We start from the raw sequence: 56792 nt of genomic DNA on the forward strand, positions 1-56792 counted from the left end.
CGGCGATGTCGCCCGGGCGCCTGGGCTCGATGCGATAAGGCAGTGGCTTGCCGCAGGCGGCTGAGAACGCCGCCACCATCTGCAGCACGCTCTGGCCCTGGCCCGTGCCCAGGTTGTAGGGGTGGACGCCGCCTCGCCCCGCACAGTGGTGCAGCGCCTTGACGTGCCCCTCGGCGAGATCCATCACATGGATGTAGTCGCGTACCCCGGTGCCGTCCGGTGTGTTGTAATCGTTTCCAAAGACCGATAGGCAGTCGCGACGGCCAATGGCCACCTGGGTGATATAGGGCATCAGATTGTTGGGGATGCCCTGGGGATCTTCCCCCAGGGTGCCGGACTCGTGGGCGCCGACCGGGTTGAAGTAGCGCAGCAGGGTCATGCTCCAGTGGGGCTCGGCGGCCTGCAGATCCTCGAGGATCTCCTCGATGATCAGCTTGGAGCGGCCATAGGGGTTGGTGGCGCTGCGCGGGAAATCTTCCCGGATGGGGGTGTTGGCCGGGTCGCCGTAGACGGTGGCCGAGGAGCTGAACACCAGGTTGTGAACCCCGGCGCGCTTCATCGCCTGCAGCAGCACCAGGGTGCCGCTCAGGTTGTTTTCATAGTATTCGAGGGGGATCCGGGTCGATTCGCCGACCGCTTTCAGGGCGGCGAAGTGGATCACGGCGTCGATCTGCTGCTCGGCGAAGATGCTGTCCAGCAGTGCCGGGTCACGGATGTCCCCCTGATAGAAGCGGGGCAGTTGCCCGCTGATGGCGGCGACCCGTGTCAGCACGGCGGCCTTGCTGTTGCAGAGGTTGTCCACCACCACGGGTTCCATGCCTGCCGCCTGCAAGGCCAGACAAGTGTGGCTGCCGATATAGCCGCAACCGCCGGTCACCAGTACTCTCATCCTCTTCTCCACCGTTCGCGCCTCACGCAAGGAAAGTCTGAGCAAGAGTTTAGCCGAAGCCAGATTACTTAAACTGTGATGCGCGTCACGTAGCCGTGTAAACGATTACACTTGTTGTGAGAATGGACCTTTACCTGCGACTATCAGGTTGCCGGCACTCTTTACGCGCATTGTTGCCCGTTTCGACCGTGAGGAGAGTAAAGGCTGCGCGGGCGCCATCAAGGATGTTGCGCACGTGGTTGGCGATAACGTGGTAACGCTTCCACAGAAGGGTCGCTCGCCCAATGTCAGTGCCGCCTTCCGCGAGGTGATGCAGAAGGCCACGGCCGTACTGGACTACACCCCCAACGCCCGGGCTCTGGTCAGCCAGACCAACGACACCATGGTGGCGGTTGGCCATATGGGCAAGCCCTGCCTCTGTGCCTCGGCCAAGGAGAGCACCATGAAACGGGGTTGCGCCTGCTGATGGACACTGGTTTTCACCGCGCCAGCAGGAGCGGGAAGTGATCGAATTGCTGAGCGCAAGAGGTGTGAAGCCCAGAAGGGGGAGCAGCAAGGTACCAAGTGAGAAGAAAGGAGCGATGATGCCTTGTGTCCGCCCGGTTTGGCGCTGCTCAACAGCTAAAGCATGACCTTGAAGGAATGCGACATCGCCCTCAACAACCGGCAGGGTTACCACCAGGACACCGGGCAATATTCCGGGGCGGGTAAAGCGGTCTGGAGCGACCAGCGGGCAGTTTGCTCTCCCCATCACAGGGCCGCATTCCCCGCGATGTGCTGAGGCCGCACCGCAGCGGTTAAGTATGAAAAAAGCGAATAAAAACAATGCCAGTCAGACTTAACTGACTGGCATTCTGGTCTGAACCCGGTGGATTCATGCCATGACTCAGTGACGGCTGACGATGATCCTCCCGGTGCTCATGTCGCGGGCCTGACCGGTAACGCTGATCTTGAGTCCATATTCGGGTAGCAGACGACCGGCGTCCGGGATCTCCTTGCTCTGGTAGCTGCGGGAATCCTTGAACACCCGGTTCGGGGTGATCCAGAAGTCGCGCAGCAGGGAGCCGCTCGGATGTTTGAGGTCGAGGGGGCGCTGGAAGCCCAGGCCGAAGGCAGCATCGTGGATCTGGTAACGAGTGCCGGCCACGGCCCCATCGCTCCACGTGAGGGTGCGCTGATCCCCGTCCACCACCCCGAGGAAGCCTTCACCCGGGTGCTGGCCCACCCAGTTGTTAGCCTGGCTGCTGTCCACGTACCAGAGCAGCATACCCGGCTCGTAGCGCATCAGCTGGTCGGCCACGTTGATGTGGGCTAGTCCCTTGTCCACCCCCGCATGGCTGCGCCACTCGGCCAGGTAGTAGTGATCCTTGGCCTCGTTGCCATCGTTCTTCACAAAGCCGGCCAGGGTAAAGGCCGCACTGCCCTCGGCCCCGTCGCTCAGCAGGGTGTCGCCATCGGCGAGGATCTGCAGCTCGTCCACGAACAGCCCGTTTTCGGCCACGCCGCCATCGCTCTGGTATTGCAGGGTGAGGGTGATCTGCTGGCCGGCCCAGGGGGTGAGGTCGAACTCGGCATCGGTCCAGCCGTTGGAGTTGCCGGTGATGCCGACCCCGAAGCCGATCCCGTTCGGATCGTCGCTGGTGGTCAGGTTGCCTGGGATGGGTTCGCCGTTGACCAGCACCCGACCGTAGTCAAAGCCATCTTCGATCTGATACCAGGCCTTGAAGAGCAGGCTGGCGCTCTGCCTGCCGCCGAGATCCAGCTTGAGGCTCATGCGGTTGTCCAGGTTGTTGCCCTTGCCGCCGTGGTACTGGTACTGACCGGCATAGGGCGGGTTGAGGGGCACCTGTTTGGCGGGCAGGTTGATGCGCACCATATCATCGTTGCGTCCCTTGTCGTTGGCCTGATCCAGCATGTAGACGTTGCCGCGAGGGTTGAGATCGGCAAGCTGCACATTGCTGCCGTGCAGCCAGTTGCCCCCGAGGGAGGCCTGCAGGAACTCCTTGGCCCAGGGGGAGAATCCGGTCGGCTCGGTGCCGCCGATGACCCCGGCCCAGGAGCCTGAGGACATGATGGACCAGGTCGCCACCGGTTCCCCCTTGCCGCTGTACTTGGTGTCGTACTCGTCCGGCAATCCCAGATCGTGGCCATATTCGTGTGCACAGACCCCGGCCGCCGCATCGATGGGCTGAATGGTGTAGTCGTAGGCGGCGAACTGGCCGCCGAAATCGCCGTTCGGGCTGCTGGTGCCGGGGATGGGGTAGGGGGCGCCTAGGTTCCAGCGATGGGCCCAGATAGCATTCTCGCCGAGATCGCCACCCCCCGCCTCTTCGCCGACGCTGGAGTGGAAGATCATCAGGTGGTCGATGAGGCCGTCCGGCTCGTCCCGGTTGCCGTTGCCATTGAGATCGTAACGATCCTCCTGATCAAACTCGGCCAGATCGATGGCAGGATCTGCCGCCACCTGCGCCAGCGCCTCCTTCACCAGCTCCCGTACCGCCGTTTCGTTCTGGTTGCTGCCGTAGTAGGCCGCGTCCTTCCCGGCTGTGTACCAACCCGCCACCTGACCGCGCACGCTGTAGCTCTGGCCGGACTGCTGCTCGTAGAACTGGCGCATGGAGATGAAGCGTTCGCCGTTCGGACCGGCATAGCCTTTGGATGAGAACAGCAGATCGTTGTAGTGCGCCTGGCTGTAGTCCGGGTAGTACATGTTGGTGAGCTCGGGGGTAACGCTGTTCTTCGGGTAGTCGGGGAAGTCCACCAGGATGGCGAGGATCTTGTCCTTGCGCATCTTGCCCCTGTAATGCTCCTTCTCGATGGCCTTGAGCAGCAAGGTGGGCACCCGATCGCCGGGGCGGGCGGTGCCGTTCAGGCGGATCTTCTTGAGGATGCGCTCCCGTACCTTGCCCTCTTTCACCGCCAGGGTGCCACTGTTGCCGTTGTAGGCCCGTGACTTGTCGCGGTAATAGCGGGTCAGGGCCGCCTGCTCCATCTCGGGAGAGGCCAGGGTCGGGATCCGGCCGCTCTTCTTGAGCATCTCCAGCACCTTCACCTCGTCGGCGAGGGGGGCATCGAAGGGGCCATGGACCGGGGCGGCCATGACATGGTTTCCAATCATAAGGGTCGAGCCGAGAAGCAGGCTCGTTATTGTTGTTTTGGGCATTGCAATGTGCTCCTTCACATGATCAAAAAGGAGCCCGTCGGGCTCCTTTTCCGGACGGGGAGTGATTCACCCGCGTCCCTTTATGCCTTTGGATTGGTCCTTTGTCATCAGCACCTCGATGGTGGAAAACGCTGACCCGAAAGGAGTGTGTGATGTGTTTTGACTGTCTTGTGCCGGATGATGAAGGTATCTATGGGTGACACTTGTCAATGGTGGGTTATTACACTTTTTTAACCTTTTTACGGACACCACCATTTGGGAGGAGGCTTGAGAGGCAGTTATCTTGGTCCGCCGCATTGAGCCCGTTGCGCTCTGCGGGTATGCTTTGCCGCAACCACCCCCTGGCGGCGAGCGGGCCGACACGGCCGCAGCGTGCCCGCCAGCAGGGGCTACATCCATCCAATACCGTCTGGGGTTTATATGAGTATCAACATGCAAGAGTGGCGCGAAGAGACCACCGCCATCGTCAACGAGCTGCTGGCCGATGGCAGCAACCCGGATCTGGACTACGAGATTGAGCACCACTTTGCCTGCCAGGACTTCGATCTGCTGGAGAAGGCGGCGGTTGACCTGTTCAAGGCCGGCTTCGAAGTGACCGATGCCGAGGAGATGGAACTGGACGACGGCGCCACCATCTTCTGCTTCGATGCTACCGTGGAGTGCAAGCTGGATATCGAGACCATCGTCTCTGACATCGAGAAGATGCTGCCTATTCTGGAAAAGTACGGTGTGGACTACGACGGTTGGGGCACTTACTTCCAGGAGTAAGCCTGGGTCGGCGGCGGCTGTGTGCATCATGGTCCATGACGGCTGATACACTGCCAGACAATCAAAAGGCCACCCCTGGGGTGGCCTCGTTGTTGGTGGCGGGTCAAGCTGGCAACTGGTAGTTGCTGGCAAACTCCCCGGGGGGCAGGGGGCGACTGAACAGATAGCCCTGCAGTCGATCGCAGCCAGCCTGTACCAGCCAGGCCTGCTGCTCTACCGTTTCTACCCCTTCGGCGGTGATCCTGATGCCGAGTTCATGACCCAGACCGATGACGGAGCGGACGATGGCGGTGGTGGCCTGGTTGCTGGCCAGTCCCTGGGTGAAGCTCTTGTCCAGCTTGAGGGTCGCCACCTGCAGCCGCGGCAGGTAGGCGAGCGAGCAGTAACCGGTGCCGAAGTCGTCGATGGCGAGCTGGAAGCCCGCCTCGATGAGGCAGGTCAGATTGCTCTCTATCTCGTCGGCATTCTCCATCAGCACCCCTTCGGTGATCTCCAGCTCCAGTTGCCAGGGGGCGAGCCCGTGGCGCTCGATGCAGGCGAAGATCTGCGGGCAGAGTTCGGGATCGCGGAACTGCAGCGGTGACAGGTTGATGGAGAGCACCAGGTCAGGGGCCGCCACCTGCCAGCGCGCCAGCTGGGCACAGCCCAGCTCCAGCATCAGTTGACCGAGCTGGCCGATGAGGCCCAGCTCTTCCGCCAGGGGGATGAACTCATCGGGGGAGATCATGCCGAACTCGGGGTGAGGCCAGCGGCAGAGCAACTCGGCCCCGTGCAGCCGGTTGCTGTGGGTGCAGATGATGGGCTGGTAGACGGCGGTCAGCTCGGCCGATTTGATGGCCAGCGGCAACTGGGCGGCGATGAGCTGACGGCGCTTGAGCTTGGCATCGAGATCGGGATCGAACAGGGTGCAGTGTTGCTGCTGACGTTTGCCCTGTGCCAGCGCGGCCTCCGCGTGACTCAACAAACGCTCGGCCTCCTTGGCCTTGCCGTGGGCGATGCCGAGGAAGACCGGGATCTGGATCCTGTGCTCCTCGACCTGGTAGGGGGCCATCAGTTCCTGTTGCAGGTTGCGGCTCCACTCATCCAGGGAGAGGGGAAGCTCGGGCAGCAGCAGGGCGAAGTCATCGGCAGTGACCCGGCAGAGCAGGGACTGAGGCGGCGCCAGCCGTTGCAGGCGACGCGCCACCTGGCTGAGCAGGCGGTCGGCGACCCGGATGCCGAAGCGATCGTTGATCTCGCGAAAATGTTGCAGATCCACCAACAGCAGGCTGGCCTTGCGGGCGCCGAGGTGGCGGCTGGTCTGCAGGAAGTGGGAGAGCTTGAGCAGGCCGGTGAGGCTGTCGTAGAGCTGCTCCTGCTGCAACTGGGCCTGGGTGGTACGCAGTCCGGTGATGTCACGGCTCAGGGTGAGAATGCCGAGGGCGTTACCCTCGTCGTCCGGGACTTCGACCCGGGTGACTTCCAGATGGCGGCCCTTGCCCTGGGCATCCACCACGCAATATTCACCCTGTCCCAGGGTCTGTTCGACGGGTAGACGGGGGGGCACTCGTCGACCCAGGGCGTCGCTTGCCGTCAGGCCCATGAAGTCGAGAAAAGCCTGATTGCAGTCGATGAGCACGCCCTGGTGATCTTCGAGGCGAATAAGATCCGGGATGGCATCCAGCAGGCGGCGCTGCAACAGTTGCTGCTGGCGGAAGGTTTGCTCCAGCTCCTTGCGCTGATCGATGGCGCTGATCATGGCAAAGAGGGCAAGGGGGTTGCCCTGCTCGTCATAGAGCGGCACCTTGTGGATCTCCATCCAGTTGGTGTTGGCGCCACTGTGGCAGTGCCATTGCTGGTGCAGCAGGGGTTTTCCTTCGGCCAGCAGGCGCACGTCCTCCTCACGGAACTGATCGCCCCAGGGCATCTCGGCGTCCGTCTTGCCGACGAGGTCGCTTGGCTGCTGTAGTCCTGCCTCCCGGGCGAAGGCCTTGTTGGCAAACAGGTACCGTCCGGCCGTATCCCGGCAGAAGATATTCATGGGTAACTGGTCGATGATCTGCTGCAGCAGCGCCAGGGAGAGCGAAGAATTCACGTGAGCACTCACGGGGGAGACTTCGAGCAAATCTATGATAACAGGTCAGTTTTGTAAAGCTTGGGTTAAGAATCCACCATTTATGTGGATCCCTGCTGACAGTCTGTGTCGTGATCGCCATAATAGCCGCCGATTGGCCTGTGGTGGCCTTATGGATGAGAGAAGCAGCATGAAGAAGATAATGGGGGGCGCCCTGGCCCTGTTGATGGTGGGTTGTGCCAGTGACAACAATGGCGGCGAACAGTACCGCTATACCCCGCCGGTTGCCAAAGCGACCAACAACACCCAGGAGATGGCAATTCCGGTGGATCTGGTGTGGGCCCGCGCCGAGAAGTGGTTTGGCGATCACGGTCTCAACATCGAAAACAGCCAGCGTGGTTCAGGTCTGATGACTGCCAACGTCGAGAACTCGGCCGACGGGCTGGAGTGGCTGGATTGCGGCACCATGGGTTCCAAGGTTGCACTGGGCAACCCCAATCTGCAGATCAACCTGATCATCACCCAGAGCGGCAACAACAGCGTGGCGACCGTCAACGTCAAGGGCAATACCCAGCTCTACTTCGTCGAGTCCTCCGGCGAGCGCGTGCTGGCCCCCTCCATCACGCCGGTCTGCGTCTCCCGCGGCAGCCTGGAGCAGAGCCTGTTCGCCACCCTGGGCAACTGATCCTGCCCTGCCGGAGCGCATGAAACCCCGTTGCCTGCAACGGGGTTTTTGTTTTTGGCCCGCTAGCCGAGCAGGGCAGGCCAGCCCTGCTGGCGAAAGCGGCCAGGTGCCATCCCGCTCGACTGTTTGAATGCCTTGGCAAAGGAGGCCTCCGACTGATAGCCGACCCGCTGCGCCACCTCGCCGAGGGGGAGTTGATCCGGGTGGCGCAGCAGCTCGGCCGCTCGCACCATCCGCACCCGTACCATGAAGTCCCAGACGCTGCAGCCCAACCGCTGGCGAAAGTGGCGAAAATAGGTGGCGCGGGACATGGCGGCCAGCGCCGCCAGTTCATCCACGCTCCAGGGATGGGCCGGGTCGGCCAGCATGGCCTGCAGCGAACGGCCCAGCCTGGGGTCTTGCAGGGCGCCGATCAGCCCGAGCGCCCCGTGCGGATCGCTGGCATGGGCCCGCAGCCCCATGGCCAGCAGCACCTGACTGAGGGCCGTCAGCACAGCCCCCGAGCCCTGCTGTTCGCGCTGCAGCTCCTGGTGGATCAGGCTCAGTACCAGGCGCAGCGCCTGTTGCGACTCGCTGGTGAGTAGCGGGATGCAGAGCGGGCTCGGCAGGGCATCCAGCAACAGCGGCCGCAGCGGCCCCTTATAGCGGTACTCGCCGCACAGAAACTCCACTTGATCGCCGCCATCTCCCCTCAGCGGTAGCAGCCCGTCGCCCGGCTCGGCCAAGGCCAGGGTATCGCCTTCCCGCCAGATGGTATGGGGCTCGCCTCCGGGCAGCAGCAGCAGATCACCCGGCCGCAGGGTCACGTCATCGCCCTGCACCGTGGTGACCCGGATCTCTCCTTTCATCAGCAGGTGAAACGGCATCACCCCGGCCGGGCTCTGCTCATGGGGCAGTCTGAAACCGCCGCGATAGAGGCAGCGCAGGTCGAACGTGCCTTGGATGCCGGCCTGGCTGATCAGCTGGTCTATCTGGTCCATGATTCTATTTGACTGTTATTTGCGTCTTTAAAGTATTAAACGACTCACTTCTCGATGCAATACTGGTTTCATCGAACAGGCAGGGGCCTGTTCTGCCAAACCGGAGAGTCAAGATGCAAGACTGGGATCAATACCGTAAACAGTTGATGGGCCGCGTCATGGAGCTGGGCACCCTGAGCCCGGATACCCTCAAGGGTTATCAGCAGCTGTCGTCCGCCGGCAGCAAGAGCGGCGTGCTCGATGGCAAGACCCGCGAGCTCATCTCGCTGGCGGTGGCCGTCACTACCCGCTGCGATGGCTGCATCGCCGTCCATGCCGATGCCGCCCTCAAGCAGGGGGCCAGCCGGGCGGAGATCGCCGATGCACTGGGGGTTGCCGTTGCCATGAATGCCGGGGCCGCCATGGTCTACTCCGCCCGGGTGCTGGACGCCATCGATCGTTGAGCCAGGGTGGGGCGGCTCTGACGCCGCCCTGCCGCCAGGTTGTCGGTCTGCCGGCCAGTCCCTGCTGGTCCCAGCAAGTTGAGTGACCCTGCCTACCTTTGCCACGCCCCACGGGCGTGGCTTTTTTGTCTGCGGGCTGACCTGCCGGCCATGGTTTGCGCTTTCCAGAAACAAAACCCCCGGCTGGGCCGGGGGTTGGATGCTTATCTCAGGGGATCAGGGCTGGAGTGCGCTGTCACCGTGAAACAGCGCCCGCTCACCGGACTTGAGCACATAGCCCTTCCAGGGGAAGAGCTGGTAGGCCCCTCCCTGCCAGGACCAGTTTCCTTCCTCGCCCTGGCGGTCAAGGGGGATCAGCTCGCCGCTTGGCAGGGTCAGCTCGGCCTTGCTCTGATCAGCGTTGAACAGCACGAAGGCGCTGCCGGTCTCGGTGGCCTCGAGGGATTGCAGGCGCACCGCCTGTTCGAACAGCCGCACACACTGGTTGGTCAATGCCGACCACTGGTAACCGGCGCTGGCACGGCAGCCGTGGGCATCCTGATCGTTGCCGACCAGCTGGGGAGGCTGGGTGCTGCAGGCCGCCAGCAGCAGGGAGGCGGCCATCAGAGTCAGGGTTCGCATGCTCATTCCTGCTTGTCTTCGAGATTGTCCCGTTCGATCACGACGTTGGAGAAGCCCAGCTCCTTGAAGTAGTTCTCTCTGTAGTCCTTCACGCTCTTCTTGTCGCGGCGGCACACCTGGGCCAGCTGGGCTTCCATGGCGTGGAAGCTGGAGAGATCCAGCCCCTCGGCCGCGGCAATGGCGTCATAGATGCTGTTGAATTTGTCGTTGGCGTAGCCTATCTCTTTGGCCTGCTTCTTGTAGGTGTAGGTAATCTTAAACGCCACTGGGGTCTTCCTTCTGTTTGGCCTGTTTGCGCTGAACGTAGAGATAGAGGCTCTCTACCTTCTCTCGCGCCCAGGGGGTCTTGCGCAGGAACTTCAGGCTGGACTTGACGCTGGGATCGTCGGTGAAGCAGCGGATGTTGATCTGCTGCCCCAGTTGTTCCCAGCCGTAATGCTCGACCAGGGCGGTGACGATCGCCTCCAGGGTCAGCCCGTGCAGCGGGTTGTTTTTCTGCGAGGTAGCAGGCTTGGACTGGTCACTCATGCCTGCTCCGCCAGCTTGGCAAAGGGCTGACCCATGCGGGTGGTGACGCCGTTGGCCAGATGGGGTTCGAAACCGGCCAGCATGCCGGGGCCAAACAGGCAGACGACGGTGCTGCCGAGCTTGAACAGCCCCATCTCGGCGCCTTTTTGCAGGGTGATGGCCTCGTCGCCGGTGTAATCCCAGCGTACCACTTCCTTCTGTTTGGTCGGCGCTATGTTGCCGGCCCAGATGGTCTCGATGCTGGCGACGATAGTGGCGCCAACCAGCACCAGCGCCATGGGGCCGTGCGGAGTGCGGAAGGTGGCAACCACCCGCTCGTTGCGGGCGAACAGGTTGGGCACCTTCTCGGCGGTGAGCGGGTTGACGGAGAAGAGATCCCCCGGTACGAACACCATGCTCTCCAGCACGCCGTCCAGCGGCATGTGGATGCGGTGGTAATCCTTGGGCGCCAGATAGATGGTGGCAAAGTCCCCATCCTTGAATGGCGCCACCAGATCCTCAAAGCCGCCCAGCAGCTCGCGGGCACTGTAGTCGTGGCCCTTGGCCTGGATGATGCGGCCTTGGCTAATGGGGCCGAGCTGGCTGACGGTGCCGTCCACCGGCAGGGCCAGGGTCATGGCATCCTCGACCAGCGGACGGATCCCCGGCTTGAGCTCGCGGGTGAAGAAGGCGTTGAAGCTTGCGTAGTGTGCCGGATCTTCGTGCAGCGCTTCGCTCATATCGACGCCGTACTGCTTGATAAAGGCCTCGATCACCCGGGTGGTGAGGTTGCCAGCCTCGGCAGCAGCAAGCTTGCCGAGCAGGCGGGAGAGGGCGTGTTTGGGCAGGCAGTATTGACCGGCAATTTTCAGGTTGTCAGTGATGCTCATGATCTTCATCTGCTCTTTCTAAAAAGAGGGAGGTTGATTGGGTCACAGCCGGGCTTGTTGCCGACCGTGGCGGGCTTCCTGCATGGTTTCCAGGATGCGGTGATAGTTGTGGAAGCGGTCAGGGCTGATGGCGCCACTGCTGACCGCCGCCCGCAGGGCGCAGCCGGGATCATCCTTGTGGGTGCAGTCGCGGAATTTGCAACTGCCGAGGTAGTCGCGAAACTCCACGAAACACCAGGTGATGCGATCGGCTTCCAGATGCCAGAGGGCGAACTCGCGGATCCCGGGGGAGTCGATGAGATCGCCGCCGCTCGGGAAGTGATAGAGCCGCGCCGTGGTGGTGGTGTGGGTGCCCAGCCCCGAGTTTTCGGAGATCTCGCCGGTGAGCACGCCGAGCCCCGGCATCAGGGCGTTGGTCAGGGACGACTTGCCCACCCCGGACTGGCCGACGAAGATGCTGATCTTGTCGGTCAGGGCGGCCTTGAGCGCATCGAGCCCCTCACCGCTCTCGCAGCTTACCAGGATCACCGGGTAGCCGAGCTTGCGGTAGGCGGCGAGCTGGCCCTCGACCCGGGTGCGGGCCGCTTCGTCCAGCATGTCGACCTTGTTCAGGACGATGAGGGGCGCGATTTCCACGTCTTCCGCCGCCACCAGGTAGCGGTCGACTATGTTGGTGGAGAACTCGGGCATCACCGCCGAAACGATGACTATCTGGTCGATGTTGGCGGCGATGGGTTTGACCCCGTCGTAGAAGTCCGGCCGGGTCAGCACGGAGTGACGGGGATGTACCGCCTCGATGACGCCGGCGGTCGCGGCATTGAGGCCGGGACGCCACACCACCTTGTCACCGCACACCAGGCTGTTGATGCTGCTGCGACGCAGGTTGCTGCGGTGTATGGTGCCGTCGACGGCTTCCACGTCCGCATGCTGGCCGAAGCGGCTGATCACCACCCCTTCGATGGCCGGGCCAAACAGGGTGTCATCCACCACAGTGGTGTGATCTTTTTGCAGCCGCCGCTCGCGGTTGGCCTGAACGCGCCTCTGTTGACCCAGATTGAGTTTTGCTTTCTTTGCCACTCGATTCGCCAGTTTATGAACAGATCCAAAGCCAGTATGATACATGCAAATTGGCAAAATTCCGCCATTCCTCCCAATAGAGAGAGCAATCATGACAGTCAGCGCGCAGAACCTGGTATGGATCGACATGGAGATGACGGGTCTGGACCCCGAACAGAACGTGGTTCTGGAGATTGCCACCATCATCACCGACAAGGATCTGAACGTGCTGGCACAAGGGCCCGTCATCGCCATTCACCAGAGCGATGAAGAGCTGGCCAAGATGGACGAGTGGAACGTCAACACCCACACCAAGAGCGGACTGGTAGCCCGGGTCAAGGCGAGCGAGCACGACGAAGCCCGCGCCGTGGCCGAGACCCTCGACTTTATCCGCCAGTGGGTGCCGGAGCGCACCAGCCCTCTGTGCGGCAACAGCATTGGCCAGGATCGCCGCTTCATGGTCAAGCACATGGGGGAGCTGGAAGCCTTCTTCCACTACCGCAACGTCGACGTCAGCACCATCAAGGAGCTGGTGCGCCGCTGGCAGCCGGAGCTGCTGGAAAAGTTCACCAAGAGCGGTTCCCACCAGGCGCTCGACGACATCCGTGAGTCCATCGCCGAACTGCAGTTCTACCGCAGCCATGTCTTCAAAATCTGAGTCCCCGGCAAGGGGTTGCCGTCGTCCGGTTGCTAAAATCGGCAGTTCGGCCAGCTTTTGAGCGAACGGCTGCACAGTGACAAAAAAGCCCTTGCAATTGGAATGACTGCTCTTATAATTCGGCTCCCGTACAGTAGCGCAAGCAACCAAATGCTGTACGGCCGTTTTAAGGTAGTTGCGGGAATAGCTCAGTTGGTAGAGCACGACCTTGCCAAGGTCGGGGTCGCGAGTTCGAGTCTCGTTTCCCGCTCCAAAAGTTTGCAGATGATATTCCGATGCGGGAATAGCTCAGTTGGTAGAGCACGACCTTGCCAAGGTCGGGGTCGCGAGTTCGAGTCTCGTTTCCCGCTCCAATCATCAGCACAGCCTCAAGACACATGTAGCGGGAATAGCTCAGTTGGTAGAGCACGACCTTGCCAAGGTCGGGGTCGCGAGTTCGAGTCTCGTTTCCCGCTCCAATACGTATTAGTAAGCTACTGCAGATGATTATTCCGATGCGGGAATAGCTCAGTTGGTAGAGCACGACCTTGCCAAGGTCGGGGTCGCGAGTTCGAGTCTCGTTTCCCGCTCCAATCACTTGCAGAAGACATCCTGTTGCGGGAATAGCTCAGTTGGTAGAGCACGACCTTGCCAAGGTCGGGGTCGCGAGTTCGAGTCTCGTTTCCCGCTCCAATCTCTCTTCGAAGTCCTCATCATCCATTTGAATTGTCCATCACATCGCGCAGCGATGATTTGTCGTATCCGGCATTCAGCCAGATCAGACCCATGTCTTCTGTAGCCGCTTTGTGCACAGGTGTGGGGGAGGGTTGTGGTTGCTGCGGACAGGCTTATGAGCGTGGCGGGGAAGGGGAAACGGCGGGCAAAAAAATAGGAGGGGCCTTGGCTCCTCCTGCGAGTTCACTAGTGCGGCTTAGAGCAGAGTCACGTTCTCAGCCTGGGGGCCTTTCTTGCCCTGGGTCACGGTGAACTGGACTTTTTGACCTTCAGCCAGGGTCTTGAAACCAGTGCTCTGGATGGAGGAGAAGTGAACGAAAACGTCCGGTCCCTGGGATTGCTCGATGAAGCCAAAACCCTTGGTTTCGTTGAACCATTTTACTTGGCCGGTGCGAATGTCAGACATGTGGTAAGTCCTATCTATAACAAAATGAAACTAACGCCTTGTTGGGCAGCATTTGCCTAGAATGCAGGGGCCTACCCATGACTGACTACGTCAATTTGTTCCAGTGGCATGCAGTACAATCCCTGTCTAAAGCACAACCGATTGTACTGGAGCCCGATCCCTTGTCAATTTGGCACTTTTCATTTTTTGAGCGAGCTAAAAGTATTGGGAAGTCAGCGGCTTGTTTCATGCTTCTGGTCAAAAAAACGGGAGGCCATGGCCTCCCGTTTTTTTATTCCTTGAGGGCGAACCCTTCACCCTGTCGGTCGTAGCGGTAGTTTGCCTGACCGAAGGAGCGGATCTCGACCCGCTGGATCCGGCGTCCTGTGTCCACCAGGATGAACACCGACTTGCCCGATTGCAGCCGGGTCAGCGGCCTGTCTGGCCCCTCGATGGCGATCAGGCGGCTCAGCTCGGCCCCAGGCAGTTCAAACTTGCGCCAGATGGAGTAGAGAGTCTCGCCAGCCTGCACCTCGTGCTGCAGCCAGGTGCCATCCACCTTCTCCTCGACCGGTTTGGGCGCGGCCGGCGCACTGCTTGCGGTTCCGTTGCCCACGGTCAGCGCCTGGGTGGGCACGGCCAATGGCACGGCGAGTGAACCGGAAGGCGCCGCCTTGGGGGCGGCGGGGGCGGGTTCCCAGGCGAGCAGCAACAGCCAGAGAGGCACCAGCACCAGCAGGCCTATGGTGTGCTTGCGAGGCAGCGGGCTCGCCAGCTTGAATGAACTGGTTCTGGGTTCCTTGTTGCGTTGACCAAGGCCACTCATGCCCTGACCGAGGCGTTGACGCAGGGGCAGGGTCGCTGCATTGATACGATGGAGCAGGGTTCCTTGTGATTCGTCTTGGCGACGCTGCTGGGCTCGTCTGTTATGGCCACGTGGGCGACGGTCCGGGGTGGGCACGGCATTTACCTCTCACTACATTGCCTGCCATCAGGCAAATATAGCGCCTATGGTAAACGGACTCGCCCCCGAGGGGGAGAGCCCTGAGCATGAAAATTATCAGCTGAGACGAAATTGCCCCAGCAACTGCTGCAAACGCTCGGCCGCCTGGCGCAAGGCCTGGCTGGCTTTCGCCGTATTGGTCGCATCCTGGGCGATGTCGTTGGCCAGTGCGTTGGTTTTTGACAGGTTGCCTGAGACTGTCTCGGAAACCGAGCTCTGCTCCTCGGCGGCGGAGGCTATCTGATAGGTCATGTCGTTGATGGTGGCAATGGCCTGGAAGATGCTGTCGAGGGCCGCCTCTGCCAGATCGGCCTCGTTCACCGCCTGATGGGTCAACTGCTGGCTCTGCTGGATGGCGTTGACTGCATTGGCCGAGCTGTGGCGGATCTTCTCGATCAGCTCCTGAGTGTTCTGCACCGCCTGCTGGGTGTTGCCCGCCAGCTTGCGCACCTCGTCGGCCACCACCGCAAAGCCGCGTCCCTGCTCGCCGGCCCGGGCCGCCTCGATGGCGGCGTTGAGCGCCAGCAGGTTGGTCTGATCGGCGATGCCCTGAATGACGGTGAGTATGCTGGTGATCTGTTCGCTGTCGTGGGCCAGCCCCTCGACCACCTCGGCCCCCTTGCCCGCCTCGGCCGCCACCTTGTGCATGGACTGGATCACCTGCTGGAAGCGCACCTTGCCCTGATCCGCCGCGCCCTGTGCCTGCTTGGCGGAGTCGGCGGTGTTGTTGGCGTGGGTGGCCACCTCCTGGCTGACATAGGACATCTCCTGCACCGCGGTCAGCATCTGCTCCATCTCAGCCTGGTGATGCTGCAAGTTGGTGTCGGTCTGGCCGGCGATGCGGTCGGTATCCCCGGCGTGGCGATGGACCTCGCTCGCGGTTTTCTGCACATCCCCGAGCAGCACCTGCAACTTGTCGATGAAACGGTTGATGCCGCGTGCCAGAGCTCCCAGCTCGTCCTGGGCACGGGTGTTCAGGCGCTTGGTGAGATCCCCCTCGCCATCGGCGATGTCATCCACCAGGCTGACCATCTGGCGGATGGGGCCGGTGATGCTGCGGGCGATCGCCAGCATGGTAGCCAGGGCCAGCACCAGTACGATGAGGGCACCGATAAGCTGCTGGGTCATGGCGGCCCGGTTCATCTCGGTGAGCTGGCTCTCCAGCTGATCGGCACCTGCCAGCACCACCTGGTAGGGAAGGGTGACGATGATGGCCCAGTTGCGGGCCATGCCCGGCACCGCGATGGGCACAGAGATGCGAAACGCCTCGTCGAGCTCCTGGCGTTGCAGCTCGGGTTTGAGGTATTGCTGCCAGCCGTCGCCCAGCAGCTTGTCGGCGCGGCTGCCGAGCAGGCTGGGGTCCCCGCTGGTGCCTGTGATGACGCCGGCGGCGCTGACGATCAGGGTCTCGCCCTTGCCGTCATAGATGTTGCTGTTGAGGGACTGGGCCTGACGGCTGATGGAGTCTACCGCCAGATCCAGCGCGGCAATGCCCTTGAACTGGCCATTTACCATGATGGGGGTGGTTATGGTGCTCACCAGCACCTGCTGGCCGTTGATGTCCACCTTGAAGGGATCGACGAGGCAGGAGCGCCCCTCCCGTTTCGGGCAGGCGTAGTAGTCGTTGGCCGGATTGCCGAATTCGTCTGCGTCGCTCTTCTCGATGGAGAGCAGCAGATCCGAGCCAATGTTCTCCTTGTCGCGATAGAAGTAGGGGACGAAGCGTCCCTTGTCATCGCTGCCAAGGGCACTCTGGCCTGCGAAGGCGCTGTCCTGGCCGTCGAAGCCGTTCGGTTCGAAGCCCGCGAAGGCGCCGTAGAGTTGCGGCTCCAGGCTGAGCTGCGCCTTGAGCAAGTCGGTGGCCTGCTGGCGATCCAGCGGCAGCTTGCCCGCCTGTTGTTGGGCGAAGACGCTGGCCATCTGCTGGGTATAGGAGAGCCCCTTTTGCAGCAACTGGGTAATGGTGGCGGCCTCGGCGCGGGCGTTGGCACTCACCTTCTGCCACGCCTCCTGCTGCAGGGCCGCGCGGCTGGAACTGATGGTCAGCTGCTGGGTCTGCTTGCTCGAGTATTGGTTGAGCAGGATCAGGATGACCAAGGCCGTGGTCATGGCGACTCCCGCCAGTACCAGGATGCGATTCTGGATAGAGCGAAACTGCATCTCGTGTTCCTTGTGCGTAGAAAGTTGTATGAATTATCGGCATGGCGGGAGATTCCTCCAGCAATGTTGCCCAGCAAAGCGGAAAATGAGGGGAGGTTTTGCGATCCCTCTCAAAGAACGGTGCCACGACCGAATGAAGACCTGTTTAGGCCCTGGCTATTGCATGGTTTTCCCATCCGTGATTCTGAGTGCTAAAATGCGACGGTTTTTTTAACGCATTGGCCCAAGGCCCTCTACACAAGGCTTAAAGATGAAAGTCAAAACCCGTTTTGCTCCCAGCCCGACCGGCTTCTTGCATGTTGGCGGTGCCCGTACCGCACTCTATTCCTGGTTGTTTGCGAAGAGCCAGGGCGGTGAGTTCGTGCTGCGTATCGAGGATACCGATCTGGAACGTTCCACTCAGGAGGCGATCGACGCCATCATTGAGGGCATGGAATGGCTGGAGCTGAACTGGGATGAGGGCCCCTACTACCAGACCAAGCGTTTCGATCGCTATAACGGCATCATCGACGAGATGCTGGCCGACGGTCGTGCCTACAAGTGCTTCTGCTCCAAGGAGCGGCTGGAGGCGCTGCGCGAAGGCCAGATGGCCAATGGCGAGAAGCCCCGCTATGACGGCAAGTGCCGTGACCACGCCCACGATCACCCGGCCGATGCGCCCCACGTGATCCGCTTCCGCAACCCGACCGAAGGCTCCGTGGTGTTCGATGACCACGTGCGCGGTCGCATCGAGTTCGCCAACACCGAGCTCGACGATCTCATCATCCGCCGTACCGACGGCGCCCCCACCTACAACTTCTGCGTGGTGGTCGATGACTGGGACATGGAGATCACCCACGTGGTGCGTGGTGAAGACCACATCAATAACACCCCACGCCAGATCAACATCTACAAGGCGCTGAACGCGCCGGTGCCGGAGTTCGCCCACGTCTCCATGATCCTGGGCGACGACGGCGCCAAGCTCTCCAAGCGCCACGGTGCGGTTTCCGTGATGCAGTACCGGGACGACGGCTACCTGCCGGAAGCCCTGCTGAACTATCTGGTGCGCCTGGGCTGGTCCCACGGCGATCAGGAGATCTTCAGCCTCGACGAGATGATCAAGCTGTTCAGCCTGGATGCCATCTCCAAGTCCGCCTCCGCCTTCAACACCGACAAGCTGCTGTGGCTGAACAACCACTACATGCGCAGCCTGGATTCGGCCTATGTGGCCAAGCACCTGGAATGGCACATGGCCGCCCAGAACATCGATACCAGCAAGGGCCCGGCACTGGCCGAGGTTGTCACCCTGCTGGCCGAGCGCTGCAACACTCTGGTGGAAGTGGCTGCCCAGAGCCGCTACCTGTTCGAAGAGTACGAGGCCATCGACGAAGCGGCCGCCAAGAAGCACCTGCGTGGCGTCGCTGCCGAGCCGCTGACCCTGGCCAAGGCCAAGCTGGCGGCGCTGGAGACCTGGACCACCGAAGCGCTGCACGAGCTGATTGAAGCCACTGCCGCCGAGCTGGGTCAGGGCATGGGCAAGGTCGGTATGCCGCTGCGCGTGGCCGTCACCGGTCTGGGCCAATCTCCTGCTATCGACGCCGTGATGGCGCTGGTGGGTAAGGAGCGCGTACTCGCCCGCATCGACCGCGCTTTGGCATATATCGAAGCGCGCATGGCTGCCGAGTAAGCTTGCCATCGCACATTGCCGTCACCGATCTGGGTCAGTCCCCCGGCATCGACGCCGCGATGGCGCTGGTGGGTAAGGAGCGGGTGCTCGCCCGCATCGATCATCGAAGCGCGGATGGCAGCCGAGTAAGCCTCTGCCATTGCTTGAAAAGGGCTCCCGCAAGGGTGCCCTTTGCTTTTGTGCAGCGCTCAGATTCATGACATAAAACAGCGACATAGCGATGCAGTTGGCGGTAAAAACAGCTAACTGTCTGAATTTTGACTAAACGCTCGAGCCGGTGTTATTTTTGGGTTGACAGCAAAGCGGGTGATGCCTATCATGCGCCTCCGTTGCCAGAGATAACTTTGGTAGCGCCGAGGTGAGTTGGGGTTATAGCTCAGCTGGGAGAGCGCTTGCATGGCATGCAAGAGGTCCGCGGTTCGATCCCGCGTAGCTCCACCAAATTCTCCTCGAACAATCTGGAATCAAAGGGGTTATAGCTCAGCTGGGAGAGCGCTTGCATGGCATGCAAGAGGTCCGCGGTTCGATCCCGCGTAGCTCCACCAGATTCCAAATTGGTAATACAGTACCCAGGGCAGAGCGGTGTGTATCACCCAGGCCGACCTTTGTGGGGCTATAGCTCAGCTGGGAGAGCGCTTGCATGGCATGCAAGAGGTCCGCGGTTCGATCCCGCGTAGCTCCACCAATATTTAGAAGAAGGGCAAACGGCCGCCAGAACCGATTGTCTAAAGAGTAAAGAATTTGGGGTTATAGCTCAGCTGGGAGAGCGCTTGCATGGCATGCAAGAGGTCCGCGGTTCGATCCCGCGTAGCTCCACCAAATTCAGAGTGAAGGTCTTGACCTTGATTCGCAACAACTTGGGGTTATAGCTCAGCTGGGAGAGCGCTTGCATGGCATGCAAGAGGTCCGCGGTTCGATCCCGCGTAGCTCCACCAAACATTAAAAGGCCACCGTTATCGCGGTGGCCTTTTTGTTTTTGCCTATTTTTCTCTCTGCCTTCTATGCACGACTGTCAAAAAGCCCGCATTGGCTGCGAGCTTGGTTGTTGTGGCAAGTTATCAACCGTGGCGACGGCGCCAGGCCAGCGGCAACAGGGTAGGTGTTCCTTTCATGGGTATTTTTTGCCAGTGTTTCCATAGCCTTGGCGCGTTGGTTAAGGGCGCGCATTGTCACATTTCTGGCAGCTCTGACCAGTGAGGCAACGCACATTATGGGGAGACAAAAGAGGCTGAGTCCGTTTTTCTGACGTGACTAACAGATTGATATTAATGACTTAATTCTTATTTGGCCGATTGAAGGAAAGTGTGAACTGGCTGGCATTCACATATTTTCCTTAGAGAATAAAGATTGAGCGGTTGCCACTTGCTTCCTATACTCGAGCCGTTCCTCACGGAACCCAGGTTAAGGGCAAACCGGCAGTGATGCCGGGACGCAAAGCCTCCGATCTGTCCCAAGCGGATCAGACAGCGGGGTTACCCCGGGGTGACATGAGGGTATGTGGCCCCGTCCATGGCCTGTTGTCGCTCCCTTGTCCCCTGTTGCGATTGCGCTTTTCCCGGTCTTAAAAAAGCCAAGACAAAACAAGGAAGATAACAATATGCAACAGATCTTGAGGCCCAGCAGGCTTGCCATGCTGGTCGCCCTTGCGGCCGTCCCTGCCTGGGCGCAGGCCGCCTATCCCGCCTATCAGGCTGGCACCGCCTACAAGGCTGGCGACATCGTCAGCAACGCAGGCGCCCTCTATGAATGCAAGGAATTCCCTTACTCCGGTTGGTGTGGGGCTTCCCCCTACCACTACGAACCCGGGGTTGGTGCCGTCTGGGCCGATGCCTGGAAACTCTATGGCGGTGAGGTGCCGCCGCCGGCCCTGGTGGTTGCCATCGGCTCCCCCGCCGTGGGCAGCAGCGTCAGCGAGGGTGCCAGTGTGGCCCTGGCGGTGACCCTGAACGGCCCGGCCACGGCGCTGGCCAAGGTGGAGTACCTGGTCGATGGCACCCTGGTCGCCACGGCCACGGCTTCCCCCTGGAGCGCCAGCTGGTCTGCCGCCGGTGTGGGCAATCACGCTCTCAAGGCACGGGCACTGGATAAAGACGGAAAGGTGCTGAGTGAGGCGGATTCCAGCTTCAAGGTTGCCGCCGTGGTGGCGCCAGAGGCCCCCAAGGTGAGCATCGCCAGCCCCGCCGCCGGTGCCAAGGTGACCCTGGGCCGCGCCCTCACCGTGACCGGCAATGTGACCGACGCCAATGACGACGTCGCCAAGCTCGAGCTCTTCGTGAATGGCCAGAAGGTGGGCGAAGACAGCAGCGCCCCCTGGCAACTGAGCTGGACGCCCCAGAACAAGGGGCTGACCGGCCTCAAACTGGTGGCGACCGACAAGGCAAATCTCTCTGGCGAGTCAGCCCAGGTGGACGTGCAGGTGGAAGAGGCGGCCCTGCCCCCCACCGGCGGCAACCTCTCCTGCGACGTGCGCCAGATCTACCGCGCCGATGGCAGCGAGTGCATGGGGGATGACCATGGCCGTCGCGTCATCGGTTACTTCACCTCCTGGCGTACCGGCAAGAACGGCCTGCCCTCCTACCTGGTGGGCGACATCCCCTGGGACAAGATCACCCACATCAACTACGCCTTCGCGGCGGTGGATGAACAGAGCCACCTCATCAAGGTGGATGATGCCGCCACCAAGATGACCTGGGACGGGGTGCCGGGCGCCGAGATGGATCCCGAATTCGCCTATCAGGGTCACTTCAACCTGCTGTCGAAATACAAGAAGCAGTACCCGGACGTGAAGACCCTCATCTCGGTGGGGGGCTGGGCCGATACCCGCGGCTTCTACGCCGCCACCACCAAGGGCGACTGCTCGGTCAACACCGCCGGCATCAACGCCTTCGCTGACTCGGCGGTGGGCTTCATCCGCCAGTACGGTTTCGACGGGGTGGATGTGGATTACGAGTACCCCACCTCCATGAAGGATGCGGGTAACCCCAACGATTTCCCGCTCTCCAACCAGTGTCGCGGCAAGCTGTTTGCGAACTATGAAGTGCTGATGAAGACCCTGCGCAACAAGCTCGACAGCGCCGGGACCGAGGACGGTCGCAAGTACATGCTGACCATCGCCTCGCCGGCCTCGGCCTACCTGCTGCGCGGCATGGAAAACTTCCAGGTCACCCAGTACCTCGACTACGTCAACCTGATGACCTATGACTTCCACGGTGCCTGGAACCACTTCGTCGGCCACAACGCCGCCCTGTTCGACAACAAGGCGGATCCCGAGCTGTCCCAGTGGGGGGTCTACACCCAGGCCCAGTTCGGTGGCATCGGTTATCTCAACTCCGCCTGGGCGGCTCACTACTTCCGTGGCGCCCTGGCGGCGGGCAAGATCAACATAGGGGTGCCTTACTACACCCGTGGCTGGCAGGGGGTCACCGGTGGCACCCACGGCCTGGGGGGCAAGGCGGCGCTGCCGAGCCAGAGCGATTGCCAGCCGGGCACTGGTGGCAGCACCATTCCGTGCGGCAACGGGGCGGTCGGCATCGACAACATCTGGCATGACCTTGACAAGAACGGCAAGGAGATTGGCGGTGGTGCCGTGCCCATGTGGCATGCCAAGAACCTGGAGCATGCGGCCAGCCTCGGCATCACCACACTGCCGAGCTACGGCCAGGCCTGGGGTCTGGATCCCAACAACCCGGCCCACGTGATGCAAGGCCAGTACGTGCGTTACTACGACGACAAGGCGCATGCGCCCTGGCTGTGGAACGAGCAGAAGAAGGTGTTCCTCTCCACCGAAGATGAAGAGTCCATGGGCCACAAGCTCGACTACATCGTCAGTCGCGGTCTGGGGGGCGTGATGTTCTGGGAGATGGCGGGGGACTATGACTTCGACGCCGCGAAGAACGAGTACGTGATGGGCAGTACCCTCACCAGCCTCGCCTACGACAAGTTCAGCAAGGCCGACAAGGCGGCCCTGAAGCAGAACGATCTGCCGGCACCGGCCGCCCAGCTCGACATAGGTGTGAGCCTCTCCGGCTTCAAGGAAGGGGACTCCAACTACCCGATCAACCCGACTCTGAAGCTCACCAACAAGTCGACCCAGACCATACCGGGCGGCACCCGCATCGAGTTCCTGATGCCTACTTCCACCTCCGACACCATCACCGACCAGAGCGGTATGGGGCTGACCGTGGTGGAGAGCGGCGGCAACCAGAACTCCGACGGTATCGCAGGCGAGAAGGACTTCCACAAGGTGGCACTGACGCTGCCGGCCTGGAAGGCCTGGGCGCCGGGTACCGAGGTGGAAGTGGCCATGACCTACTATCTGCCGGCCGCTGGCGTACCGAGCGGCATGCGTTTGATTGCCGGTAGCCAGACCATAGGCCTGAAGTCCGACTTCCCGGCCCTGGCCGAGGCGGTGCTGGGGGGCAGCAGTGGCGGTGACGGCGGTAGCGGTGGCACCAGCTGCACCAGCCAGAGCGTCAACCCGGCGGAGTACAATGCCTATCCGACCTGGCCACGCGGGGATCACGCCAACGGCACCGACCGCATGACCCACAACAAGGGGGTCTGGCAGGCGAACTGGTGGACCAGCAGCGAACCCAAGGCGGGCGATGGCAGTTGGAAGCTGGTATGCAATTACTGATGACAGGTTGAGGGGCCAACCCCGCCTCAACGCAATGACCCAATCCGGAGCCCAGGCTCCGGATTTTTTTGCTGCCTATATAAAGGAAGGGGACCATAAAAAAGACCGCTCCGAAGAGCGGCCAATTGCCACCAGGCAAGCTGCGGGGCTGACCCCCTTGTGGATGGGCAGTCGCCATGGACGGATTCTTGCCCATGGCGTGCCGGTTTATTGAGTGACGGCACCGCCCTGCTGCTCCTTCAGGAAGCTGATCCAGGGGGAGGCGCGGCCACTGACGTTGCCATGCTGGGCGGCCTGGGTGAAGGCGTTCAATGCCTCCTTCGGTTTCTGCTGCTCGAAGTAGGCAACCCCGGTCAGGAACTTGAGATCCGCCCGCTGTTCGCCGCTGGCATTGGCGGCAGGCTTGGCGGCGAAGGCCACCAGATCCTGGTAGCGCTTGCTCTGGATCATCATGCGCGCCATCTTCAGTTGCAGATCGGCACTGGGGGCCAGCTTGTAGGACTTGGCCAGGGTATCGATGGCCGGATCCAGCTCCTTGGCCTGGTGCCAGTAGTTGGCGAGCGTCTTGTAGTTGGCCGCATTGCTCTCGATGGTCCCTTCCTTCATCGCCTTTTCCATCACGCGGGCGGCGCGGTGGGGTATGCCGGCGAAGGCCAGGTAGTTGGCGAGCCGCAGCAACTCGGTCGACTCGGTCAGCATGCCGAGGTTGTAGGCACCTTCCAGCGCCGCCAGGGCCTTGGCATCGTTGCCCGCCTGCATGTGCATGGCCGAGAGCTGGGTCCAGTACTTCTTCTTCTCCGGGAACTTGTCCACCAGGGCGGTCAGCACCTCGGTGGCCGGCTTGTACTGTTTCAGCTCGTAGTGGGCCGCCATTTTCAGCAGATACCAGGACTCCGGCGCCTTGCCTGCCGAGAGCTTGATGGCCTGATCCACCGCCGGAATGGCCTCCCGATACTGCTTGAGCTGCACGTGGGCGTTGGCCAGGGTGATGTAGGCGTGCGGGGTCGGTTTCTCGTCCTTGCCCAGGCTCGCAAACCACTGGTTCATGGTGCTGATGGAGCCCTTGAAGTTCCCCTCCGCCATATAGAGCTGGGCCAGGTTGTAGCGTACCTGCTGGGCCACCGGCTGCGGCAGGCCGCCGGTGGCGATGGCATCGGCGAAGTATTTGGTCGCCTGGCCATATTTCTCCTGCTGGGCCGCCACGAAGCCCAGGGTCTGCAGGATGACCCCTTTGTCGTAGACCCGCTCGCCTGCGCCGGACAGCGCCTCCTGCAGCTTGGCATTCGCCTCGCCGTATTTCTTCTCGGTGATCAACGCCTGGGCCTTGTTGACCGCGCGGTAGGCGCGGTCAGACAGGGCGGGTTGCTCGGCGGCCCAGCCGGCGGTACTGAGCAGTACCGCCATGGCCACCGGGGCGAGGATCAGGGTATGTAACTTTTTCATCGCCACCTTCCTTAGTTGACCGCGAACTCGATCTCTTGCTGCATGCGGCTTGCCTGGGGCTTGCCGTCCACCATGGCCGGCTTGAAGGTCCACTTGGCAATCGTCTTGCGTGCCTCCTTGCCGAGGTCATAGCTGCGTGGCTCTTCCTTGACGATGCGGATGTTGCTGACGGTGCCGCGTTCGGTCACGGTGAACTCCACCAGTACCTTGCCTGTGGCGAGGCCAGCCAGCGCCGCCTTGCGGGGCATCATGGGCTCGAAGGTCGCCATGGGAATGGCGCCGTTGTTGCCCCCCATGCCGCCACCACCGCCGCCGGTGCTGTAGGCGCCGAGGGCGTTGCCACCGCCGATGTTGACCGGGATGTCGAGCTTGGGCATGTCCATGGGGGCGCTCTCCATCTTCGGCCTGTCGGTGCTCGCCACTTCCATCTCGGGTGGGGGAGGCGGGCGGTTCGGGGGGGGCGGCTTGGGCAGTTCCCGTTGTTTCTCTTGCAGGGTCTCCTGGGGCTTGAGGCGAATGAAGTCGGTCATGGTGACGTCTTCTCTCTCCGTCAGCTCCCGGTGATCCGGTGTGATGAGCTTGTTCATTCCCAGAAACAGGAAGAACACCACCACACAGGAGACCGCTATCGCTATCAGGTATCTCATGGTGCTCGCTCCGGCATCAGCTGCTCTTGCTCGCCGCGATGGAGATGTTCTGGACACCGGCCATGCGGATCTGATCCATGACCTGGACCACCAGACCGGAACGGGACTCGGTGTCGGCCTGGATCACCACGGCGCTCTCCGGATTCTCCGCTCGCAGCCGCTCGATGTTGGCACGCACGGCGCCCACTTCGACGACCCGTTTGTCGACCCAGACCTGGCCGTTTTCGCGGACCGCGACCATGATGTTCCCCTTCTTCACCGTCTCGGCCGTGCTGGCGCTCGGGCGGTTGATCTCCACGCCGGACTCCTTGACGAACGAGGTGGTGACGATGAAGAAGATCAGCATGATGAACACTATGTCCAGCATGGGGGTCAGATCGATGGCCGCCTCATCGGCACCGCTGTCGCTGTGACGTTTTCTCATGGCAAAAACTCCTTGCTTGTTCTGTGCCCCGGCGGGCAGTACCCGGCCGGGGGAGTGCATCCTGCATCAGCCGTGTTTCAGGTTGTCTTCCAGCTTCTGCACCGCCAACTTGGCCTTGTGATCGAGCTGGTTGACAAAAAACAGGCCGGAAAGGGCGGCAATCATGCCCGCCATGGTCGGTACCGTCGCTTTGGAGATCCCCGAGGCCATCGCCCTGGGGGAACCCGTGCCGGTGATGGCCAGGGTGTCAAACACCTGCACCATGCCCACTACGGTGCCGAGCAGCCCCATCAGCGGACAGAGGGCGATCAGCACCTTGATGACCGGCATCCCCTTGTCCACCGCCATGGCGACCCGGGAGACCAGCTCGCGCCGGATCTGCTTGGCAGACCAGGAGAGGTGATCGCTGCGGGCCATCCAGGTCGCCTTGGTCTGCTTCACCTGTTTGGGATAGACCGCCATGAAGTAGAACCAGCGCTCCAGCAGCAGGGCCCACATCATCAGGGTCAGGAAGAACAGGGCGACCAGCACGTCGCCCCCCAATCCCAGAAACCGGCGGACCGACTCGACTTCTTCAATCAACCAGAACCACATGGGTGACTCCTTAGGCTGCGGCTTTGGCGGCGTGCAGACGTTCCTGATAACGGGCGACGAAACCGGCGCTCTGCTCTTCCAGGACCTGGATGAGACGACGGCTCTGTGTCTGCACTATGGTGTAGAGGAACAGCATAGGCACGGCGACCACCAGGCCTTGCATGGTGGTGACCAGGGCCTCGGAGATGCCGCCCGCCATCAGCTTGGGATCCCCGGTACCGAACAGGGTGATGGCCTGGAAGGTGGCGATCATCCCGACCACTGTCCCCAGCAGACCCAGCAGCGGTGCGACCGAGGCGATCAGCTTGATGAGGCTGATGCCCTTCTCGAACTTGGGTACGTTGCGCAAGATGATCTCGTCGAGCTTGGATTCCAGATCCTCGATGTTGTCACCGCGGTGGGACTGATAAGCCCCCAGCATCTCGCCGATGGGGTTGCCCTTGATAACCTGATCTGATTTCAGCTGCTTGCGCATGGAGGTGCCGATCATCGACAGACGCAGGCCGCAGAAGATGGCCAGCAGGGTACCGATGACCCCCAGTGCCAGGATCACGTAACCCACGGAACCACCCTGATCGATACGCTCCTTCAGAGTTGGCGACTGCACCAGCAGGGAGAGGATCACCCCGCGGGACGGGTCGATGAAGATGGGCTCGACGGCGCCGTTGCCCTGTTCAAACTTGGCGACGGGCTCCAGCACGGCATTCTCGGGCTGGCGGGAGAGCTGCTCGAACTTGCCGGTCTCCGGCACGAAGGTGAGGTACTTGCCCTCGGAAACGGTGTTGAACTCGCCGATCTGGGTCACCGTCTTCTCGGCCTGGTTGCCTTCCCCGTAGACCACGGTGGCCGGGATCTGGCTCACCTTGCCACCATCGACCATGCGGCTGAGGGTGGTGGTCCAGAAGGCGGTCAGGTCGTCGCTGGAGGGGAGTTCCTTGCTCTCCGCCAGGCGGGTCAGCAGGGCTGTCTGCTCCGGATGCTCGACCCGGCGGGCGGAGGCGTTGAAGATCCCCTTGAACTCGCCGGCGAACTGGCGCAACACGCCAAACATCTCACCCATGTTGCCGGCACGCTGGCGCAGGGTCTCGGTCAGCTCGGTGAGCTGCTTGTCGTTGGCATCGAAGGTGGCCTTGAGTGTTTCACCCTTGGCTATTTCGGCGGCGAGTTCCGCCTTGGCCTTGGCCAGCAGGGCCCCTTGTTCGTTCTTGTCAGCCAGGAAGCGGGCCTCCCGCTCCTTGTTGAGCTGGGATTCGCTGGTGCTGGCGGCCTTGACCTGGCTCAGCAGGGCGTTGAGATCCACCGGCTTCTCGGCGGCGGTCACCGGCAGGGTGATCAGGGTGGCTCCCGCGATCAGGGAGGCAATGGCAAGTTTGATTCCTTTCATGATGCTTTCTCCGCAGTTTGAACCGGCAGCTTGATGAGGGCGGGAGGCGCCTGCTTCTTGGCGATGCGAAGGCCCTGTTCCACTGCACTGCGATACTCCTGGGGCAGCTCTTCCCACTGGCGGGTCTGCTTGTTCCACATGCCTGTCTCGTTGCCGTCCGGGGACTGATAGAGCAGGGCAATGCGACCGACGCGCAGGAACTCGTAGGTCTTCTCGCCGCCGTCCTTGTCCAGGCTCGCCTTGTAGGACTCGATGGTGCGGCTGAAGCCCTCCTCGATCTGGTAGGCCTCGAGGATCTTGCGGTACTTCTCGGAGATGGTGACGTCGGCCCGGTTCATGAGGTCGGTCAGGGCCGCCACGCGGTCCTCCCGCTCGACCTTCTGGAACGGCAGATCCAGGGAGACGAACTGATCGAGGGAGTCGATCATCTTGAGCATCAAGGGCACCACTTCGGTGCTGGTCTGATCGATCTGGGCGATCTGGCGCTGCATCGAGGCCAGCTCGGTGGCCTGGGAGTCGACCATCTTGCCCACTTGCTCGTTGTAGGTGCGCAGGCTGTCGACCTGACGCAGGGCGGCCTTGTACTGCGCCAGGGCAGACTCGGCAGACTCGGCGTAGCTGTCGATCTTCTGCTGGGATACTTTGGAGGCATTGTCGGTGGCGGCTTGAGCGTCCACTGCCTGACCGGCAGAGGCGGCACTCAGATTGAAGCTGGTCAGCAGGGCAGCCGAAACCAGGCTGCCGAGGAGCGCTTTCTTCATTGTAATAGTCCTTGTTTTCATAGGATTACCCTATCTCCGTGACTTCCTTGGAACCTTGGGCAAAGCCGGCCCGAGTGGGCCGGCTTGTCACTTACTTGGTGGATTAGAACTTCTGGGCGTAGTCGAGGTAGTAGATGCGACCGTCGATGCTGTAGAGCTCGTCGTCATAGGTGAAGCCATCGCTCTCGAGGGACGGGCCCGCGTTGAACATGTTCTTCACCCCGACCTGGATCTTGCCGTTCCAGGGCGCATCCACCCCGACGTTCAGGTTCCAGGTGGTCTGGGACGCGATGTGGCCCACTTCCTCACCGGTGTCGGCGATGTAGTCCTGGCTCTGGGAGTCGATGTAGTTCGCGCTCAGATAGGTATCCATGTTCCACCATTGGGGCACGTTGACACCCACGCCGGAGCTGAAGCGCATCTGTGGCAGACCGTTCTGGCCGATCTTGTCGATGACGGGGCCACCGGCGTACAGGCCTTCCTTGTACTCCAGGATGTAGGTGCCGCCCAGGTCATAGCGAATGGTGGCGGAGTTCAGGTCGTAGCGGTAATCCAGCTTGAGATCCAGGCCGCTGGTGTTCAGGGTACCCAGGTTGACCATAGGTGCGATGGCACCGCTGATCTTGCCCTGGCTGTTGCGGGTGATGTTGCTGGAGCCGCCGTTGTTCAGCTCGTCATAGATGACGGACTGCAGGGAGTTCAGCTGGATCACGTCCTTGATCTTGATGGTGTAGTAGTCCAGGGAGAGGTTCAGGTCATCCACCGGGCTGTAGGCCACCCCGAAGTTCCAGGTGTCCGCGGTCTCTTCCTTCAGATCCTCGTTGGCGGTGCGGGTGGTGTCGTACTGGCGGTTCGGGCAGTCCGCTGCCGAGATGCCGTTCGCCTCGCAGTAGACATAGTCCTTGGCCCAGTCGGCCGAGAAGGAGTCAGCCGCGTAGAGATCGCTCAGGCTGGGGGCACGGAACGAGCGGGACCAGGAGGTACGCAGCATCAGGTTGTCGAGCGGCTGGTAACGCAGGCTCGCCTTGGGCGAGAAGGCGCTGCCGAAGTCGCTGTAATCATCGAAGCGACCGGCCAGGTTCAGCTCGACCTGCTCGGTGATGGGCACCAGGGACTCGACGTAGGCGGCGGTGACGTCGCGCACCCCGCCGGAGGAGTTGCCGGCGGAGCCGATGATGTTGCCAGCCTCGGACTGGGCATCGTACTTGTCGGTATAGACCCAGTCGTTGTACTCGGCACCGGCGTACCAGCTGACCGGACCGGCCGGCAGCTCACCCATGTCCCACTGGACACCGGCGTACCACTGGTAGAAGTCCATGGTGGAGCGGCGGCTGGTGTCGGCGGCCATGGCGGCCGTGCTCTTGGGATCGAACTCGCCACCGACGAACTTGCCGTCGGCGATGGCCTGCTGGGCGGCGGATTTGAGCACGTAACCGGTGCCGTTCTCCTTGTTGTCGGTCTTGGAATACATGTAACCGGCGTTCCACTGCATGTCACCGACGCTTTCGGTGGTGACGGTGCCCTCGAAGCCGAGGTTCAGGCTGCCGGTCATGTCGGTGACGTAGTTGTCACGAGGACCGACGTTGCTGAAGCGGTAGTAGGCGTAAGCGGCTTCACCCAGACCCTGGGTGGCGGCAGCATCCAGGCCGTTGTCGGCGAAGAACTGGGCGTTTTTCGGGTTGGCCGGGTCTATGGCGAAGGCGCCGGCGGCGGGGGCGAAGCGACCGAAGCTCTCGACCCGGGAGCCGATGATTTGCGGCACGAAGTCCACGGTGTCGTTGATGTGGTAGCGACCGTTCACATAGAGGGTGTCACGGCTGCGGGAGGCCGTGGTGGCCGCGACCTGGCCGTAGTTGAAGTTACAGCCGCCCTCGAACCCGACGAAGGGCTCCTTGCATGAGCCGTCTGCATTGGTGGCGCCGGCCAGGGGGCCGTATTTCCAGATGGGGTCGCCGTTGCCGTCCAGGCCGGTGATCCCTTCCACGTTGCGGCCATAGGGACTGGGAGCATCGTTGCCCTGCTTGGCAAGATAATCACGATCACGGCTGTAGATGACGTCCTTCTTGTCGTGCTCGTAGACCGCCATCAGCGAACCCTTCTCGCCGTTGACGCCTGCCACGACGGAGCCGCTCTTCTCGTCACCGCCCTCTTCGGTCGGGGAGCCGAGGCGACCCTGGAAGGTCAGGCCTTCGTAGCCCTCTTTGAGCACCACGTTGATGACACCGCCGATGGCGTCGGAACCATAGATGGCCGAGCCGCCGTCCAGGTTGACTTCGACCCGCTCAACGGCGGCCATGGGGATGGTGTTCAGGTTGATGGAGGTGCCACCCATGGTGGGTGAACCCGCGACCCGCTTGCCGTTCAGCAAGACCAGGGTGCGCTCTGAACCCAGGCCGCGCAGGCCGACGGTGGATTGGGACTGGAAGGAGCTGCCGGAAGCCGGGGAGACGCCACCAAAGGAGTTGTAGGAGGCCTGTTTGAGGTAATCGGCGACGGTCTGTTGACCGGATTGCTCGATTTTTGCCTTGGTCACGGAGACGACCGGGGTGGAGCCTTCCACATCGACTCGGGAGATCCGCGAGCCGGTGACCTTGATTTTCTGCAGTTTTTCGACGTTCTGGCCCTCTTCGGCCAGGACAGGGGTGGCCACAACTGCCGCGCTCGCCAAGGCAAACGCTACGGCAGCAGAGAGTCTGCTTTTCCTAAGCATCGCTAGTATCCTTCCTGATTGTTTATTGTTTGCTTCCTTTACCGCCCTCGTTGGAGCGGTGCGTAAGGCTTATCAAGGTTTGATGATTGACGTCAAATGGAGCGGCCAGGATGGGGAAGAGACGGGGGATTAGAAGACTATGTAGGATTTCGGCATATTTTTTGGCGTTTTATTCCGCAATAAATGCGAAAAATAATGTAAAAACGTTGTTAATTTTGTCTTTTGCCATTTTATTGATTATTTTTGAACTTATCGATAAGTCGCCTGTCGCAATGTTCTTCATATCGCGTAATGACATTTTCTCAGTATTTAAATCTGTATTTGGGTGTGAGGCAGTTTCTGTTCAGGTCTCGTTCTTGGGATATTTCCCTCTTCTTTTATGGATAAAATGAAAACAGGGTGTGATTGATTTTATCTTTTTGTTTTCATTGGTTTTTTGTGTTTTTGATGTGGGTGCTCAATTAATTTTTCAATAATTAAAAACAAGTTAAATGAGAATGCGTAGCAGTTTTTTATATGGAAGTTGGATTTTTTGGAAAAAAACATCAGTGAGTTATGCTGTTGACGTCACTGACCGTTGCCCGGGTTAGTTCTACTTGATTTTTGTTGCAGAGCTTTTACAGTGACCGAGCGGGATTGACTGCCAATACCAGTCAATTCAGTGAGTAATGCCAGGAAGGACAGGTCGGTCACCGGATGTGACTGACCATAAAAGAACAACAAGGACGAGGTTCCACCATGCTGTCGTATTTCCTACGTCGGATGCTTTTGATCATCCCGACGTTTCTCGGTATCACCCTGCTCGTCTTCACCATCACCCGCTTCGTGCCGGGCGGCCCGGTCGAGCGCATGTTGCTGCAGGCGCAGGTATCACAGAACGAGACCGGCCGCTCCAGTGGCAGCAAGGGGGCGCAGGCGCTCTCCGATGAGCAGATCGAGGAGCTCAAGGCCTTTTACGGCCTCGACAAGCCCATGCTGATCGCTTACTGGGAGTGGCTGCAGAAGCTGGCGGTGCTGGATCTCGGGGAGTCGACCCGTTACTACGAGCCGGTGTGGGATCTCATCAAGGACAGGCTACCGGTGACCGCCTTCTTCGGGCTGGCGACCTTCCTGCTGAGTTATGCCGTCTCCATCCCGCTCGGGGTGGCCAAGGCCCTCAGACACAACAGCCGCTTCGATTCCTTGAGCTCCATGCTCATCTACATGGCCTATGCGCTGCCCGCCTACGTGGTGGGGATCTTCCTCATCACCGTCTTCGCGTTTCATCTGGAGTGGCTGCCCATGGGGGGCTTCCCGGGGGACGACTTCGACTCGATGGAGAGCAGTTGGGATCAGATCCGTACCGTCTTCGCTCACGCCCTGCTGCCACTCATCGCCTATGCCATCGGGGATTTCGCCATCCTCACCATGACCATGAAGAACAGCCTGATGGAGAACCTGTCGGCGGATTACGTGCGTACCGCCGTGGCCAAGGGGCTGCCGTTTCGCAAGGCGGTCACCGACCACGCCATGCGCAACAGCCTGATCCCCATCGCGAGCCACCTGGGATCGGTGCTCACCGTCTTCTTCGGCGGTTCCTTCCTCATCGAGACTATCTTCAACATCGACGGCATCGGCCTGCTCGGCTATGAGGCCATCGTCGAGCGGGATTACCCCACCGTCATGGGCATCCTGGCCATCACCTCCATGCTGATGCTGGTGGGCAATATCGTCTCCGACATCTGCGTTGCCCTGGTCGATCCCCGCGTGCGGTTTGGAGACTGAGCATGAGCCTGAATCCGGTAACCCTAAAAAAACTCAAGCGCTTCAAGTCGATCAAGCGCGGCTACTACTCCTTTGTCATCTTTTCGGTCCTGGTGGTCATCTCCCTGCTGGCGGAGCTCCTGGTCAACAGCCGGGCCCTGGCGGTGAGCTATCAGGGAGAGATCTACTTTCCCACCTATGGCGACGTGATCCCGGGCCAGCACTTCGGGCTCGATTACGAGTACGAGACCAACTACCGCCAGTTGCAAGCCAAGCTTGCGCAAGAGGCCAAGGGGGACTGGGTGCTGCTGCCCCTGGTGCCCTGGAATCCCTATGAGCAGGATTTCAAGGAGGAGGCCTACCCGCCCTACGCCCCGAGCCTGGCGGAGCGCCACTTCCTCGGCACCGACACCAGCGGTCGCGACGTGCTGGCGCGCCTGGTCTACGGCTTTCGCATCGCCATCGGCTTTGCCTTCATCACCCTGGTGGCGAGCTATGTCATCGGGGTCAGCATCGGTTGCATGATGGGCTTTCTCGGCGGCCGGTTTGACCTTGTGTTACAGCGTTTTATCGAGATCTGGTCTCAGGTGCCGTTTCTCTACGTCATCATGATCCTGGTGTCGCTGGCCAAGCCGAACTTCGGCCTGTTCGTGGGCATCAACGTGCTGTTCGGCTGGATGGGGATCACCTGGTACATGCGCACCCTCACCTACAAGGAGCGGGCGCGGGACTATGTGATGGCGGCGCGGGCGCAAGGGGCGACCACCCGGCGCATCATCTTCAACCATATCCTGCCCAATACCCTGATGATGATCGTCACCCTGGCGCCGTTCGCCGTGGTGGGCAATATCTCCACTCTGACGGCGCTGGACTATCTTGGCTTCGGCCTGGCACCGCCAACCCCGAGCTGGGGGGAATTGCTCTCCCAGGGGATCAACAACCTGGATGCCATCTGGATCGTGAGCTCCGTGGTGGTGGCAGTGAGCCTGGTGCTGATCATGGTCTCCTTCATCGGCGAGGCGATCCGCGAGGCGTTCGATCCGCGCAAATTTACCCGTTATCAGTGACCCGGGGCACGCCTCAGGGCCCTGGGTATCCAACCCTTAATTGAGACGCCCCCGGTGCAGGGGCTAGACCTGGAAGTCAAACATGAAAAATAAAATCAAATGGATAGGTGCGCTTTTTCTGCTGGTGAACGGATCCTGGGTGTGGGCCGCCAGCCTGCCTGCGGATCTCAAGTGGGAGACCAACGACACCGACCCCACCTTCGCCTCCCCCAAGGCGCTGCCCGGTGGCACTCTCAACCTCTTCATCGACAGCTTTCCGCTGACGTTTCGCACCGTGGGGCCCGATTCCAACGGTTCGTTCCGCTCCTTCATCCAGGACAACCAGCTGAGGCTCATCAGCTTCCATCCCAACACTGGCAACCCCATCCCCTCGCTGGCGAGCGCCTGGGCCATCGCGCCGGACAGCCAGACCGTCTACTTCAAGTTGGACCCCCGTGCCAAATGGTCTGACGGCAAGCCGGTCACCGCCGACGACTACACCTTCGGCTACGAGATGATGCGCTCCAAGGACATCAAGGGCCCCTGGTTCAACAACTACTACACCACAGAGGTGGTGGCGGTGGAGAAGGTTGACGATCATACCATCCTGGTGAAGGCAGGCAGCCGCAAGGCCAGGCTGGACCTGCTCAACACCACGGAGCTGTGGCCCCAGCCGAAGCACTACTACAAGATGGGACCGAACTGGGTGAAGCAGTACAACTGGGCTGTGGTCCCGACCACGGGCCCCTATGTGATGAGCGAGGTGAAGAAGGGCAAGTCCATCACCTTCAGCAAGCAGCAGAACTGGTGGGCCCAGAACGATCGTTACAACCAGCACAGATTCAATATCGATCGCATCAAGGTGCAGGTGATCCGCGATCACAACATAGCGTTTCGCCACTTCCTGAAAGGGGAGCTGGACACTTTCGAGATGATCTTGCCCAACTGGTGGCATGAAAAAGCGGTCACCCCGGAATACAAGAAGGGGTACGTGCAGAAGGTGATGGCGATGACCGACACCAAGCAGGGGGGGCAGGGGGTGCACCTCAATGTGGCCAATCCCAAGCTGGCGGACGTGAATGTGCGCCTCGGCATCCAGCACGCCATGAACCTGGACAAGATGATCGCGACCGTGCTGCACGGCGATTATGACAGGGCCACCACCTTCGGCTCGGGCTTTGGCGAATTCACCGACATCAAGCTGCCGGAGCGGGCCTATGACATCACCAAGGCGCGGGAGTACTTCGCCAGGGGCGGCTACAACAAGCCGGGGCCGGACGGCATCTTGCAAAATGACAAGGGCGAGCGACTGACGCTTGCCCTCACCTACACCAGCCAGGAGCACTCCAAGCGGCTGACCGTACTCAAGGAAGAGGCCAAGAAGGCAGGCCTGGATCTGGAGCTCAACCTGGTGGATGGCGCCACCGGCTTCAAGGTGATGCTGGAGAAGAAGCACGAGGCAGCCTGGCTCGGCTGGGGTGGCGGTGGTCTCTACCCGCAATATTGGGAGTCGTTCCACTCGGCCAACGCCAACAAGCCGCAGACCAACAACCTGTTCAACGTGGCCGACAAGGAGCTGGACGCCCTGATCGATGCCTACAACGTTGAGTTCGACATGACCAAGCGGGCCGAGATCTCCCGTCAGGTCCAGCAGCGCATCTATGATCTCGCCATCTTCGTGCCCGGGGTGCAGCTCAACTACGTGCGGGCCAGCAGCTGGCGTCATGTGATGCTGCCGGAGGTGCCCGCCACCCGTAACACGCCGGATCTGCTCTATTGGCCCATGGATGGCTACCCCCACAGCAGTGGCGGCCTGCTCTGGCTCGATCCCAAGGTGCAGGAAGAGACCCGTAAGGCCAAGGACGCGGGTGAAGCGCTTGCGCCCATCACCCTGATCGACAAGATCTATGCGCATCATTGAGAAGGGGGAGGCGATGGCAGAGACACAGGCTCCCATCCTCGACGTTCGAGAGAATGGGGGGAAGTTCACCGCTGATGGCGGTCAGAGCATGGCCCCCATCCTCGAGGTCAGCGATCTCGAGGTGGAGTTCGCGGTCGATGACGGCAAGATAAAGGTGCTCGACGGGGTCAGCTTCAAGGTAGCCCCGGGCCAGACCCTGGGGATAGTCGGCGAGTCCGGCTGCGGCAAGAGCGTTACCTCGCTGGCCATCATGGGGCTGTTGCCGAGGCCCCACGGTCAGGTAGTAGCTGGTTCCATCCGCTTTCAGGGGGAGGAGCTGCTCACGATGCAGCCGGATCAGATGTACAGGGTGCGCGGCAACCGCATCTCGATGATCTTCCAGGAGCCGATGACGGCCCTCAACCCGGTGCAGACCGTGGGGGATCAGCTGATGGAGGTGTTCAGCCTGCACAGGCCCGATTTCAGCAAGGCTCAGCGCAAGGAGGCCGCCATCGCCATGCTGCAGAAGGTGGGGATCCCGGAGCCGGCCCAGCGTTTTGCCGTCTATCCCCACAACCTCTCCGGCGGCATGCGCCAGCGGGTGATGATCGCCATGGCGCTAGCCTGCGAGCCGGATTTGCTCATCTGCGACGAGCCGACCACGGCGCTGGATGTCACCATCCAGGCCCAGATCCTGGATCTGATGAAGGCGCTGCAGGCCCAGACCGGCATGGCCATCATCTTCATCACCCATGATCTCGGGGTGGTGGCCGAGCTGTGCGACGAGGTGGTGGTGATGTATGCGGGCCGCGCCGTGGAGCGGGCCGACATCTTCGAGCTGTTTGACCACCCGCGCCATCCCTATACTCATGGTCTGATGGCCTCGATCCCGCGCCTCGAAGATGTGCCCAAGAGCCTGCTCAAGACCATCAAGGGCCAGGTGCCCGCCCTGCACGAGATGCCAGCGGGCTGCCGCTTCTCCAACCGTTGCCCCCACGCCACCGAGATCTGCGTGAGCACCATACCGGCGACAGAGCAGCTGAGCGATCGCCACGCAGTGGCCTGCCACCACTGGAAGGAGTTGAGCATATGAGCGTCTTGTTGTCGGTGCGGGAGTTGAAACAGCACTTCAGCAATAGGGAAGGGGCTATGTCGGCTCTTCACCAGGATGGACGGGAGTGGCGGCGATGAGCGTCTTGTTGTCGGTAAGGGACTTGAAGCAGCATTTCAAGATGGGTGGCGGCTTCTTGCGCAAACCCTACACCGTCTATGCGGTGGATGGCATCAGCTTTGACCTGAAGCAGGGGGAGACGCTGGGGCTGGTAGGGGAGTCCGGCTGTGGCAAGTCCACCCTGGGCCGTTCCCTGCTCAAGCTGTTTGAGCCCACGGCGGGGCAGATAAGTTTCGAGGGACGCGACATCACCCGGTTGTCACCCGGGGAGATGCGATCCCTGCGCCAGGAGATGCAGATCGTGTTTCAGGATCCTGCAGAGTCTCTCAATGGTCGTCACACCGTGGGCCAGATCCTGGAAGAGCCCTTCATCATCCACGGTAAAGGCAACACAGCGCAGCGACGGGGCTGGGTGCTGGAGCTGCTGGACAAGGTGGGCCTGCCGAAGAGTGCGGTGGATCGCTATCCTCACGAGTTTTCAGGCGGTCAGCGCCAGCGCATCGGCATTGCCCGTGCCATCGCCCTCAAACCCAGGCTGCTGGTGTGTGACGAGGCGGTATCGGCGCTGGATGTCTCGGTACAGTCCCAGATAGTGAACTTGCTGCTCACCCTGCAGCGGGAGATGAATCTGGCCATCATCTTCATCGCCCACGATCTGTCGGTGGTCAAGCACATCTCGGACCGGATAGCGGTGATGTACCTCGGGCGCATCGTCGAGTTGGCAGAGGCCCAGCAACTTTATCTGAGCCCGCGCCATCCCTACACCCAGGCGCTTATCTCGGCGATCCCGGTGCCGGATCCTCGCCGGCGCAACCAGCGCATCCTTCTGACCGGGGATGTGCCCTCACCCATCTCTCCCCCGAGCGGTTGTCATTTCCATCAACGTTGCCCCTATGCCACGGATCTGTGCCGCAGTACCTCGCCGAGTCTCGAGCCGTGTGGCACAGAAGCCCATCAGGTAGCCTGCCACTTCCCCTTGCCTGCCGTGGAGGCGGTGCCGTTGGGAAAGGCGGTCTGATGCCGGCGTCCGCTTCGCCACGGCCGGTATCACAGCAAGGCGGTGTCGAGGATGATCAATAAAAAATGGGGCCTGTGGGCCCCATCTTCATGGTTGGAGTTCAGGTTTGGCCGTGGAACATCTGGCCCGGGCAGGACAGCGCCCCGAGGGGGTGGCTGTTGTGTGGATTGCGTTATTTTGTAATTTTACTACTTTTGTTGCTTCGACATCCGAGCCGGCGACATCAGGCGCCATAGCGGAAGTAGTAGTTGCGAGTCGAAGGCGCATAAGTGTCTTTCTCTTGTGTGCCTTTCTTGCTGGATGCACCCTTCAGGTGGAACAGCACTGCCAGGTTCTCAAACATAGTCATACCTCTTCGCTCTGTTGATTATTGTTTCCTGTGACCTTGGTCACACTTTGATGCTAGAGGCTTTTGTGATCTCGATCAACTTATTGTGTTGTAAATTTACATAAATCATGGAAAAGGTTTTCAAATCCAGGGTTGCTTATGGATACGCTTTCAAGGGGGAGCGGTAGGGGCTGTGAAGATGCAACGCAGGGAGAGCAAGGGGGAGCACCAATGACATGCCCCGCACTGGGCGGGGCATGAGGCGGCAGGGGAGGCGGTGCTTACTTGGCCGGGATCTGTTCCAGCACGTGGACCAGCAGTTGCCAGAAGCGCTCGACCGCCGGGATGTGTACCTTCTCGCCCGGCGCGTGGGCGCCGCGGATGGTCGGGCCGAAGGAGACCATGTCCCAATCCGGGTAGGCGCTCTTGAACAGACCACACTCGAGGCCGGCGTGGATCACCATGACGTTCGGCATCTCGCCGAACAGGGTCTGGTAGCTGTTGCGCACCAGGGCCATGACGGGGGAGTCCACGTTCGGTGCCCAGCCCGGGTAGGCGCCGGTGAATTCACAGCTGGCGCCCGCCAGGCTGAACAGGGAGCGGGTCATCTGCTCTACGCTCTCGCGACCGGAGTCGATCAGGGAGCGGATCAGGCACTGCACATACACCTCGCCGTCGAGGGTCTTGATGACCCCCAGGTTGGTGGAGGTCTCGGTGACGCCCGGGATGGCGTCGCTCATGCGCATCACCCCGTTGGGGCAGGCCACCAGGGCGTCCAGCAGGCGGGTCTGGAGGGATTCGCTCATCAGCTTGGCGGGCGTGTCCCGGCCGCTCAGCAGCACGGTCAGGTTCGCTTCGGTGGCGGCCAGCTCGCTCTGGTAGATGCCGGCGTAGCGGTCAACCAGGGCCTTGAACTCGCTGGCACTGGCGGTGGGCACCAGCAGGGTGGCGCGGGCTTCGCGGGGGATGGCGTTGCGCAGGGTACCGCCGCTTATCTCGGCCAGACGTACCCCCAGCGGCTCGGCGGCCTTGAGCAGACGCACCAGCAGCTTGTTGGCGTTGCCACGACCGCGGTGAATGTCGACCCCGGAGTGACCGCCACGCAGCCCCTTGACCTGCAGCTCGAAGCCTTCGCCTTCAGTGGCGGCGACCAGCTCCAGCGGGAAGCGGATATTGGCATCCACGCCGCCGGCACAGCCCATGTAGACCTCGCCATCCTCTTCGGAGTCGGTGTTGAGCAGGATCTCGCCCTCCAGCCAGCCCGCTTCCAGGCCGAAGGCGCCTGTCATGCCGGTCTCTTCGTCGGTGGTCAGCAGCACTTCCAGCGGGCCGTGCTTGATGGTCTTGTCCGCCAGCACGGCCAGGCAGCCTGCCATGCCCATGCCGTTGTCGGCGCCCAGGGTGGTGCCACGGGCGGTGACCCATTCACCGTCGATATAGGCATCGATAGGGTCTTTGGTGAAGTCGTGCTGGGTGTCGGCATTGGCCTGGGGCACCATGTCGATGTGGGCCTGCAGCACCACGGCCTTGCGGTTTTCCATCCCTGTGGTGGCCGGCTTCTTGATGATGATGTTGCCCACGGCGTCTTGCTTGACCGCCAGGCCTTCTCCCTGGGCCCACTGCACTATCCAGGCGCTCAACTTGGCCTCGTGCTTGGAGGGGTGGGGAATGGAGCAGATCTGCTCGAAGAATTGCCAAATCAATTTGGGAGACAGAGAACTAAGCTGTGCCACGTCGGGACTCCTTACCAGCACGGAAATGGACAGGGCCCAGTGGGCCACAGAAGAGGGTAACGATAATACAGTCAATCACACAAAAATGTGAGCGATCTGCGCAAATTGCGGTCTGCTTGTGCTGATAAAGGGAGCCAGAATGGCGAACATGACTGCCTTGTCCATTTGTATCAGCACAATATGAAATTCGTGACGAGCATCACAAAAATATTGTCTTTTCGCCGCCGGGTGGTAAATTAGCCGCCGTGGGTCAACCACTTGTCAGGACGACAATCAATGCCTCCAGGGAACCGAAGCAAAGCAAGTGCGCCTCCACGGAACCGAGTGTCTGTTCAAGGATCTGAACCCGCATTAAAGGTACGTAACTTGTTAAGCAATCAGGAGTTCATTATGTCAGGCAGCAATTCAACCTATTGGTTTGCCCAGTCCCTCTATACCCAGGGTTTCAACTATCCGAACCCCTACGCCGGTCGCCGTTAAGCCGGGCAGTCAGCCAGGCTGACAGAGAAAGCAGAAAAGCAGCAGGTGTGTGAGGGTTCCATCCTCCCCCTGCTATTTTTTTACCCGAAATTCGAGGTTTGCTCTTCAAATGAGCACCCTGTTGACGAGGGCCGAGCCCCGAGGGGAGGCGAAGCAGGCAGGAGATGACCGATTTTTCCTGTTTTTCGCATACGTTTGCCAGTCATTTTATCTGCAAAGGGTGCTATCATACCGGCCCAACAGCTGGCCTGAGGTCTGGGTTTCGATCGATATGGCCGCCAGCCATGCCCGTCCTGTTTTCAATGCATTTGCTTTTTGCTGCCGAGGGTTCACTCCTGAGGCCGCAAAAGTGCAAGCAAAATTCGGGAAACGGGGGCCAGAATTTACCGGATCCCGTGTGTCTGCCGGGACTCTTACGCCTTAAGTGATTGCCTTTATAACTCGTTGAGATCGATAGCATGCCAAAAAAGTTCTATGTGTCGTGGGATAACCTGCAACGTGAAGCGCGCCGTCTGGCCCGTCGTCAACTGCCCGTCAGCCAGTGGAAAGGGATCATCGCGGTCAGCCGTGGTGGCCTGGTGCCTGCCGCCCTGATGGCCCGCGAACTTGGCATTCGCAACGTCGAAACCCTCTGTATCTCCAGCTATGACCACAACAGCCAGCGTGAGCTGGTGGTCGTCAAGGCCGCCACCACCGCCGGTGACGGCGAAGGCTGGCTGGTGGTGGACGATCTGGTGGACACCGGTGGTACCGCCAAGGCGATCCGTGATCTCTATCCCAAGGCCAAGTTCATCACCATCTTCGCCAAGCCGATGGGTGAGCCGCTGGTGGATGACTTCGAGGTCGCCATCCCGCAGGACACCTGGATTGAGCAGCCCTGGGACATGGCGCTGGAGTTTGCCAACCCGATCTGCGACGAAGAGTAATTGCCGCTGCCTTGGCGCACCGCCCCTGACTGCTGCGGGGGCGGGTTGCTCGCGCCGATGGCAAGACGGTTTCATAAGGCCCCTGTTTGGGGCCTTATGTGTTTATGATGTGGCTGCCTGCGGTGAAAAGTGGTTAAGATGGGCCATTGTTTGAGACAGAAGAGTCACCATCTTGGAACCAAACGACGATACCAATCTGACGGAAAAGCTGTTCACCCGGGTCAAAAAGGTATTGGAAACCTCCGAAATATCCAACTCCAGCCCGGTCGAAGAGCAGGACAGCTCCCTGGCCGAGAGTTTCATCGACGGCGCCCTGTCGCCCCATTGGTATCGCCTGCTGCGCCGGCCGACCTGGGCCTGGCAGGGGGCGGATCCGGTGGAGGTGGAGCAGACCCTGGCCCGCATCGCCATGGGGCAGGGGGAACGCAGCCACGAGCGCTATCTGGATACCATCAAGGGCTATGTGCCCGGCAACTGGGTCTATGAGTGGAGCCAGCTGGCTGGCCGCTATTTCAATGCCGGGCGCGAGCTGGTGAGCCAGGGCGATGCCGCCGGAGCGTTGAAGAATCTGCTCAAGGCGGTGCGCTACTACTCCATCGCGAGCTACCCCCACCTCAAGAATGACGAGCTGGCGGATCAGGCCCAGTTGCTCTGCAACATGGCTTACCGCGAGGCAGGCAGGCTGTTCAAGGTGCCCCTCAAGGAGCTGCAGGTCCCGTTCCGGGGCAAGACCATTCAGGGCTATCTGCACCTGCCCACCACCGACAAGCCTGTGCCTCTGGTCATCGTCAGTGGCGGCATCGACGCCCTCCAGGTCGACTTCCTCAACTTCTACTTCAAGTGCCTCGAGCCCCACGGCATCGGCATGTTGTCGCTGGATATGCCGGGAACCGGCTATGCGGAGCACTGGCCGCTGGTGCAGGACACCAGTCGCCTGCACCAGGCGGTGCTCAATCACCTCTCCGAGGTGGCCTGGGTCGATCATCAGCGCATCGCCATGGTGGGATTCCGCCTCGCCGGCAATGTGGCAGCACGCCTCGCCTTCATCGAGCCCTTCAAGCTCAGGACTGTGGTCTGCATCGGGGCCGGCATCAATCAGGTGTTTACCAATCAGGAGATGTTTGCCCGTTGTCCGCGCATGATGCGGGACGGGCTGGCGAACCGCCTGGGGGCCGATGCCGCCCAGTGGGATCTGCTGCGTACCAAGTGCCAGGTCTTCTCCCTCAAGACCCAGGGGTTGCTGGGGAGTCGCACCTCTGTGCCCATCCTGAGCATTGGCCACAAGCGTGACTTCATTTGTCCCGAGCCGGATGTCCGGGCCCTGGCCTCCGCCAGCCGCAATGGCAAGGCGGTGGTGTTTGACAAACAGCCTCTGCTCGAGGTGTATGACGAGGCGCTCAAAGAGACGGTAGATTGGCTAAAGAAACACTTATGTACATGATATAGAACTAAAAATGTAACATCACCATGTGATGGTATGGCTTGTTCAACAGGGAGGTTAGCATGTCAGAAAGAGTGACCTACAAGCGATTGCTGAGGCAATTCGCGGCCATTGGCCCCTATCTGCGCGAGGATCTGTGCGAGGAGGGACGCTACCGCTTCGACTGCCTTTCCGTCTGTGTCAGTGCCAAACCGGCGCCGGACAAGCGGGAGTTCTGGGGCTGGTGGCTGGTGCTGGAGCAGGAGGACCACAGCTTCAGCTATCACTATCAGGTCGGCTTCTACAATGCGGACGGGGTGTGGCTCGACAAGCCGCTGCCCAAGAAGCACCAGGCTGAGGTCGAACGAACCCTCCACCACTTCTACAAACTCATCAGCGGCAAGCTGACCCTGCTGGAGTGCACCTTGTCTCCCGCGAAGCAGGTCACCAACGAGCTGAACGTGACGGCGGCCTGATCCGCCTGGGCCCTGTGGTCATCGATCCGCGGGGCCCCCTCTTTGCCATGACAGCTGTGAGGCTTAATTGCCTTGCAGGGCAACAGGGCCGTGGGTATAAAGGGATTCCTTACTTTTCTGACCCTTTGTTCCCATGGAAAACAGAACCATAGTCGTCAAATTGGGCACCAGCGTGCTCACCGGGGGATCTGCCCATCTCAATCGTGCCCACATGGTGGAGCTGGTCAGGCAGTGTGCCGCCCTGCATCGACACGGGCACCGTGTCGTGCTGGTGACCTCTGGCGCCATCGCCGCTGGACGTGAGCATCTGGGACACCCTCCGCTGGCGCCGACCCTGCCCAACAAGCAGATGCTGGCGGCAGTCGGTCAGACCCAGTTGATCCGGGTTTGGCAGGACCTGTTCAACCTCTATGGTCTGCACATCGGCCAGATGTTGCTGACCCGCGCCGATCTGGAGGACAGGGAACGTTACCTCAATGCCCGTGACACCCTGCGCACCCTGCTCGATCACCGCATCATCCCCGTGATCAACGAGAACGACGCCGTGGCCACCGCCGAGATCAAGGTGGGGGACAACGACAACCTCTCCGCCCGCGCCGCCATCCTGGCGGATGCGGATCTGCTGATCCTGCTGACCGATCAGAAGGGGCTCTTCACCGCGGACCCTCGCACCAACCCGGATGCCCAGCTCATCGAAGAGGTGCAGACCATAGACGACACCCTGCGATCCCTCGCCGGTGACAGCGTCAGCGGTCTGGGCACCGGCGGCATGGCCACCAAGCTGCAGGCCGCCGACGTGGCGCGCCGCGCCGGGGTCAACGTGGTGATCGCCACCGGCCAGATCCCGGAAGTGATCGGTCGCCTTGCCGCTGGCGAGCGGGTGGGCACCCTGTTCCCGGCACTGGCCTCGCCGCTGGAAGGGCGCAAGAGCTGGATCCTGGCAGGGCCGCCCCCTCACGGCGAAGTCCAGGTGGATCAGGGGGCCGTGGCCGCCATGCAGGAGAAGGGCTCCAGCCTGCTGCCCAAGGGCATAGTCGCGGTCAAGGGAGACTTCGTCCGTGGCGACGTCGTGCGGATCCTGGGCCCCCAGGGGGGCGAGCTGGCCCGCGGCATCTGCCGTTACGATCATCTGGAGCTTGAGAAGCTGCGGGGCGTACACTCGGATCAGATAGAGGCCGTGCTGGGTTACGGCTATGGCGCCGTTGCCATCCACCGGGATGATATGGTGCTGCTGTGAGCAGTCGGCCCTGATAGACCCTGCCGCTACGGCTGCGGCCATGGCTATGGGATCATGGGCCAGCCACAGAGACGACATGGTGCTGCTCCAGGCAGCACCTATGAAAGAGAAAAAGGATGACGTTATGAGTCTGGAGAAAATGGGGCAGGCGGCCCGCGAGGCCGCCTATCAGCTGGCGACCATCAGCACGGCGCAGAAAAACCGCGCGCTGGCCGCCATCGCCGATGAACTGGAAGCGCACAGTGCGCAGATCCTGGCTGCCAACGAGAAGGATATCGCGGCAGGCCGCGATGCCGGCTTGTCGGAAGCCATGCTGGATCGCCTGCTGCTCAACCCCGCCCGCCTCACCGGCATAGTGGCGGACGTGCGCAAGGTGATCTCCCTTGACGATCCGGTCGGCGCCGAAATCGACAGCCGGGTGCTGGAGAACGGCCTTCGCCTCTCCCGCCGCCGGGTGCCTATCGGTGTCATCGGCGTCATCTACGAGGCGCGCCCCAACGTCACCATCGACATCGCCAGCCTCTGCCTCAAGACCGGCAACGCCAGCATCTTGCGCGGTGGGCGCGAGACCTTCCACTCCAATCTGGAGCTGGTGCGGGTGATCCAGCGCGCCTTGGCAGCCTCGGGCTTGCCTGGTGATGCGGTGCAGTACATCGACAACCCTGACCGGGCCCTGGTGGGCGAGCTGCTGCGCCTCGATCGCTATGTGGACATGATCATCCCCCGCGGCGGTGCCGGGCTGCACAAGATGTGCAAGGAGAACAGCTCCATCCCCGTCATCATCGGCGGCTTTGGCATCAGCCACATCTTCGTAGACGAGAGCGCCGATCTGGAACGTTCCCTCGCGGTCATCGACAACGCCAAGGTGCAGCGCCCCTCCGCCTGCAACGCCCTCGATACCCTGCTGGTCCACGAGAAGGTGGCTGCCACCTTCCTGCCGCAGCTGGTCTCCCTGATGAACGAGCGCCAGGTGACCCTGGTGGCCGCACCTAGCGCCATGCCACTGCTGGCCGGTGCCGACAACCTGTGCGAGGCGGGGGTGGAAGACTTCGACACCGAATGGCTGGGGCTGACTCTGGGGATCAGGCTGGTGGCTGACGTCAACGAGGCGCTGGCCCACATGCGCGAGCACAACGCCGGCCACTCCGACGCCATCCTGACCAACTCCCTCGCCAACGCCGAGCGCTTCGTCAACGGTGCCGGTTCGGCGGCGGTCTACGTCAACGCCTCCACCCGCTTCACCGATGGCGGCCAGTTTGGTCTCGGCGCGGAAGTCGCGGTCTCGACCCAGATGCTGCACGCCCGCGGCCCCATGGGGCTGACCGAGCTGACCAGTTACAAATGGGTCGGCCAGGCGGACTATCTGATCCGTGCCTGAGCAAGGCGATCAACATCTTGCCGTCAATGCCGACTCTGGTCGGCATTTTTGTGGTTTTTTATTGCGCACTATCAGTGGCTTGCATATAACTATCCAGCGAGAGATGGCGTCATTCAGGGCGCAAGATCAGGAAGGGGAGCGACTTCAAGGATGAAGCGACAGCATTGGATTGCGCGGCTGACCCGCCTCTGGCTGGGGCTGCCGCTGCTGGTGGCGCTCTGCTTTAGCAGCCAGGGCCACGCCAGCTGGGATCAGGATCTCTACCGTCAGCTGGGTCTGGCGGGCAAGCTCGACAAACAGGTGTTTCGCAAGGCCCTGCGGGGCTATCAAGATGTGCGCCACAAGCGCAAACCCATCCTCACCATCATCGATTACAGCAAGCCCTCGACCATGCGCCGGCTGTTCGTCATCGACGTGAAGCGGCACAAGCTGCTCTACCACACCTGGGTCAGCCACGGTCGCAATTCGGGGGAGCTGGCGGCGCGCCAGTTCTCCAACCAGATGAATTCCCGGCAGAGTTCCCTCGGGGTCTATCGCACTGCCGAAACCTATCAGGGCAAGCACGGCTACTCCCTGCGCCTCGACGGACTGAGTCCGGGCAAGAACAGCAATGCCCGCAAGCGCGCCATCGTCGTGCACGGTGCTGACTATGCGAGCCCGAGGCATCTGCAAAAATATGACAAGCTGGGCCGCAGCTGGGGTTGCCCCGCGCTGCCGCGAGAGCAGTCGAGGGCCATCATCGACATCATCAAGGGGGGGAGTGTCATCTATGCCCACGGCTGAGGCGGGTACCCCGAGCAATACAGGGCAAGAAGGCCAGCAAATGCTGGCCTTCGGTTGTCAGATGGAAGGGGGATTATTTGCGCACCACCAACACCGGGCAGGGGGCGTGACGCACCACGGATTCCGCCACGCTGCCCACCAGCAGATGGCTGAGGCCGGAGCGACCGTGGCTGCCCATGACCAGCAGATCCACCTTGTCTTCCTTCGCCTGGAGGACGATCTCGTCGGCGGCGCGGCCGAAGCGCACCTCGAACTTGGCCGGGATGGGCAGGCTGGCGACCAGCTCCTTGAGCTGGCTCTTGGCCTGACGCTCCATCTCGTGGGTGATCTCGATGGCGGTCATGTGCAGGATCTTGTAGCTGTCGAAGCCGTGCAACTGGTCCACCACGTGCACCAGCTTGAGCTCGGCCTGGTGGCTCTGGGCCATGAAGACGGCGTAGTCGAGCACGGCCTTGGACATATCGGAAAAATCGACGGGACAGAGCAGGGATTTGATGGTTGGCATGAGAAAGCTCCCCTCAAGTTAGGTCACTAATGAATCTTATGATTCATGATACGGAACGATGGGGCAATAACCCTCGACCCGCTCGCAAAATCAGGAAAAATATGAACGGGCACGACGGCTTTCTATGCTATCTGTATGCCTGAATGTGCCGCCTGGCTGTGAGCGCCTGCTGACGGCAACATCTTAGAGGAAACACTGGTACATGGTTCGTCCGCTCCTGTTGTGCTGCTTGCTGCTCGTCTTGCCTGTTCGGGCCGACACCCTGCACGTTTATTGTGATGACTGGCCCGGCTTCTGCCAAAGGGATGGCAAAGGGGTCTATCTGGACCTTGTTCGCGCCATCTATGAACCCGAAGGGTATGTGGTAAAGCCTCACCTGGTGCCCTACAAGCGGGCGCTGGCGGTGGTGGCGCAGAAGGGGGGCGACATGGCGATGGGGGTCTATCGGGGGGAGGTGGCAGGCGTTCATCAGCCGGATTACCCCGACTCGGCCGACTACGTAACTGTGGTGATGCAGAAGCGCTGGTTGCCGCAATGGACCGGGGAGGCCAGCCTGAAGGAGCAGGAGGTGCTCTGGCTGCGGGGCTGGGCCTTCGACAAGTACATCCCGGTGACCATGCGCTGGTACGAGATAGACAACCACACCACGGCACTGCAATTGCTGCTCAAGGGGCGTTACCGTTACTACCTGACCGATGGCGCCCTCTACCCCAAGGGCGCCCTCCCGCCCGAGCTGGCTCAGGTCTTCCTGCGCTGGATCCCGACCTACCCCATCTTCGCCGATAACGAGAAGGGCAGGCAGCTGCATGGGCTCTGGGATCCCGGCATGCGCACCCTGATCAGGCAGGGAAGGTTGGCGGAGATCTATCGGAAAAACAGGCTCTACCACGACTACCGGGACTTTATCAGGGAGCAGGAGGCGAGGGCGCGCACGCTGGCACCATCACCGGATTGATGCGGTCTTGTGTCTGGCTGTCTGGATCACCTTCTTGCTCAGTCTTCAGCCCTCAGCTTCTTGGCCAGCCGGTCGTAGAGGATCACGTTGACCGAGGCGGCCAGGTTCATGCAACCCTGAGTCGGTACGTAGATCACCTCCTTCACCGCAGCGAAGCGGGCGGGATCCAGCGTGCCATCCTCCGGGCCGAAGATGTAGAAGGCCCGCGCCGGGTGCACATAGTCCGGCAGCGAGGTGGCCCCCTCGATGAGATCCACCAGCACAGGAGTACAGCCTTCGGGGACGAACGCCAGCAGATCCTCGACCCCGAGCAGGGGGATCTTCTCCACCATCTGCTTGGTGTCGGTGGCAAAGCGGCGCGCCAGCTCGAAGCGCTGCCCCGTGTAGTAGACCTCTTCTGCCCCGTAACAGCCGGCGGCCCGCATCACGGCTCCCACATTCTCCGGTGACTTGGGATTGACCAGCCCGATGGCGCAATAATCGGGAGCCGCATCCGGCTGCACATCGACCCGCTGTGCGGCGCCGTAATCTGACTCTTTCATCTCGTTCTCCTCTGTGGCGGCGCATTATACCCCCGGCGCGCCCCTTGCCCAGCCTGTGGCGCCGACTCCCGTCCGGCGGGCCCAACAAGGGAGCAGTTGCACCGCTCTGGCGCAGCCCCGCGCCCTGGCGCTCAATGGTGGCGCACCTGACATCCTGGCGCGGGGTTTGCAGTCATTTCCTCATACAAGATGACTGAGGCTCATCCGGACAAAGGCGTCCGTCCCTGCAGGGGGGCGGACGCTTTTTTTATGGGCCCGTCATCCAACAGGACAAGGAGGCGGCCCCCGGGGGCCGCCGGCGACAAGGAGCGAGGGAATGAAGACCACCTGTGCCTATTGTGGAGTGGGGTGTGGCATCCGGTTGAGCCGGGAGGGCGACAACTGGCAGTTGCAGGGGGATGAACAGCATCCGGCCAATGGCGGCGCCCTGTGCGTCAAGGGGGCCAGCCTGCTGGAGAGCCTGGCGTTCCCCGATCGCCTGCTCTACCCGCGCTGGATGGGGCAGCGCATCGACTGGGATGAGGCGCTGGACACCCTGGCGCAGCGCCTTGCCGCCATCCTGGCCGAGTCCGGGCCCGAGGCCATCGGTATCTACCTGTCGGGCCAGCTCACCACTGAGGATTACTACGTCGCCAACAAGCTGATGAAGGGGTATCTGGGCAGCGCCAACGTGGACACCAACTCCCGGCTCTGCATGTCGTCGGCGGTGGTGGCCCACCAGCGCGCCTTCGGGGAGGATCTGGTGCCCGCCAGCTACGAGGATCTGGAGCTCGCGGATCTGGTGGTGCTCACCGGTGCCAACACCGCCTGGACCCATCCCGTGCTGTTTCGCCGCCTGCAGCAGGCGCGGGCACGGCGCCCCGAGCTCAGGCTGGTGGTGCTGGATCCCCGTCGCACCATGACGGCGGAGCAGGGGGATCTGCACCTGGCCCTCAAGCCCGGCAGCGACGTGGCGCTGTGGAACGGCCTGTGCCGTTATCTGCTGGACAGCGACGGCTGGGACAAGGTCTATGTGGCGCAGCATGTGAGCGGCTTCGAGGCGCTGGCGGCGGCGCTGGACGACCCCGCCTGGCAACTGGACGAGGTGGCCCGCAGCTGTGGCCTCTCCCGCAGCGATCTGCTCGGGTTTTACCAGCTGTTTGCCCGCACCCCCAAAACCGTCACCCTGTTCTGCCAGGGGATTAACCAGTCCAACCAGGGGGTGGACAAGGCCAACGCCATCATCAACGCCCACCTGATGTGCGGCCGCATCGGCAAGCCGGGGGCGGCCCCCTTCTCCATGACGGGGCAACCGAACGCCATGGGGGGGCGCGAAGTGGGGGGGCTCGCGACCCAGCTCGCCGCCCACATGGGCTTTGGCGAGGAAGAGTGCGATCGGGTGCAGCGCTTCTGGCAGAGTCCGACCATGGTGCGCGGGCCCGGGCGCAAGGCCGTCGAGCTGTTCGAGGCGGTGCATCGGGGGGAGATCCGCGCGCTCTGGGTGCTCGGCACCAACCCGGCGGTCTCCCTGCCGGACGGCAACCGGGTGCGCGAAGCCCTGAGCCGCTGCGAGCTGCTGGTGGTCTCGGAGGTGACGGCCAACACCGACACGGCGCGCCTCGCCCATCTGCTGCTGCCCGCCGCCGCCTGGGGGGAGAAGAGCGGCACGGTTACCAACTCCGAGCGCACCATCAGTCGCCAACGCGCCTTTCTGCCCTTGCCGGGAGAGGCCAGGCCAGACTGGTGGGCGCTGACCCAGCTCGCCCGCCGGCTCGGCTTTGGCGAGGGGTTCGCCTATGAGCACGAGCACGAGATCTTCTGTGAGCACGCCGCCCTCTCCGGCTTCGAGAACCAGGGGCGCCGCCAGTTTGACATCTCGGGGCTGGCGGGTCTGAGCCGCGCCGAGTTCGAGGCGCTGGAACCCTTGAGCTGGCCCGTCAATGCCGACTGGCCCCAGGGGAGGGCCCGATTGTTCGAGGATGGGCGCTTTGCCACCCCGGATGGCCGGGCCCGCCTGCTGCCCTTGGCCCAGCACTTCCCCCCCCAGCATGATGCCGCCCCCCGAGGGGAGGATCTCCCCCTGCTCCTCAACAGCGGCCGGCTGCGTGATCAGTGGCACACCATGACCCGCACCGGTCACGTGCCCAGGTTGCAGGAGGCCGAGCCCTGGCCCAGGGTGCGGGTGGGGGCCGCCAGCCTGCTGGCGCTCGGTGCCAGGGAGGGGGATCTGGTGCGCCTTCACAACGAGCTCGGGGAGGCCCTGCTGCTGCTGGGGCTGGACGAGGGGCTCAGGGAAGGGGAAGCCTTCCTGCCCATGCACTGGACCGACAGCCAGTGCAGCCAGGGTGCGGTCAACCGCCTCATCGCCGCCGTGGTGGATCCCCTCTCCGGCCAGCCCATGTTCAAGCAGGGGCGGGTGCAGGCCAGGGCGCAAGCCACCCGCTGGCAGGGACTCTGGTGCGGCCGCCGGGACTGGCGCGAGCCGGTGGACTGGTGGGCCAGACGCCCTCTGCCCGAGGGCAACTGCACCCTGCTGGCCTCCTGGTCAGAGGCCCCCGAACTCCTGTGGCAGCGGCTGGCAACCCAGGGGCGCTGGCTGCGGCTCCCCCTGAAGGAGGGCTGGCTCGCCCTGGCCCTGGCCGGGGATCGCATCGAGGGCCTGTTGCTGGTGGGGGAGCGGCGACCGGACATCAAAGTCGATCTGCTGGCCAGCCTGCTCGGCACGCCGCTGCAGACGGGGGCCCTGAGCCAGACCCTGAGCCAGGCCCTGGCCGGTGAGAGCCGGCTGGTCTGCTCCTGCCTGCGGGTGTCGGAGCAGCGCATCGTCGATGCCATCACCCGGCAGGGGGTGAGCGAGCTGGCGGGGCTGCAGGCCCTGCTCGGCTGCGGCAGCAACTGCGGCACCTGCCTGCCCGAGATCGACAAGCTGTTGATCAAGCATGTCTATATCGCCCAGGTCTGAGGCCTGGGCAGCAACACAAGGAGTGTGCGATGAGCCAAATCAGTCTGGTAGGAGCGGGCCCCGGGCCCCTCGAATTGTTGACCCTGCGCGCCCTGCACCGCATCGAGGCGGCAGAAGTGGTGGTCTATGACCGCCTGGTGGGGAGCGAGATCCTGGCCCGGATCCCCCAGGGGGCGGCCCGCTTCGACGTGGGCAAGCGCTGCGGCGAGCCGAGCCCGACCCAGGAGGAGATCAATGCCCTGCTGCTGGCGCTGGCCCGCACCGGCAAGCGGGTGGTGCGGCTCAAGGGGGGGGATCCCCTGGTGTTCGGCCGGGGCGGGGAGGAGGCGCTGCACCTGGCCCGCCACGGCATCGAGGCCGAGCTGGTGCCTGGTATCACGGCGGCCCTGGGCTGCGCCGCCAGCACTCTTATTCCCTTGACCCACAGAGGGCTGGCCCGCTCCCTGACCCTGGTGACGGGTCATTTGATGGACGAGGGGGACTATCGGGGCTGGCAGGGGTTGACCCGGGCCGGCCATACCCTGGTGTTCTACATGGGGCTGGAGCGGGCGGCCCAGATCCGGCAGGGGTTGCTGGCGGCGGGGGCCTCGGGCGATCTGCCGGTGGCGCTGGTGGTGGCCGGGTGCAGTGCGCGCCAGCAGGTCCATCACGCCCGGCTGGAGGGACTGGAGCAGGCCGCCCGTGCCCTGCTCGGCCAGAGCCCCGTGCTGATGATCATGGGGGAGGTGGTGAACCTTGGCGCCGAGCTGCAGGCCCTGCTGAACCAGACCATGGAGCGGGTAGCCTGAGCCGGGTTTCCCCCTCTACCCCTACTACCTCCTGATGGATAAAAAGGAGGTAGATTCAAATAGTTGGCCTTCATGTTGCGGCATTGGCAGCAGACACGTTGCGATAGCCGTTGGCAAGGAGCGCCATGACTACTCTTCCCCGGGGCCAGGATGGCCCCTCCTCCCGCCTGCTGATCCACGCCGATGATCCGGGCCAGGCCAATCGCCTGGCCCTGCTGGTCAGCCACTACGGTCATCAGCCCAGGATCCTCGACACCCGCCAGTTGCTGACCCCGATGGAGCAGGGGGAGGCCCTGCTGGTCAGCTGCCGCCAGTTCGGCGCCGAGGTGCGCCTCGGCCTCTCCCTCTGGCCCGACATGCCGCGCCTCTTGTTCTGCGAGCGGCTCGGGGGCGATACCCAGCTCGCCCTGCTGCAGCAGGGGGTGTTGCTGGTGCCCCACCCCTGCGGCGAGCGGGAGCCGGTGGAGCAGTGGTTGCGGCTCGCCCGCAGCCAGCTCGCCATGGTGCAGACCCTGATGCAGACCGAGAGCGAGCTGCGCCAGAAGCTGGTGGAGCGGCGGCTCATCGAGCAGGCCAAGGGGCGCCTGATGCGTCATCAGGGGCTGGATGAGGAGCAGGCCTATCGCCTGATGCGCAGCACCGCCATGAGCCGCCACCTGAGCCTGGGGGAGCTGGCGCGGCAACTGCTGCAGGCATTGCCCGCCTGAGCGCCCCGCTGGCAAACCGTTTTGGTGCAATTGCGCCTAATTGAGGCAAACAGGGGGGAAAAGGAGGGAAGAAAAAGCCGGGAAAGGCCGTCCGATGCGGCTTGGCCAATCTGGCACGAAAAGTGAATTACCCAACATACAAGGAGTGATGGCGCCCAGGGCCCGTCACTCGCAACAGGGCAAAGAGGCCTCACCGATCCCGGATCGGTGGGGCTTTTTTTTGGTCGCCATCCTGCAACGAGGCAGGAGGGTGACAGCCCGGAACAAGGAACCGAGCGAGGGACTGGAATGAAAAGACGACAAGGATGTGCGGGGATGCTGCTGGCGGTGCTGTCGCTGCCGGTGCTGGCCGCGGTGGGTGCCCCCGAGCAGGAGGAGCTCAGACTCGGCTTCATCAAGCTGACCGACATGGCGCCGCTGGCGGTGGCCTACGAGCGGGGCTATTTCGAGGACGAGGGGCTCTACGTGACCCTGGAGGCCCAGGCGAACTGGAAGATCCTGCTGGATCGGGTGATCGACGGCGAGCTGGATGGCGCCCAGATGCTGGCGGGCCAACCCCTGGCCGCCCACATCGGCATCGGCACCCAGGCCGAGCTGGTGACGGCGTTCGCCATGGATCTCAACGGTAACGCCATCACGGTGGCCAACAGCGTCTGGGCGGCCATGGCCACCCAACTGCCCAAGCCGGTCGCAGGAGAGGTGCCACCGCCGGTGAGCGCCGCCGCCCTCAAGCCCGTGGTGGCGGAGTACCGCCAGGGGGGCAAGCCCTTCAACATGGGGATGGTGTTCCCCGTCTCCCCCCACAACTACGAGCTGAGGTACTGGCTGGCGGCGGGCGGCCTGCATCCCGGCTTCTACGCACCCAAGCTCGGCGACAACTCGGGCCAGCGCCAGGCGGACGTGCTGCTGTCGGTGACGCCGCCGCCACAGATGCCCGCCACCCTGGAGGCGGGCACCATCGCCGGCTACAGCGTGGGGGAGCCCTGGAACCAGCAGGCGGTCGCGAAGGGTATAGGGGTGCCCGTCATCACGGATCAGGAGATCTGGCGCAACAACCCGGAGAAGGTGTTCGGCGTCACCCGGGAGTGGGCCGAGCGTCACCCCAACACCCATGTCCGGCTGGTGAAGGCGCTGCTGCGGGCGGCCTGGTGGCTGGATGCAGAGCAGAACGGCAACCGGCGCGAGGCGGCCAGGATGCTGGCCAAGCCCGAATACGTGGGGGCTGACGAGCAGGTGATCGCCAGCTCCATGACCGGCACCTTCGAGTATGCCAAGGGGGACAAGCGGCAGGTGCCTGACTTCAACGTCTTCTTCCGCCACCACGCCACCTATCCCTACTACTCCGACGCCATCTGGTATCTGACCCAGATGCGGCGCTGGGGCCAGATCCCCGAGGCCAGGCCGGACGCCTGGTTCGAGCAGGTGGCCAAGGCGGTGTATCAACCGGGCGTCTATCGCCAGGCTGCCGAGGCGCTGATCGCCGAGGGCAAGCTCAAGGCGCAGGACTTCCCCGACTTTGCCAGCGAGCAGGGCTATCGCGGCCCCCAGGATGGCTTCATCGACGGTCTCATCTATGACGGCCGCCACCCCAACGCCTATCTGCAGCAGTTCGCCATCGGCCTCAAGGGCGATGAGCGGGTGCAATGAGCGAGGAGAACGCAATGAAACGACACAAGTGGCCACTCATCAATTGGAGAGCCATCAATCTGAAAACCCTTGTGCAGCCCCTGCTCGGCGTGCTGCTGTTCCTCGGCCTCTGGCAGTGGGGGGCGAGTCAGGTGCAGACCAGTCTGGGCACCCTGCCCGGGCCGCTCGCCACCGCCAGCCAGTTCTGGTCCCTCGGCCAGGATCACCTGGCGGAGCGGGAGAAGGCGAGCGCCTTCCTCGAGCGCCAGCAGGTTCGCAACGCCGAGCGGCTGGCGGCGGATCCGGCGGCCGAGGTGAAGCTGCGCCCCTACACCGGGCGCCCCACCTTCTTCGATCAGATAGCGACCAGCCTGTTCACCGTGCTGTGTGGATTCGGGCTCGCGACCCTGATCGCCATCCCGTGCGGGGTACTGCTCGGCATGAATCAGGGGCTCTATCGCGCCGCCAACCCGGTGATCCAGCTGCTCAAGCCGGTGTCGCCGCTGGCCTGGCTGCCGCTCATCACGCTGGTGGTGAGCGCCCTCTATGCAAACCCCACCCCCTGGCTCGCCAAGTCCTTCCTCACCTCGGCGCTGACGGTGACCCTCTGCTCCCTCTGGCCGACCCTGATCAACACCGCAGTCGGGGTGGCGGGGTTGGACAGCGACCTGCACAACGTCAGCCGGGTGTTGCGCCTCTCCTTTGTGACCCACGTGCGCCGCATCGTGCTGCCCGGCGCCCTGCCCATGATCTTCACCGGGCTGCGGCTCTCCCTGGGGGTGGCCTGGATGGTGCTGATCGCGGCTGAGATGCTGGCCCAGAACCCGGGGCTCGGCAAGTTCGTGTGGGACGAGTTCCAGAGCGGCGGCTCGGCCTCCCTGGCCCGCATCATGGTGGCGGTGATCACCATAGGCCTCATCGGCTGCGCCCTGGACAGGGGCATGCTGGCCCTGCAGCAGTGGTTGTCCTGGGACAAGCGCCAGGTGCTGCGTTAATCACATTTCTATTCAGGCAGGAGAAGAGCCAATGAAGAGTTATCTGGAGATAAGCGACGTCGGCATCTCGTTCGAGACGGAGCAGGGCAGCTTCGAGGCCCTCAGCCGGGTCAACCTGCGCATCGAGAAGGGGGAGTTCGTCTCCCTCATCGGTCACTCGGGTTGCGGCAAGAGCACGGTGCTCAACCTGGTGGCCGGGCTGCTGGAGCCGACCCTGGGCGGCATCATCCTCGATGGCCGCGAGGTGGCGGGGCCGGGGCCCGAGCGGGCCATGGTGTTCCAGAACCACGCCCTGCTGCCCTGGCTCAGCGTCCAGCAGAACGTGGCGCTGGCGGTGGGCCAGGTGGAGCCTGACAAGCGGGCGGTGGCGGAGCGGGTGGACTACTACCTCTCCCTGGTGCAGATGGATCACGCCAGCCAAAAGATGCCCCACGAGCTGTCGGGGGGCATGAAACAGCGGGTCGGCATCGCGCGGGCCCTGTCGCTCTCCCCCAAGGTGCTGCTGATGGATGAGCCGTTCGGTGCCCTCGACGCCCTGACGCGGGCCCATCTGCAGGATGCGCTGATGGCGATCCAGGCGGAGCTTGGCAACACCGTCATCATGATCACCCACGACGTGGACGAGGCGGTGCTGCTCTCCGATCGCATCGTCATGATGACCAACGGCCCCAGTGCCACCGTCGGGGAGATCCTGACCGTGGATCTGCCAAGGCCCAGAGACAGGGTCGCCCTGGCGGATGACCCCCACTACCACAAGCTGCGCCAGCAGGTACTGCGCTTCCTCTACGAGAAGCAGCGCAAGGTGACCCCCCTCAAGGCAGCCGGGCAAGTGCGCAGCAAGCTGCGCGCCTGAG

The 56792-nt window shown here is 62.2% G+C and carries 47 protein-coding genes, 10 tRNA genes, 1 pseudogene and 1 riboswitch; of the genes and pseudogenes, 36 read left to right on the plus strand and 22 right to left on the minus strand.

Annotated elements, in window-relative coordinates; all coding sequences use genetic code 11:
- Positions 1-889 (minus strand): UDP-glucose 4-epimerase GalE (galE, locus tag ACB039_RS14860; RefSeq protein ID WP_371165946.1); only part of this gene is annotated, 889 nt, incomplete at its 3' end.
- A 235-nt stretch (positions 890-1124) separates the two neighbouring features.
- Between galE and ACB039_RS14865 the strand changes: the two genes are divergently transcribed.
- The gene (locus tag ACB039_RS14865) at positions 1125-1355 is read left to right on the plus strand and encodes a hypothetical protein (protein WP_371165947.1); all 231 of its coding nucleotides are present in this window, start codon (positions 1125-1127) and stop codon (positions 1353-1355) included.
- A gap of 420 nt (positions 1356-1775) precedes the next feature.
- Here ACB039_RS14865 and ACB039_RS14870 read toward each other — a convergent pair whose 3' ends face one another.
- Positions 1776-4052: an immune inhibitor A domain-containing protein gene (locus ACB039_RS14870; protein ID WP_371165948.1), complete on the minus strand. Its 2277-nt coding sequence runs from the start codon at positions 4050-4052 to the stop codon at positions 1776-1778.
- A 432-nt stretch (positions 4053-4484) separates the two neighbouring features.
- Between ACB039_RS14870 and rraB the strand changes: the two genes are divergently transcribed.
- Positions 4485-4820, plus strand: coding sequence for a ribonuclease E inhibitor RraB (rraB, locus tag ACB039_RS14875; protein WP_041206820.1), 336 nt, complete (start codon positions 4485-4487; stop codon positions 4818-4820).
- A gap of 103 nt (positions 4821-4923) precedes the next feature.
- Here the strand turns inward: rraB and ACB039_RS14880 are convergent, their stop codons facing one another.
- A complete protein-coding gene (locus tag ACB039_RS14880) occupies positions 4924-6894 on the minus strand; it encodes a putative bifunctional diguanylate cyclase/phosphodiesterase (RefSeq protein WP_371165949.1) in 1971 nt (656 codons plus the stop codon).
- 169 nt (positions 6895-7063) lie between these two features.
- Here ACB039_RS14880 and ACB039_RS14885 point away from each other — a divergent pair, with 169 nt between their 5' ends.
- A complete protein-coding gene (locus ACB039_RS14885; protein ID WP_042648318.1) occupies positions 7064-7558 on the plus strand; it encodes a hypothetical protein in 495 nt (164 codons plus the stop codon).
- Between the two features lie 62 nt (positions 7559-7620).
- On the opposite strand, the gene ACB039_RS14890 is transcribed toward ACB039_RS14885, so the two are convergent.
- Positions 7621-8538: an AraC family transcriptional regulator gene (locus tag ACB039_RS14890; RefSeq protein WP_371165950.1), complete on the minus strand. Its 918-nt coding sequence runs from the start codon at positions 8536-8538 to the stop codon at positions 7621-7623.
- A gap of 113 nt (positions 8539-8651) precedes the next feature.
- Here ACB039_RS14890 and ACB039_RS14895 point away from each other — a divergent pair, with 113 nt between their 5' ends.
- Positions 8652-8981, plus strand: a complete 330-nt coding sequence (locus tag ACB039_RS14895; RefSeq protein ID WP_024945875.1) for a carboxymuconolactone decarboxylase family protein — start codon at positions 8652-8654, stop codon at positions 8979-8981.
- A 216-nt stretch (positions 8982-9197) separates the two neighbouring features.
- On the opposite strand, the gene ACB039_RS14900 is transcribed toward ACB039_RS14895, so the two are convergent.
- Genes ACB039_RS14900 through rsgA form a run of 5 tightly spaced genes read right to left on the minus strand, consistent with a single transcriptional unit; the run spans position 9198 to position 12076 of the window.
- Positions 9198-9602, minus strand: a complete 405-nt coding sequence (locus ACB039_RS14900) for a hypothetical protein (protein WP_182787782.1) — start codon at positions 9600-9602, stop codon at positions 9198-9200.
- A 2-nt stretch (positions 9603-9604) separates the two neighbouring features.
- Positions 9605-9868, minus strand: a complete 264-nt coding sequence (locus ACB039_RS14905) for a DUF2960 domain-containing protein (RefSeq protein ID WP_005327324.1) — start codon at positions 9866-9868, stop codon at positions 9605-9607.
- Complete coding sequence (locus ACB039_RS14910) at positions 9858-10130, minus strand: VF530 family DNA-binding protein (protein ID WP_005327326.1); 273 nt, start codon at positions 10128-10130, stop codon at positions 9858-9860. The genes ACB039_RS14905 and ACB039_RS14910 overlap by 11 nt, the downstream gene beginning before the upstream one ends.
- Positions 10127-10999 (minus strand): archaetidylserine decarboxylase, encoded by an 873-nt coding sequence (gene asd / locus ACB039_RS14915; RefSeq protein ID WP_041206823.1) that lies wholly within the window; start codon positions 10997-10999, stop codon positions 10127-10129. The genes ACB039_RS14910 and asd overlap by 4 nt, the downstream gene beginning before the upstream one ends.
- A 42-nt stretch (positions 11000-11041) precedes the next feature.
- Complete coding sequence (gene rsgA, locus ACB039_RS14920) at positions 11042-12076, minus strand: small ribosomal subunit biogenesis GTPase RsgA (protein ID WP_041205120.1); 1035 nt, start codon at positions 12074-12076, stop codon at positions 11042-11044.
- 91 nt (positions 12077-12167) lie between these two features.
- Between rsgA and orn the strand changes: the two genes are divergently transcribed.
- The 6 genes from orn (at position 12168) to ACB039_RS14950 (ending at position 13385) form a co-directional block, all read left to right on the plus strand.
- Positions 12168-12713 carry an oligoribonuclease gene (gene orn / locus ACB039_RS14925; RefSeq protein WP_182787784.1) on the plus strand — a complete coding sequence of 182 codons (546 nt, stop codon included), beginning with the start codon at positions 12168-12170 and terminating at the stop codon, positions 12711-12713.
- Positions 12714-12890: 177 nt separating this feature from the next.
- Positions 12891-12966, plus strand: a tRNA-Gly gene (locus ACB039_RS14930).
- Positions 12967-12990: 24 nt separating this feature from the next.
- Positions 12991-13066, plus strand: a tRNA-Gly gene (locus ACB039_RS14935).
- Between the two features lie 29 nt (positions 13067-13095).
- A tRNA-Gly gene (locus ACB039_RS14940) sits at positions 13096-13171 on the plus strand.
- A 38-nt stretch (positions 13172-13209) separates the two neighbouring features.
- Positions 13210-13285: transfer RNA gene (locus ACB039_RS14945), tRNA-Gly, on the plus strand.
- Between the two features lie 24 nt (positions 13286-13309).
- Positions 13310-13385 (plus strand) — tRNA-Gly (locus ACB039_RS14950).
- Between the two features lie 238 nt (positions 13386-13623).
- Here the strand turns inward: ACB039_RS14950 and ACB039_RS14955 are convergent.
- The 3 genes from ACB039_RS14955 to ACB039_RS14965 form a co-directional block, all read right to left on the minus strand.
- Positions 13624-13833: a cold-shock protein gene (locus ACB039_RS14955; protein WP_005327092.1), complete on the minus strand. Its 210-nt coding sequence runs from the start codon at positions 13831-13833 to the stop codon at positions 13624-13626.
- A gap of 271 nt (positions 13834-14104) precedes the next feature.
- Complete coding sequence (locus ACB039_RS14960) at positions 14105-14773, minus strand: LysM-like peptidoglycan-binding domain-containing protein (protein ID WP_182787786.1); 669 nt, start codon at positions 14771-14773, stop codon at positions 14105-14107.
- A gap of 99 nt (positions 14774-14872) precedes the next feature.
- Positions 14873-16975, minus strand: a complete 2103-nt coding sequence (locus ACB039_RS14965; protein ID WP_182787788.1) for a methyl-accepting chemotaxis protein — start codon at positions 16973-16975, stop codon at positions 14873-14875.
- A 250-nt stretch (positions 16976-17225) separates the two neighbouring features.
- On the opposite strand from ACB039_RS14965, the gene gltX reads away from it, so the two are divergent.
- The 8 genes and pseudogenes from gltX to ACB039_RS15005 all read left to right on the plus strand — a co-directional run bounded on the left by gltX (position 17226) and on the right by ACB039_RS15005 (position 23277).
- On the plus strand, positions 17226-18641 hold the full coding sequence (gltX, locus tag ACB039_RS14970) for a glutamate--tRNA ligase (RefSeq protein ID WP_371165951.1): 1416 nt from the start codon (positions 17226-17228) through the stop codon (positions 18639-18641).
- A gap of 29 nt (positions 18642-18670) precedes the next feature.
- Positions 18671-18770: pseudogene (locus ACB039_RS14975) on the plus strand (glutamyl-tRNA synthetase); the annotation flags it as partial.
- A 236-nt stretch (positions 18771-19006) separates the two neighbouring features.
- Positions 19007-19082 (plus strand) — tRNA-Ala (locus ACB039_RS14980).
- Between the two features lie 28 nt (positions 19083-19110).
- A tRNA-Ala gene (locus ACB039_RS14985) sits at positions 19111-19186 on the plus strand.
- Positions 19187-19250: 64 nt separating this feature from the next.
- Positions 19251-19326 (plus strand) — tRNA-Ala (locus ACB039_RS14990).
- A 58-nt stretch (positions 19327-19384) separates the two neighbouring features.
- A tRNA-Ala gene (locus ACB039_RS14995) sits at positions 19385-19460 on the plus strand.
- 40 nt (positions 19461-19500) lie between these two features.
- Positions 19501-19576: transfer RNA gene (locus tag ACB039_RS15000), tRNA-Ala, on the plus strand.
- A 461-nt stretch (positions 19577-20037) separates the two neighbouring features.
- Positions 20038-20121: riboswitch (cyclic di-GMP riboswitch) on the plus strand.
- Between the two features lie 117 nt (positions 20122-20238).
- Complete coding sequence (locus tag ACB039_RS15005; protein WP_371165952.1) at positions 20239-23277, plus strand: glycosyl hydrolase family 18 protein; 3039 nt, start codon at positions 20239-20241, stop codon at positions 23275-23277.
- Positions 23278-23484: 207 nt separating this feature from the next.
- On the opposite strand, the gene ACB039_RS15010 is transcribed toward ACB039_RS15005, so the two are convergent.
- From ACB039_RS15010 to ACB039_RS15040, 7 genes are all read right to left on the minus strand, one after another.
- Positions 23485-24720, minus strand: coding sequence for a lipopolysaccharide assembly protein LapB (locus ACB039_RS15010; protein WP_043129655.1), 1236 nt, complete (start codon positions 24718-24720; stop codon positions 23485-23487).
- An 11-nt stretch (positions 24721-24731) separates the two neighbouring features.
- Complete coding sequence (locus ACB039_RS15015; protein WP_041205125.1) at positions 24732-25367, minus strand: energy transducer TonB; 636 nt, start codon at positions 25365-25367, stop codon at positions 24732-24734.
- A 16-nt stretch (positions 25368-25383) separates the two neighbouring features.
- Positions 25384-25791: a biopolymer transporter ExbD gene (locus ACB039_RS15020; RefSeq protein ID WP_005327075.1), complete on the minus strand. Its 408-nt coding sequence runs from the start codon at positions 25789-25791 to the stop codon at positions 25384-25386.
- 66 nt (positions 25792-25857) lie between these two features.
- Positions 25858-26385: a MotA/TolQ/ExbB proton channel family protein gene (locus ACB039_RS15025; protein WP_005327072.1), complete on the minus strand. Its 528-nt coding sequence runs from the start codon at positions 26383-26385 to the stop codon at positions 25858-25860.
- Positions 26386-26395: 10 nt separating this feature from the next.
- A complete protein-coding gene (locus ACB039_RS15030) occupies positions 26396-27769 on the minus strand; it encodes a MotA/TolQ/ExbB proton channel family protein (RefSeq protein ID WP_005327070.1) in 1374 nt (457 codons plus the stop codon).
- Positions 27766-28530 carry a DUF3450 domain-containing protein gene (locus ACB039_RS15035; protein ID WP_005327067.1) on the minus strand — a complete coding sequence of 255 codons (765 nt, stop codon included), beginning with the start codon at positions 28528-28530 and terminating at the stop codon, positions 27766-27768. Before ACB039_RS15035 ends, ACB039_RS15030 begins: the two co-directional genes overlap by 4 nt.
- A 103-nt stretch (positions 28531-28633) precedes the next feature.
- Positions 28634-31240: a TonB-dependent siderophore receptor gene (locus ACB039_RS15040; RefSeq protein ID WP_042649864.1), complete on the minus strand. Its 2607-nt coding sequence runs from the start codon at positions 31238-31240 to the stop codon at positions 28634-28636.
- Between the two features lie 738 nt (positions 31241-31978).
- Here ACB039_RS15040 and ACB039_RS15045 point away from each other — a divergent pair.
- From ACB039_RS15045 to ACB039_RS15065, 5 genes are all read left to right on the plus strand, one after another.
- Entirely contained in the window at positions 31979-33004 is a 1026-nt protein-coding gene (locus ACB039_RS15045; protein WP_041205130.1) for an ABC transporter permease subunit, read from the plus strand.
- Between the two features lie 2 nt (positions 33005-33006).
- Positions 33007-34050 (plus strand): ABC transporter permease, encoded by a 1044-nt coding sequence (locus tag ACB039_RS15050; protein WP_005325957.1) that lies wholly within the window; start codon positions 33007-33009, stop codon positions 34048-34050.
- Between the two features lie 82 nt (positions 34051-34132).
- Positions 34133-35950 (plus strand): extracellular solute-binding protein, encoded by a 1818-nt coding sequence (locus tag ACB039_RS15055; RefSeq protein WP_005325959.1) that lies wholly within the window; start codon positions 34133-34135, stop codon positions 35948-35950.
- A 13-nt stretch (positions 35951-35963) separates the two neighbouring features.
- Positions 35964-37022, plus strand: coding sequence for an ABC transporter ATP-binding protein (locus tag ACB039_RS15060; RefSeq protein ID WP_041206825.1), 1059 nt, complete (start codon positions 35964-35966; stop codon positions 37020-37022).
- 94 nt (positions 37023-37116) lie between these two features.
- Positions 37117-38118, plus strand: coding sequence for an ABC transporter ATP-binding protein (locus ACB039_RS15065; RefSeq protein WP_041205133.1), 1002 nt, complete (start codon positions 37117-37119; stop codon positions 38116-38118).
- 609 nt (positions 38119-38727) lie between these two features.
- On the opposite strand, the gene ACB039_RS15070 is transcribed toward ACB039_RS15065, so the two are convergent.
- On the minus strand, positions 38728-40179 hold the full coding sequence (locus ACB039_RS15070; RefSeq protein WP_371165953.1) for an aminoacyl-histidine dipeptidase: 1452 nt from the start codon (positions 40177-40179) through the stop codon (positions 38728-38730).
- A gap of 938 nt (positions 40180-41117) precedes the next feature.
- Between ACB039_RS15070 and gpt the strand changes: the two genes are divergently transcribed.
- The 6 genes from gpt (at position 41118) to ACB039_RS15100 (ending at position 46879) form a co-directional block, all read left to right on the plus strand.
- On the plus strand, positions 41118-41585 hold the full coding sequence (gpt, locus tag ACB039_RS15075) for a xanthine phosphoribosyltransferase (RefSeq protein WP_005325980.1): 468 nt from the start codon (positions 41118-41120) through the stop codon (positions 41583-41585).
- A gap of 172 nt (positions 41586-41757) precedes the next feature.
- Positions 41758-43026: an esterase FrsA gene (gene frsA, locus ACB039_RS15080; protein WP_005325987.1), complete on the plus strand. Its 1269-nt coding sequence runs from the start codon at positions 41758-41760 to the stop codon at positions 43024-43026.
- A 62-nt stretch (positions 43027-43088) separates the two neighbouring features.
- Positions 43089-43481 (plus strand): sigma factor-binding protein Crl, encoded by a 393-nt coding sequence (gene crl, locus ACB039_RS15085; protein ID WP_041205137.1) that lies wholly within the window; start codon positions 43089-43091, stop codon positions 43479-43481.
- 133 nt (positions 43482-43614) lie between these two features.
- Positions 43615-44718, plus strand: coding sequence for a glutamate 5-kinase (gene proB / locus ACB039_RS15090; protein WP_005325991.1), 1104 nt, complete (start codon positions 43615-43617; stop codon positions 44716-44718).
- Positions 44719-44842: 124 nt separating this feature from the next.
- Positions 44843-46096, plus strand: coding sequence for a glutamate-5-semialdehyde dehydrogenase (locus ACB039_RS15095; protein ID WP_371165954.1), 1254 nt, complete (start codon positions 44843-44845; stop codon positions 46094-46096).
- A 150-nt stretch (positions 46097-46246) separates the two neighbouring features.
- Positions 46247-46879 (plus strand): murein L,D-transpeptidase catalytic domain family protein, encoded by a 633-nt coding sequence (locus ACB039_RS15100; protein WP_042649874.1) that lies wholly within the window; start codon positions 46247-46249, stop codon positions 46877-46879.
- Between the two features lie 73 nt (positions 46880-46952).
- Here the strand turns inward: ACB039_RS15100 and ACB039_RS15105 are convergent, their stop codons facing one another.
- Positions 46953-47384, minus strand: a complete 432-nt coding sequence (locus ACB039_RS15105) for a universal stress protein (protein ID WP_005325997.1) — start codon at positions 47382-47384, stop codon at positions 46953-46955.
- A gap of 202 nt (positions 47385-47586) precedes the next feature.
- On the opposite strand from ACB039_RS15105, the gene ACB039_RS15110 reads away from it, so the two are divergent.
- Positions 47587-48339 (plus strand): ABC transporter substrate-binding protein, encoded by a 753-nt coding sequence (locus ACB039_RS15110; protein ID WP_041205143.1) that lies wholly within the window; start codon positions 47587-47589, stop codon positions 48337-48339.
- A gap of 38 nt (positions 48340-48377) precedes the next feature.
- Here ACB039_RS15110 and ACB039_RS15115 read toward each other — a convergent pair whose 3' ends face one another.
- Positions 48378-48881 carry an RNA methyltransferase gene (locus ACB039_RS15115; RefSeq protein ID WP_226171684.1) on the minus strand — a complete coding sequence of 168 codons (504 nt, stop codon included), beginning with the start codon at positions 48879-48881 and terminating at the stop codon, positions 48378-48380.
- Positions 48882-49197: 316 nt separating this feature from the next.
- Here ACB039_RS15115 and ACB039_RS15120 point away from each other — a divergent pair, with 316 nt between their 5' ends.
- The 6 genes from ACB039_RS15120 to ACB039_RS15145 all read left to right on the plus strand — a co-directional run bounded on the left by ACB039_RS15120 (position 49198) and on the right by ACB039_RS15145 (position 56791).
- Complete coding sequence (locus tag ACB039_RS15120; RefSeq protein ID WP_371165955.1) at positions 49198-51822, plus strand: molybdopterin-dependent oxidoreductase; 2625 nt, start codon at positions 49198-49200, stop codon at positions 51820-51822.
- Between the two features lie 29 nt (positions 51823-51851).
- Positions 51852-52610, plus strand: a complete 759-nt coding sequence (gene cobA, locus ACB039_RS15125) for a uroporphyrinogen-III C-methyltransferase (protein ID WP_081934461.1) — start codon at positions 51852-51854, stop codon at positions 52608-52610.
- Between the two features lie 125 nt (positions 52611-52735).
- The gene (locus tag ACB039_RS15130; RefSeq protein WP_226171693.1) at positions 52736-53317 is read left to right on the plus strand and encodes an ANTAR domain-containing response regulator; all 582 of its coding nucleotides are present in this window, start codon (positions 52736-52738) and stop codon (positions 53315-53317) included.
- 288 nt (positions 53318-53605) lie between these two features.
- Positions 53606-54964, plus strand: coding sequence for a CmpA/NrtA family ABC transporter substrate-binding protein (locus ACB039_RS15135; RefSeq protein WP_270824727.1), 1359 nt, complete (start codon positions 53606-53608; stop codon positions 54962-54964).
- 14 nt (positions 54965-54978) lie between these two features.
- Entirely contained in the window at positions 54979-55938 is a 960-nt protein-coding gene (locus ACB039_RS15140; RefSeq protein ID WP_371165956.1) for an ABC transporter permease, read from the plus strand.
- Positions 55939-55969: 31 nt separating this feature from the next.
- Positions 55970-56791: an ABC transporter ATP-binding protein gene (locus ACB039_RS15145; protein WP_171273337.1), complete on the plus strand. Its 822-nt coding sequence runs from the start codon at positions 55970-55972 to the stop codon at positions 56789-56791.
- Position 56792: the final 1 nt, after the last annotated feature.

The organism is Aeromonas sp. S2(2024), assembly GCF_041402505.1.
Lineage (GTDB): Bacteria > Pseudomonadota > Gammaproteobacteria > Enterobacterales > Aeromonadaceae > Aeromonas > Aeromonas media.

Bases quoted from the DNA above. Each gene is read 5' to 3' on its own strand.
- ACB039_RS14870 (WP_371165948.1), bottom strand. From the start codon at position 4,052: ATGCCCAAAACAACAATAACGAGCCTGCTTCTCGGCTCGACCCTTATG.
- rraB (WP_041206820.1), top strand. From the start codon at position 4,485: ATGCAAGAGTGGCGCGAAGAGACCACCGCCATCGTCAACGAGCTGCTG.
- ACB039_RS14885 (WP_042648318.1), top strand. From the start codon at position 7,064: ATGAAGAAGATAATGGGGGGCGCCCTGGCCCTGTTGATGGTGGGTTGT.
- ACB039_RS14890 (WP_371165950.1), bottom strand. From the start codon at position 8,538: ATGGACCAGATAGACCAGCTGATCAGCCAGGCCGGCATCCAAGGCACG.
- ACB039_RS14895 (WP_024945875.1), top strand. From the start codon at position 8,652: ATGCAAGACTGGGATCAATACCGTAAACAGTTGATGGGCCGCGTCATG.
- ACB039_RS14900 (WP_182787782.1), bottom strand. From the start codon at position 9,602: ATGCGAACCCTGACTCTGATGGCCGCCTCCCTGCTGCTGGCGGCCTGC.
- ACB039_RS14910 (WP_005327326.1), bottom strand. From the start codon at position 10,130: ATGAGTGACCAGTCCAAGCCTGCTACCTCGCAGAAAAACAACCCGCTG.
- asd (WP_041206823.1), bottom strand. From the start codon at position 10,999: ATGAGCATCACTGACAACCTGAAAATTGCCGGTCAATACTGCCTGCCC.
- orn (WP_182787784.1), top strand. From the start codon at position 12,168: ATGACAGTCAGCGCGCAGAACCTGGTATGGATCGACATGGAGATGACG.
- ACB039_RS14955 (WP_005327092.1), bottom strand. From the start codon at position 13,833: ATGTCTGACATTCGCACCGGCCAAGTAAAATGGTTCAACGAAACCAAG.
- ACB039_RS14965 (WP_182787788.1), bottom strand. From the start codon at position 16,975: ATGCAGTTTCGCTCTATCCAGAATCGCATCCTGGTACTGGCGGGAGTC.
- gltX (WP_371165951.1), top strand. From the start codon at position 17,226: ATGAAAGTCAAAACCCGTTTTGCTCCCAGCCCGACCGGCTTCTTGCAT.
- ACB039_RS15005 (WP_371165952.1), top strand. From the start codon at position 20,239: ATGCAACAGATCTTGAGGCCCAGCAGGCTTGCCATGCTGGTCGCCCTT.
- ACB039_RS15010 (WP_043129655.1), bottom strand. From the start codon at position 24,720: ATGAAAAAGTTACATACCCTGATCCTCGCCCCGGTGGCCATGGCGGTA.
- ACB039_RS15015 (WP_041205125.1), bottom strand. From the start codon at position 25,367: ATGAGATACCTGATAGCGATAGCGGTCTCCTGTGTGGTGGTGTTCTTC.
- ACB039_RS15020 (WP_005327075.1), bottom strand. From the start codon at position 25,791: ATGAGAAAACGTCACAGCGACAGCGGTGCCGATGAGGCGGCCATCGAT.
- ACB039_RS15025 (WP_005327072.1), bottom strand. From the start codon at position 26,385: ATGTGGTTCTGGTTGATTGAAGAAGTCGAGTCGGTCCGCCGGTTTCTG.
- ACB039_RS15030 (WP_005327070.1), bottom strand. From the start codon at position 27,769: ATGAAAGGAATCAAACTTGCCATTGCCTCCCTGATCGCGGGAGCCACC.
- ACB039_RS15035 (WP_005327067.1), bottom strand. From the start codon at position 28,530: ATGAAGAAAGCGCTCCTCGGCAGCCTGGTTTCGGCTGCCCTGCTGACC.
- ACB039_RS15040 (WP_042649864.1), bottom strand. From the start codon at position 31,240: ATGCTTAGGAAAAGCAGACTCTCTGCTGCCGTAGCGTTTGCCTTGGCG.
- ACB039_RS15045 (WP_041205130.1), top strand. From the start codon at position 31,979: ATGCTGTCGTATTTCCTACGTCGGATGCTTTTGATCATCCCGACGTTT.
- ACB039_RS15050 (WP_005325957.1), top strand. From the start codon at position 33,007: ATGAGCCTGAATCCGGTAACCCTAAAAAAACTCAAGCGCTTCAAGTCG.
- ACB039_RS15055 (WP_005325959.1), top strand. From the start codon at position 34,133: ATGAAAAATAAAATCAAATGGATAGGTGCGCTTTTTCTGCTGGTGAAC.
- ACB039_RS15060 (WP_041206825.1), top strand. From the start codon at position 35,964: ATGGCAGAGACACAGGCTCCCATCCTCGACGTTCGAGAGAATGGGGGG.
- ACB039_RS15065 (WP_041205133.1), top strand. From the start codon at position 37,117: ATGAGCGTCTTGTTGTCGGTAAGGGACTTGAAGCAGCATTTCAAGATG.
- gpt (WP_005325980.1), top strand. From the start codon at position 41,118: ATGCCAAAAAAGTTCTATGTGTCGTGGGATAACCTGCAACGTGAAGCG.
- crl (WP_041205137.1), top strand. From the start codon at position 43,089: ATGTCAGAAAGAGTGACCTACAAGCGATTGCTGAGGCAATTCGCGGCC.
- proB (WP_005325991.1), top strand. From the start codon at position 43,615: ATGGAAAACAGAACCATAGTCGTCAAATTGGGCACCAGCGTGCTCACC.
- ACB039_RS15095 (WP_371165954.1), top strand. From the start codon at position 44,843: ATGAGTCTGGAGAAAATGGGGCAGGCGGCCCGCGAGGCCGCCTATCAG.
- ACB039_RS15100 (WP_042649874.1), top strand. From the start codon at position 46,247: ATGAAGCGACAGCATTGGATTGCGCGGCTGACCCGCCTCTGGCTGGGG.
- ACB039_RS15105 (WP_005325997.1), bottom strand. From the start codon at position 47,384: ATGCCAACCATCAAATCCCTGCTCTGTCCCGTCGATTTTTCCGATATG.
- ACB039_RS15110 (WP_041205143.1), top strand. From the start codon at position 47,587: ATGGTTCGTCCGCTCCTGTTGTGCTGCTTGCTGCTCGTCTTGCCTGTT.
- ACB039_RS15115 (WP_226171684.1), bottom strand. From the start codon at position 48,881: ATGAAAGAGTCAGATTACGGCGCCGCACAGCGGGTCGATGTGCAGCCG.
- ACB039_RS15120 (WP_371165955.1), top strand. From the start codon at position 49,198: ATGAAGACCACCTGTGCCTATTGTGGAGTGGGGTGTGGCATCCGGTTG.
- cobA (WP_081934461.1), top strand. From the start codon at position 51,852: ATGAGCCAAATCAGTCTGGTAGGAGCGGGCCCCGGGCCCCTCGAATTG.
- ACB039_RS15130 (WP_226171693.1), top strand. From the start codon at position 52,736: ATGACTACTCTTCCCCGGGGCCAGGATGGCCCCTCCTCCCGCCTGCTG.
- ACB039_RS15135 (WP_270824727.1), top strand. From the start codon at position 53,606: ATGAAAAGACGACAAGGATGTGCGGGGATGCTGCTGGCGGTGCTGTCG.
- ACB039_RS15140 (WP_371165956.1), top strand. From the start codon at position 54,979: ATGAAACGACACAAGTGGCCACTCATCAATTGGAGAGCCATCAATCTG.
- ACB039_RS15145 (WP_171273337.1), top strand. From the start codon at position 55,970: ATGAAGAGTTATCTGGAGATAAGCGACGTCGGCATCTCGTTCGAGACG.